The 44,279-nt window shown below is 41.3% G+C and carries 43 protein-coding genes; 3 read left to right on the plus strand and 40 right to left on the minus strand.

The genetic code is table 11. The features are described from left to right. Positions 1-185: 185 nt before the first annotated feature. From HT729_RS00800 to HT729_RS00920, 25 genes are all read right to left on the minus strand, one after another. A complete protein-coding gene (locus HT729_RS00800) occupies positions 186-1,934 on the minus strand; it encodes an ABC transporter ATP-binding protein (RefSeq protein ID WP_172926106.1) in 1,749 nt (582 codons plus the stop codon). A 1-nt stretch (position 1,935) separates the two neighbouring features. Continuing rightward, on the minus strand, positions 1,936-3,660 hold the full coding sequence (locus tag HT729_RS00805; protein ID WP_023936095.1) for an ABC transporter ATP-binding protein: 1,725 nt from the start codon (positions 3,658-3,660) through the stop codon (positions 1,936-1,938). Between the two features lie 57 nt (positions 3,661-3,717). Then, complete coding sequence (msrB, locus tag HT729_RS00810) at positions 3,718-4,656, minus strand: peptide-methionine (R)-S-oxide reductase MsrB (protein ID WP_000818203.1); 939 nt, start codon at positions 4,654-4,656, stop codon at positions 3,718-3,720. Between the two features lie 60 nt (positions 4,657-4,716). Further along, positions 4,717-4,884, minus strand: a complete 168-nt coding sequence (locus HT729_RS11845) for a hypothetical protein (RefSeq protein ID WP_007285050.1) — start codon at positions 4,882-4,884, stop codon at positions 4,717-4,719. 75 nt (positions 4,885-4,959) lie between these two features. After that, entirely contained in the window at positions 4,960-5,829 is an 870-nt protein-coding gene (thrB, locus tag HT729_RS00820; protein WP_050207664.1) for a homoserine kinase, read from the minus strand. 1 nt (position 5,830) lies between these two features. Continuing rightward, entirely contained in the window at positions 5,831-7,117 is a 1,287-nt protein-coding gene (locus tag HT729_RS00825) for a homoserine dehydrogenase (protein WP_050223267.1), read from the minus strand. A gap of 152 nt (positions 7,118-7,269) precedes the next feature. After that, positions 7,270-8,007 carry an adaptor protein MecA gene (mecA, locus tag HT729_RS00830; RefSeq protein WP_000782675.1) on the minus strand — a complete coding sequence of 246 codons (738 nt, stop codon included), beginning with the start codon at positions 8,005-8,007 and terminating at the stop codon, positions 7,270-7,272. A gap of 201 nt (positions 8,008-8,208) precedes the next feature. Beyond that, positions 8,209-9,243: a prephenate dehydratase gene (locus tag HT729_RS00835; RefSeq protein WP_172931559.1), complete on the minus strand. Its 1,035-nt coding sequence runs from the start codon at positions 9,241-9,243 to the stop codon at positions 8,209-8,211. After that, on the minus strand, positions 9,236-10,705 hold the full coding sequence (locus HT729_RS00840; protein ID WP_172931560.1) for an O-antigen polysaccharide polymerase Wzy: 1,470 nt from the start codon (positions 10,703-10,705) through the stop codon (positions 9,236-9,238). Before HT729_RS00840 ends, HT729_RS00835 begins: the two co-directional genes overlap by 8 nt. A gap of 15 nt (positions 10,706-10,720) precedes the next feature. Then, the gene (locus HT729_RS00845; protein WP_172931561.1) at positions 10,721-11,707 is read right to left on the minus strand and encodes a glycosyltransferase family 2 protein; all 987 of its coding nucleotides are present in this window, start codon (positions 11,705-11,707) and stop codon (positions 10,721-10,723) included. Between the two features lies 1 nt (position 11,708). Continuing rightward, the gene (locus HT729_RS00850; protein WP_000225877.1) at positions 11,709-12,812 is read right to left on the minus strand and encodes a glycosyltransferase; all 1,104 of its coding nucleotides are present in this window, start codon (positions 12,810-12,812) and stop codon (positions 11,709-11,711) included. After that, a complete protein-coding gene (locus tag HT729_RS00855; protein ID WP_001062004.1) occupies positions 12,802-13,647 on the minus strand; it encodes a phosphorylcholine transferase LicD in 846 nt (281 codons plus the stop codon). Before HT729_RS00855 ends, HT729_RS00850 begins: the two co-directional genes overlap by 11 nt. A gap of 278 nt (positions 13,648-13,925) precedes the next feature. Next, on the minus strand, positions 13,926-15,200 hold the full coding sequence (gene psr, locus HT729_RS00860; protein ID WP_000032344.1) for a polyisoprenyl-teichoic acid--peptidoglycan teichoic acid transferase Psr: 1,275 nt from the start codon (positions 15,198-15,200) through the stop codon (positions 13,926-13,928). Next, complete coding sequence (pheA, locus tag HT729_RS00865) at positions 15,197-16,045, minus strand: prephenate dehydratase (protein WP_000686437.1); 849 nt, start codon at positions 16,043-16,045, stop codon at positions 15,197-15,199. Before pheA ends, psr begins: the two co-directional genes overlap by 4 nt. Next, positions 16,042-16,518 carry a shikimate kinase gene (locus HT729_RS00870; protein WP_001151365.1) on the minus strand — a complete coding sequence of 159 codons (477 nt, stop codon included), beginning with the start codon at positions 16,516-16,518 and terminating at the stop codon, positions 16,042-16,044. The genes pheA and HT729_RS00870 overlap by 4 nt, the downstream gene beginning before the upstream one ends. Beyond that, entirely contained in the window at positions 16,511-17,794 is a 1,284-nt protein-coding gene (gene aroA, locus HT729_RS00875; RefSeq protein WP_000769893.1) for a 3-phosphoshikimate 1-carboxyvinyltransferase, read from the minus strand. The genes HT729_RS00870 and aroA overlap by 8 nt, the downstream gene beginning before the upstream one ends. A 90-nt stretch (positions 17,795-17,884) precedes the next feature. Further along, the gene (locus tag HT729_RS00880; RefSeq protein WP_000065969.1) at positions 17,885-18,223 is read right to left on the minus strand and encodes a YlbF/YmcA family competence regulator; all 339 of its coding nucleotides are present in this window, start codon (positions 18,221-18,223) and stop codon (positions 17,885-17,887) included. A gap of 53 nt (positions 18,224-18,276) precedes the next feature. Next, the gene (locus HT729_RS00885) at positions 18,277-18,564 is read right to left on the minus strand and encodes a hypothetical protein (RefSeq protein WP_000421417.1); all 288 of its coding nucleotides are present in this window, start codon (positions 18,562-18,564) and stop codon (positions 18,277-18,279) included. Positions 18,565-18,720: 156 nt separating this feature from the next. Further along, entirely contained in the window at positions 18,721-18,870 is a 150-nt protein-coding gene (locus HT729_RS00890; protein WP_001124152.1) for a hypothetical protein, read from the minus strand. A gap of 10 nt (positions 18,871-18,880) precedes the next feature. Further along, positions 18,881-19,984, minus strand: coding sequence for a prephenate dehydrogenase (locus HT729_RS00895; protein ID WP_001140489.1), 1,104 nt, complete (start codon positions 19,982-19,984; stop codon positions 18,881-18,883). A gap of 9 nt (positions 19,985-19,993) precedes the next feature. Next, complete coding sequence (aroC, locus tag HT729_RS00900) at positions 19,994-21,160, minus strand: chorismate synthase (protein WP_001269877.1); 1,167 nt, start codon at positions 21,158-21,160, stop codon at positions 19,994-19,996. A 9-nt stretch (positions 21,161-21,169) separates the two neighbouring features. Continuing rightward, on the minus strand, positions 21,170-22,237 hold the full coding sequence (gene aroB / locus HT729_RS00905; protein WP_000702126.1) for a 3-dehydroquinate synthase: 1,068 nt from the start codon (positions 22,235-22,237) through the stop codon (positions 21,170-21,172). Positions 22,238-22,255: 18 nt separating this feature from the next. Continuing rightward, complete coding sequence (locus HT729_RS00910) at positions 22,256-23,110, minus strand: shikimate dehydrogenase (RefSeq protein WP_000762494.1); 855 nt, start codon at positions 23,108-23,110, stop codon at positions 22,256-22,258. Next, positions 23,100-23,777, minus strand: coding sequence for a type I 3-dehydroquinate dehydratase (gene aroD / locus HT729_RS00915; protein ID WP_000767767.1), 678 nt, complete (start codon positions 23,775-23,777; stop codon positions 23,100-23,102). Before aroD ends, HT729_RS00910 begins: the two co-directional genes overlap by 11 nt. Next, a complete protein-coding gene (locus HT729_RS00920) occupies positions 23,774-24,937 on the minus strand; it encodes a class I SAM-dependent rRNA methyltransferase (RefSeq protein WP_172926116.1) in 1,164 nt (387 codons plus the stop codon). The genes aroD and HT729_RS00920 overlap by 4 nt, the downstream gene beginning before the upstream one ends. Positions 24,938-25,086: 149 nt before the next feature. Between HT729_RS00920 and HT729_RS00925 the strand changes: the two genes are divergently transcribed. Together HT729_RS00925 and HT729_RS11720 are read left to right on the plus strand one after the other, a co-directional pair. Then, positions 25,087-27,204, plus strand: a complete 2,118-nt coding sequence (locus HT729_RS00925; RefSeq protein WP_172931567.1) for an LTA synthase family protein — start codon at positions 25,087-25,089, stop codon at positions 27,202-27,204. 15 nt (positions 27,205-27,219) lie between these two features. Continuing rightward, on the plus strand, positions 27,220-27,435 hold the full coding sequence (locus tag HT729_RS11720) for a hypothetical protein (RefSeq protein ID WP_119942562.1): 216 nt from the start codon (positions 27,220-27,222) through the stop codon (positions 27,433-27,435). Positions 27,436-27,572: 137 nt separating this feature from the next. Here the strand turns inward: HT729_RS11720 and HT729_RS12545 are convergent, their stop codons facing one another. The 3 genes from HT729_RS12545 to HT729_RS00940 all read right to left on the minus strand — a co-directional run bounded on the left by HT729_RS12545 (position 27,573) and on the right by HT729_RS00940 (position 30,269). Beyond that, positions 27,573-27,833, minus strand: a complete 261-nt coding sequence (locus HT729_RS12545) for a hypothetical protein (protein ID WP_345890459.1) — start codon at positions 27,831-27,833, stop codon at positions 27,573-27,575. 71 nt (positions 27,834-27,904) lie between these two features. Next, positions 27,905-29,539 carry a hypothetical protein gene (locus HT729_RS00935; protein ID WP_172931562.1) on the minus strand — a complete coding sequence of 545 codons (1,635 nt, stop codon included), beginning with the start codon at positions 29,537-29,539 and terminating at the stop codon, positions 27,905-27,907. Then, entirely contained in the window at positions 29,520-30,269 is a 750-nt protein-coding gene (locus tag HT729_RS00940) for an ABC transporter ATP-binding protein (RefSeq protein WP_050242125.1), read from the minus strand. The genes HT729_RS00935 and HT729_RS00940 overlap by 20 nt, the downstream gene beginning before the upstream one ends. 179 nt (positions 30,270-30,448) lie before the next feature. Here HT729_RS00940 and HT729_RS00945 point away from each other — a divergent pair, with 179 nt between their 5' ends. Next, entirely contained in the window at positions 30,449-31,903 is a 1,455-nt protein-coding gene (locus tag HT729_RS00945; RefSeq protein ID WP_172931563.1) for an alpha-amylase, read from the plus strand. 238 nt (positions 31,904-32,141) lie between these two features. On the opposite strand, the gene alaS is transcribed toward HT729_RS00945, so the two are convergent. The 12 genes from alaS to HT729_RS11725 form a co-directional block, all read right to left on the minus strand. After that, entirely contained in the window at positions 32,142-34,760 is a 2,619-nt protein-coding gene (gene alaS / locus HT729_RS00950) for an alanine--tRNA ligase (protein ID WP_172931564.1), read from the minus strand. Positions 34,761-34,781: 21 nt separating this feature from the next. Further along, entirely contained in the window at positions 34,782-35,267 is a 486-nt protein-coding gene (locus tag HT729_RS00955; protein WP_023932770.1) for an LURP-one-related/scramblase family protein, read from the minus strand. A 510-nt stretch (positions 35,268-35,777) separates the two neighbouring features. Beyond that, positions 35,778-36,311 carry a DUF5626 family protein gene (locus HT729_RS00960; protein WP_023939759.1) on the minus strand — a complete coding sequence of 178 codons (534 nt, stop codon included), beginning with the start codon at positions 36,309-36,311 and terminating at the stop codon, positions 35,778-35,780. Positions 36,312-36,469: 158 nt separating this feature from the next. After that, positions 36,470-37,540, minus strand: coding sequence for an ABC transporter substrate-binding protein (locus HT729_RS00965; RefSeq protein ID WP_070842542.1), 1,071 nt, complete (start codon positions 37,538-37,540; stop codon positions 36,470-36,472). After that, complete coding sequence (locus HT729_RS00970; protein WP_000712740.1) at positions 37,537-38,310, minus strand: ABC transporter permease subunit; 774 nt, start codon at positions 38,308-38,310, stop codon at positions 37,537-37,539. The genes HT729_RS00965 and HT729_RS00970 overlap by 4 nt, the downstream gene beginning before the upstream one ends. Further along, the gene (locus HT729_RS00975; protein ID WP_000753801.1) at positions 38,307-39,113 is read right to left on the minus strand and encodes an ABC transporter permease; all 807 of its coding nucleotides are present in this window, start codon (positions 39,111-39,113) and stop codon (positions 38,307-38,309) included. Before HT729_RS00975 ends, HT729_RS00970 begins: the two co-directional genes overlap by 4 nt. Beyond that, on the minus strand, positions 39,094-40,251 hold the full coding sequence (locus tag HT729_RS00980; protein ID WP_023936083.1) for an ABC transporter ATP-binding protein: 1,158 nt from the start codon (positions 40,249-40,251) through the stop codon (positions 39,094-39,096). The genes HT729_RS00975 and HT729_RS00980 overlap by 20 nt, the downstream gene beginning before the upstream one ends. Before the next feature lie 159 nt (positions 40,252-40,410). Further along, positions 40,411-41,316, minus strand: a complete 906-nt coding sequence (gene murB / locus HT729_RS00985) for a UDP-N-acetylmuramate dehydrogenase (RefSeq protein WP_023936081.1) — start codon at positions 41,314-41,316, stop codon at positions 40,411-40,413. Positions 41,317-41,427: 111 nt separating this feature from the next. Beyond that, the gene (locus HT729_RS00990; RefSeq protein WP_050971541.1) at positions 41,428-42,180 is read right to left on the minus strand and encodes a YhfC family glutamic-type intramembrane protease; all 753 of its coding nucleotides are present in this window, start codon (positions 42,178-42,180) and stop codon (positions 41,428-41,430) included. 9 nt (positions 42,181-42,189) lie between these two features. Next, positions 42,190-42,921 (minus strand): acetolactate decarboxylase, encoded by a 732-nt coding sequence (gene budA / locus HT729_RS00995; RefSeq protein ID WP_023932776.1) that lies wholly within the window; start codon positions 42,919-42,921, stop codon positions 42,190-42,192. 482 nt (positions 42,922-43,403) lie between these two features. Further along, complete coding sequence (locus tag HT729_RS01000; protein ID WP_000489503.1) at positions 43,404-43,748, minus strand: hypothetical protein; 345 nt, start codon at positions 43,746-43,748, stop codon at positions 43,404-43,406. Positions 43,749-43,778: 30 nt separating this feature from the next. Beyond that, on the minus strand, positions 43,779-43,925 hold the full coding sequence (locus HT729_RS11725; RefSeq protein ID WP_000669513.1) for a hypothetical protein: 147 nt from the start codon (positions 43,923-43,925) through the stop codon (positions 43,779-43,781). Positions 43,926-44,279 lie beyond the last annotated feature (354 nt).

The following is a 44,279-nucleotide window of genomic DNA, read 5'->3' on the forward strand; positions in this document are numbered from 1 at the left end:
TTGAGCTGACTTCGTCAGTCTTATCTACAACCTTAAAGCAGTGCTTTTAGTAACCTGCGGCTAGCTTCCTAGTTTGCTCTTTGATTTTCATTGAGTATTACAGTGAACAATTTTTCTAGCTATTGTAACAAAAAAGTCACCCGAAGGCAACTTTTTTCGTCCATAAACTTTCAAAAGAGAATGGCTTATTCAGAGCTAAAAGCTGCTGCTTGCTGCATTTGGTAATACTTACCCTTTCTAGCCATGAGATCCTGATGATTGCCATGCTCCACGATGTCGCCATCTACCAAGACAAGAATCAAATCCGCATCCTGAATGGTTGACAAACGGTGGGCGATGATAAAGCTTGTGCGCCCCTTCATGAGTTTTGCAAAGGCATCCTGTACTAGCACTTCTGTCCGTGTATCGATGGAGGAAGTTGCCTCGTCTAAGATAAGAATCTTTGGAATAGCCAAAAAGACTCGCGCTATAGTCAAGAGCTGGGTCTGACCGACAGAGAGAGATTCTCCTGCATTTTCTAACTTGGTATCGTATCCCTGTGGCAACTGTTGGATGAAAAAATCTGCATTGGCTGCTTTGGCAGCAGCAATCACCTGCTCCCGACTGGCTTCAGGATTTCCAAAAGCAATATTGTCATGAATGGTTCCTTGCTTGAGCCAGGTTTCTTGGAGCACCATGCCAAACTGCTGTCTCAATGATACTCGTGTATAATCATAAATGGATTGCCCATCCAGCAAGATATCTCCTGAGTTAATAGGATAGAAACGCATAAGAAGATTGATAAGGGTTGATTTTCCTGCACCTGTCGGACCAACGATGGCTACCTTGCTACCAGCTGGAATATCAATAGATAAATCCTTAATCAAAATCTTTTCAGGATGGTAACCAAAAGAGACATGTTTAAAGGAAATAGCTCCCTTAACTTGGTCACTGGTCAAGACTTCCTTGCCTGTTTCAGCAACCTCAGGACTTTCTAAGACAGCATAGACGCGCTCTGCGCAAGCCAGAGCACTTTGCAACTCAGCTAGCACTGAAGAAATATCGTTAAAGGGCTTGGTATACTGTTGGACATAGTTCAAAAAAGTCACTAAACGCCCAATGGTCAAGGTTGACCCCATCATGATACGATAAGCTCCTACTCCAGCTAGAATCGCATAAATGAGCGCATTGACAAAGCGAGTCGAAGGATTGACCGTTGAAGAATAAAAGATGGCCGACTGCGAATAGCCTGCGTAGTTGTCATTAGCCTCACACAGTCTTTTGATAAACTCTACCTGAGCATTAAAAGATTGAATAATAGTCTGCTGGCTAAGCGATTCTTCAATCAACTGAGTCTGAATTCCCCTTGTCTCTGTTTGCTTCTGGAAGAGATGATAGGAGCGTTTGGCAATAAAGCGTGAAACCACCATGGAAAGTGGCGTCAACAGCAAGACTAAGAGAGTCATGAGGAGGTGAATTTGCAGCATGGCTAGAATGCTAACCAAAATCATCAAGACACCAATGAAAAATTGGTTAAAAATCATGGTCAAGCCAGCTGCTAACTGTTCGATGTCCGTGGTTACCCGACTGACCATCTCTCCACTTCCTTGCCGCTCCACAAAAGCAATCGGTAAACGATGGAGCTTATAGATGATTCGCTCTCGCAAGTCTCTGGTATAAGAGAAGATTAGGCGATTATAAAGAAGAGGATTGGCCCATTGTACCAGAGTATTTCCTATAACTACCAAGATCATCTGGAGAAAAATCTGCCAAAAAACTGGTGAAGAACCAGCCACTAGGACTTGGTCGATGACCTGCCCAATCAAGATAGGTAGGTAGATTGATAAGCCAACCTGGGTAATAGTTCCTAGAAAGGCTAGGAAAAGGAGGAAGGGATTGCTTGCTAAATCTTTTGCCAAGCGTGTGAGCGTCTGGTTTGCAGTTTGTCGTCTCATGCTAGTCCTCCTTTCCATGTTGGGATGCATTGATTTCGCGATAAACTTGACTAGATTTCATCAAGTTCTCGTGCTTGCCGATAGCTAGGAGCTCTCCTTTTTCTAAGAGGAGAATCTGGTCAGCCATCTGTAAAGTCGAGGTTCGTTGAGAGATCAAGATTAAGCTCGTATTTAGCAAATTTTCTCGGATAGCTTTCAAGAGCTTAGACTCGGTAATGGTGTCGAGGGCCGAGGTCGCATCATCTAGGATGAGAAATGGAGCTTGGCGCAAGACTGCGCGAGCAATAGACAGCCTTTGTTTTTGTCCACCTGAGAAATTTCGACCTCCTGCCTCAACAGTGGCATCCAAGAGCCCTTCCTTTTCACTAACAAAATCCTTAGCTTGCGCAATCTCCAAGGCCTGCCAGAGTTCCTGGTCAGATACTTCTTGATGTAAACCTAGAGTCAAGTTAGAACGAATGGTTCCCTTAAAGAGTTCGACTTTTTGGGGCACATAGGCAATCCAAGACCGCCACTGCTCCAAATTAAGAGGACTACGTCCATTTCGATAAAGGTCTATACTCCCCTTGTCTGCTGGATAAAGTCCAAGTAAGACTTGCACCAAGCTTGATTTACCAGAACCAGTTCCTCCGATGATACCAAGGATTTGCCCTTGCTTCATATTAAAGGAAATGTCTCTCAGAGAAGGCTGGGCCGCATCAGGATAGGTAAAGGTCAGTTCTTGAACTTGTAAAACCTGATCACTGCTAGCTTGCTTTTGTTCTAATTCTGAATGAATATCTTCTGGAGCCTCAGCAAAAACTTCCTCGATTCGCTTAGCTGAGATGTAGGACTGGTTGAGGGAATTGATCAGCATGGCTAGCTTGACCAATTCCACCAAAATCTGTAAGAGGTAATTGATAAGAGCAATGAGAGCACCTTGACTGAGCACTCCTCCTTGAATTGAAATATAGCCTTGCCAGATAATAACGAGAAGAGTTCCATTGACAATCAGATAGGTCAGAGGTGTTAATAAACTAGACCAGAAACCTGTCTTTTCTTGTAATCTAGCATAAACTTGGTTAAGGGTTTGAAAAATCTGTAACTCTCGTTTTTCTTGACCAAAAGCACGAATAACCCGCATCCCTTGCAATTGCTGGCGCGTTTCCTGAACCAGTTGGTCCGTTTTCTTTCTGAGACTACTGTAGAGAGGATTGACCAATCGAGATAACCCTACAATGACAATGGTCAAAATGGCAACCATGACTAAGAACCAGAAAGTCAACTCAGCTGAGATTCGATAAGCCATAAAAATGGCACCAAAAACGATAATGGGCGCTCGCAAAAAGAGACGCAGGAATTGATTGATACCAGTCTGAATCTGGTAGGTATCCGAAGTCAAGCGAGTGACCAAACTAGAAGTTGTCAGACGGTCTCTGCTGTCCTTGGACAAGGAAAGAATATGACGATAAAGATCGTTTGTCAATTCCTTAGCAAAGCCTACTGCTGCCTTTGCTGAGTAAAATTGAGCTATCAAGGCCACTAAAACGCCAATTACTGCAAAGATAAGGAGCAGGCCAATCTGCATCCAGAGATGACCTTGATCTCCCTGAGGTAAAGATTGGTCAACAATCCCAGCAATCACCATGGGAACCAAGAGCTCAAAAACAGCTTCTAACAGCTTGAACAAGGGGGCTAAAATTGATTCCTTGATGTAGGGTTTGAAGTAAGATAATAGGTGTTTCATAAATCCCTTCTATTCATATTCTAGAAATGAAGAAAGTGGGAAGCCCCACTCTCTGTTTTATTTGTTTAAGTAAGGCAATAGATAGCCATATCCTGCTTTTTCCATCTCATCCTTGGCCACAAAGCGTAAAGAAGCAGAATTGATACAGTAACGGAGGCCGCCTAACTCCCGCGGTCCATCTGTGAAAACATGACCCAAGTGAGCGCTGCCTGAACGAGAACGAACTTCAATTCGCTCCATTCCATGGCTCAGATCCTTGTAATAATGAATCAACTCTTTGGAAATCGGACGGCTAAAACTTGGCCAACCACAACCTGAAGCAAACTTATCCTTGGCAAAAAAGAGTGGCTCACCCGTCGTAATATCTACATAAATCCCCTCTTCAAAGGTTTGGTCATAGGCATTGGTAAATGGAGCCTCTGTAGCAGCTTCTTGTGTGACACGATAAGACTCTTCAGATAGACTGGCCTTCAACACCTCTTGACTAGGCTTTTCATAGTTTGCTGCATCAATCAATGGCTTATCAGCATCGGTCACATCGATATGACAGTAACCTGAAGGATTCTTCCTGAGATAATCTTGGTGGTAGTCTTCAGCCAGAATGTAGTGGCGTAATTGCTCCACTTCTACTGCAATCTTTCGACCCAGCATGCGTTCCTGCTCCTGTACCACTGTGTAGATAGCTGGCAAATCTGCTTCATCCTGATAATAAATCCCAGTTCGATATTGGCGACCACGGTCATTCCCTTGTTGATTGATAGATAGAGGATCGATAACTCGGAAATAATAAAGTAAAATCTCTCTGAGTGACACTTCCTTCTCATCGTAAATCACTTGGACCGTTTCTGCATGGTCTGTTTCCTTGATCAACTGGTAATTGGTCGTTTCGACTTGACCATTAGCGTAGCCAACACTGGTTTCTAGCACTCCAGAAATGCGTGAAAAATATTCCTCTAGGCCCCAAAAACAACCACCTGCTAGATAAATTTCTGCCATCTTTATTTCTCCTTTATCACGTTTTTAACTAATACTCTTCGAAAATCTCTTCAAACCACGTCAGCTCACATCTGCAACCTCAAAACAGTATTTTGAGCTAACTTCGTCAGTTCTATCCACAACCTCAAAACAGTGTCTTGAGCTGACTTCTTCAGTTCTATCCACAACCTCAAAACACTGTTTTGAGCAGCCTGCGGCTAGCTTCCTAGTTTGCTCTTTGATTTTCATTGAGTATAAACTTCTTTTCACAAAAAGGATATGAAACCCTCTGGTCAAGAGTTTCCCCATCCTATCTTCTATTCTTTATTTTGCTTCTACACGGACACCTTGGGTATCAACTCTCAAGTCATGCAGTTTTCCTTTGAAAGGTTGCTTTTCCAATTCTGCCTTAATCCTTGGCATCTTGTCATGAGAAGCCAGAACCATAACTGTCGGCCCAGCACCAGAAAGGTAGGTTGCATAGGCCCCATTTTCTTTGGTCACTTGCTTAATCATCGCAAATTCTCTTACCAAGTCCTGACGATAGCGCTCATGGAAGAGGTCTCCCTCGATTGCTTGCCCAGCGGTCACCATGTCTCCTGCCAACAAGGCAGCAACCGCTACATTGGCGATAGAACTTGCAGCAACAGCTTCCTTATAAGACAATTTTTTAGGCAAGACACTACGGCTGTCGCGAGTACGTAATTCATAGTTTGGAATGTAAGCTAGAAAATCACACTCTGGAAAGTCTGCTACGATAGCAGAGACTTGCCCTTCAACAGAACTTGCAATAACGAGATTACCATAAATGGCTGGAGCCACATTATCAGGGTGTCCTTCAATCTTGGTCGCTAACTGCAATTTTTCATGATCAGACAAGTCGAGTTGCCCCAATTGGTTGGCTAGTTCAATCCCAGCCACAATAACTGAGCTGGAAGAACCCAAACCACGCGCCAAGGGAACATCACTGGTCATTTTCAAGCGTCTAGGTTTCAAATCTGGTACAATTTGCAAAGCGATTTTGAGCAAGAGATTACGCTCGTCATGTGGAATCCATTTGCCAATCTGGTGTTCAATCAGCCACTCATCTCCTTCTTCACAGACCTCGATTTGAAGGTACTTGGTTACAGCTACACCGACCGAGTCAAAACCTGGCCCGATATTGGCACTGGTTGCAGGTACAATAATCTTCATCTTATTCTCCTAGCACCTTGAAGGTATTCAAGAGGTCAAATTCTGAAACCTTCTTCAATTCAGCTGAGACATTTTCAAGCTGGGCTTTATTAATCTTGTGTGTGATGATCACAACACGCGCCTTGTCACCCTCTTTGCCATCTTGAAGGATTTGCTTAAAGGAAATATCTTGAGCATTGAAGATTTCAGCCAACTTCAAGACCTGACCTTTTGAGTCTAGAGCCAAGATTGAGAAATAGTAGTTTGCTTTGACATCTTCAGGATTTGCCAAGACCAAGTCACGGCTATATTCGTTGAAGTCTTTGCCAATAGTACCATCATTCAAACGACGAACGATACGGACAATATCAGCTACAACACTTGTTGCAGTTGGTTTTTGACCCGCACCTGGTCCGTAGTACATAGACTCACCAATACCGATAGATTCTACAAAGACAGCGTTCATTACGCCATTCACACTAGCAAGTGGGTGCGCTTTAGGTAGGAAGGTTGGAGTCACTTCTGCAGCAATACCTGAAGAAGTTTCCTCAATAGAACCAACCAATTTCACTACGTAACCAAGCTCTTGAGCTACAGCTACGTCTTCTGGTGTGATATTGCGGATTCCCTTGTGGGCTACATCATCAAAGGCAATCTTCATGCCAAAGGCAAATTGGCTCAAAATAACCATCTTGTAGGCTGCATCAATCCCATCTACGTCATTCGTCGGATCGCTTTCTGCAAATCCTAGACGTTGTGCTTCCGCAAGAGCATCATCGTAAGACCAGCCTTCTTCCACCATCTTGGTCACCATGAAGTTGGAAGTTCCGTTGACTACTCCAAGCACGCGCGTAATTTTATCAGAAGCCAAGGAATTTGCTAAAGTACGAAGAATTGGAATCCCACCAGCAACTGCTGCTTCGTAGTAAAGTGCTACCTTGTTAGCTTGAGCGATTTCTAGCAATTCTGCGCCATGGACAGCCAAAAGGTCCTTGTTAGCAGTAACAACGTGTTTTCCAGCTTCCAAGGCACGAGTGATAAAGGTTTTAGCAGGTTCGATACGCCCCATCAATTCCACTACGATTGTAATGTCTTGATCTGATAAAATATCATCCACATTGGTTACAAAGTTAAAGTCATTCCCTGCTGCAAGTAAGCGATTCTTTTCATCTTCATCCTTGACCAATACCTTAGCAACTTCAATCTCTGAATGTGCTGATTGATTGATTTTTTCTCCATTTTCCTTTAGGAGGAAAGGCACACCACTTGCAACGGTACCAAATCCTAGTAAAGCAATTTTAACTGTCATCTTTATCTCCTCGAAATTTTCTAATATAGCCATTATAACAGAATTTTGTGAAAATTCCTATCATAGTAAATCACTATTTCAGTCTAGAAAAGAAAAAAACGAATCTGATGATTCGCTCTTCCTAAAATCTAGAAATAATTTTCCAGAAGTGATTATCCAATCTTTTGCAGATTGGTCACTGCATCGTGATTCATCAAGACTTGGCCATACTCCTGCAAGACTGAACGACTGATGTCACTATCGTCCGCAAACTCGCGCATACGGGCCAACAGCCAAGCTGGATATGGACTTGGATGATTTTCAATATCCACTAAAATGGTCAAATAATAGCGCTCATTCATCTTGTAGAGTTCAGAAGTTTCCATCTCAAAAGTCACTGTCTTAGCAAAAGCCACCAAGTCAGCCAACTTAGCAAAAGAAAGGATGTAGTAGATGTAAGGTTCTTTCTTACTCTCAGCTTCTTGTTCAGCCTGCTCCTGCTCTTCTTCCTTGGCTTCGACTTGCTCTAAAGATTGAATCGCTTCGATATCATCCTTAGTTTTGTCTGCGATGCTCTTTTCTAAGGTTTTAATAAACTCATCTGGCGACATTTGAGCCAATTCTTCCATATCTGGTAAATCCGATAAATCTTCAAAATCTAGATTTTGGTCAATCTTTGATTTGGTTACAAAGACATCAACCTTATCAGGTTTTGGAGTCACACGGAAGCTCAACATACCTGTATCTAGAAAGCTATCAGGCATCTCTAACTCATCCAAGATAGCATAAAAAAACTCTTCTGTTTTTTCTTGAGGGACAAGAAAGTCAGCAATCTCCATGCCACGATCCATCAAATCCTCTAAAGACATCGTGATTTTCAAAGTTGTATCACTAATTTGTTTCATTTTCATTGCTAGTAACCTCATACTTTCAGTTCTATCTATTATACTAGATTTTTACGATTTTATCAAAAGAAGGCTCCTCTATACGGATAGATTTTCTCTAGGGTCTTTCTATAGGAGACTCCAAGAGAAAATTTCTGCAGACAGATAGAAAAAGCCTTCAAAATCAAACTTCTTGTTCGACTTTGAAGACCTAATACATCAGAAAGCTTATAGTTTAAAGGTTGCTACACCGAGGATAGAACGATTTAAGTTTCTAAGAATTTGAAGACTTTGTTCAAATTTCTTATAACGAGTCACTCCGTACTCTTCAACAAGAAGGACTGTATCTCTTTCCAAAAGAGATGATACATCCTGTAAATCTACAAAATGCATTCCTTTTAAAGCCTCTTGACTCTGTTTCAATTTATCTAGGATAGCTTTATTTGAGCTAACGATTGTTAATTCTTGTCCAGCATTTTTGTATGACAAGACATCTGCTAGGTTAGCAATTGTTGTAATCTCTGTTACAAAATCAATTTGATACTGAGAAAAATCACCTGCTCTATTGATTGTTGGATTAAAGAGATAAATCAATACATTCCCCATCACAACCAAAATCACACAAACTACTCCAATAACAGCTAAACGGAGAATCAAGTTTTTCACATTCAATCCAAGTGCTGTCTCACCATTTGCATTCAATTCTTTAGAGTTGATGGTTTCCAGTTTTTCAATTTTCACATTTGCATAGGCATGTTTAAATTTCTCAATCAACCCATCAATTTTTTTCTCTAACAAGTCATTGGCATCTTTACTTGATGTCAAAATTTTCACACCAACCCCTGCATCGTCAATCATATAGTAGACGGTCAATTTTTTCCACCAATAGTCATTCGTTGAATTTTTCAAGGTTGTTTCGGTCGTGTCTAATTCACTGGCAATTTTTTTCAACTCACTGGGTTCTACATCATTGAAAAGATAAGCTCCATTCAAATTACCATCAATCAATTTCCCATAAAAATCACTATAACCACCAATTTGATGATTCAAAATCGTTTTGGCCGAATCTTCTGGAGGAGTGATTTTATAGATAAGATAAGTTGAATAACTTGTTGTATCTTTGACAGTGTTTTTATTCCTAACTGCTTTAATTGTAAATGGTACAGCAATGAGAGCAAATAAAGCGATGAGAGCTAGAATATTTGCTTTTCGTTTTTTGTATAGATTTGCAAATAAATCAGCTACTGAATAATGTTCAAACATGATTTTTTTCTCCTTTGTTTAGTAGATACTGGTTTTCTTTTGTAAGTATTTTTGCTACGAATATCATCACAAGAACAATTCCCCAGAATTGCATTGTAAATAAATTGAAGAAACTTTCTGAAAAGCTACTTCTAGGCATAAAGAATAGATTATTCAAGATGAGTAAAGACAAGGCAAATAGGATTGTTTTTGAACGATAGGCTACTTGCAGCATGGCTATGAATAACATACCTAGCAAGAGACTAAGTAGAAAGACTCCTATCATACCATAGTCTGTATACAACTCCATGATATAACTACTTCCGATACCATGTCCTTTCAAATATTCCTTGTTCAAAACAAGATAGGATAGATTGTGGGCATAACTATTACTATCAATAGCTAGCTCTACACTATTGGTTGTATGCTCAAAGGCTTTTCCTCCGAAAATGGCCCCCAAACTTCCCCTTGCAAAATAATCAAGAACAGGACCAAAAGTAAAATTACGGAAATCTCTGTAAGGTAGGCTACTGTTAAATAGAAAACCTCGAGCCAGAACTCCAAAACTAGTCCCTTGTTTATAGATAAAGTCAAGCAGGATATCCCAGAAACCTGTATGGGAAACTTGAACATTATCCCGTACATAATTGAGCACTCCCATCGCTAACATGAGAATAGGAGAACCTACAAAAATCGCTAACTTTTCTTTAAACCCAATCCATTTTCCCTTTTCTGTTTGCTCCCGCATAAAGTAATAAACAAAAGCAAATAGAATACTTAAAATAAAGGGATTTCGTGTCCCAATTGCCAAATGAATGGTATTAGCTGCAATAAAGGAGACAAGCACTACTGTGGCCTGCCATTTCTTTGGCTTGGTTGCCAGATACATACACATTGCGTAGACCGTAAAGGTAGACAAAATGTAGGTAAAATAAGGCAGTTTACTTTCAAAATTTGCATAGTAGGCATAGTAGGAAGTCTGCAAACGATACAAGAGCCGTTCGAATAATCTAATGAAATAGAAAGGATAGGTGAGAAGAAAAACTCCTAGCGAAACAAAGCGTAACCGCTTGATATAAACCTCTTTTAGAGAATTTCCTATATTTGCTACTTTTATTTTCTTCCTAGCTATGAAGTAACGAGCCAGGACGCCTCCTGTGGTCAAGCCCAGAATCGAAACCATGACGACTACAAAGGCAAAACGATAGGCTATGGGATGATAGGTATCCAGGGCGCCATCCCTAAAGTAATCAATGGTCGGTCTTGATACCAGAAAGACAAAAATAGTTAAAAAGAAAATAAAATGGATTAAGTAATACTTGATATCATTCCAACAAGCAATTAAGCTACTAACCAGTAAGAACAATAAAGTAGAAAGCAAGCTAACATTGTTATTATTAAACAGATACACAATTCCACTTACTAGTGTCAAAGCATAGCTGACTATGGTCAAACTAAATAATAATCGTTTTCCATCAATCACTTGCTCACCCCCGTTCTAATGTAATTTTTTAGATTTTTCAATATTTTTCAGTAATAAAAATCGATATAAGGAAATATTTATGAATAGAGCCAAAGCACTAATTCTTCTCCCCTTACGGAAAATTGGATTCCTAGCAATAGTAAAGGCATGGCCTTTTAAAAAACGATGAATCTGAGAATAGGCTTCAAACTGTTTATACTGATCATCTAGCAACATCTTATCCAGAATAAAGAAGTGGGCATAGGCCAATCTGAAAAAAGCAACCTCTTTCAAATCAGGATAGTTTTTCATAACTTCATTATAAAACTTTTGGTAGATATCAATATAGGCTAAATCCTTCTCTACATAGGGTTTGGTCGTAATGCTATCCCCTCTATGGAAATAGTAATAATAGGGTTTGGTATTAACCACGTACTTCTTGGCCAACTTGATTAAATCAAAATGATAATAGGCATCTTCGTAAATCAATCCCTTTGGAAAGGATAGGGCAGTTGCAATCTCTCTCTTGATTAGCTTATTGCAGATCGTTCCAGGTATTTTTTCACCTATGAGGTATTCCTTTAGAAATGTTTGAGAATCACAGACAAAATAGTCATCCTGATTGGCTGACTGTGGGCTTTCATCATTAGCATAGACATTCATGACACCACAGCTTGAAACATCCGCATCTTCTTGAATTAATTGCTCATATAAGCTCTGAATCATTTCTGGATGGATATAATCATCTGAGTCAATAAAAATCAGATAATCCCCGTGAGCCTGCTTCATCCCATCATTTCGTGCTTGCGACAATCCTTCGTTCTTTTTATGAAGCACTGACACCCTGTCATCTTGTTCAGCGATTGAATCACACAAGCGACCACTTTCATCTGTTGCACCATCATCAACAAGAATAATTTCCAGATTTTGATAGGTCTGCTTCTGAATGGAAGCTATCGATTTTTCTAGGTACTGCGCCACATTATAGACTGGCACAATCACACTAATTAATGCAGTTTCCATGCTACTCCTCTAATAGTTTTTCTACTTGTTCGATTTGTTTTGTAATTGTAAATTGTTGAATGAATTGGCTAGCCTCATCGACATCAAAGTTTGAGGCAGAAGTCATGTAATTAGTAATCGCCTGAGCTGCCTCTTGATTGCTCTCAATGATTTGTCCAAATCGTCCTTCTTGGGATAATTCCTCAGCCCCTCCAACGTCCGTAGAGATAAAAGGGAGTCCCAGACTCAAGGCCTCCACATACACTCCAGGAAAACCTTCTTGTTTAGACATAGACAAGAGAACTTTCGTCTGAGATAAATACTGATAAGGATTTTTTTGATAACCAAGGAAATGTACATAGTCCTCAATCCCATACTCTTTGACTCGTTTTTTCAGTTCCTCTTCCATATCACCAGCCCCGATAAAATAGAGATGATAGTTTTTTCCCTCTTGGTGTAATAATCGTATCACTTCCACTACACGGTCAGAACCCTTATTTTCCTCAATCCGTCCGATAGTACAGATACTTTGAGGAGCAATCTCGATATCGATCTTCTCTTGAGATTTTTCTAGAATAGTCTGAAAATCATATCCATTGTAGATTGTCTGTAATTTAGAAGCATAATCTGGATAAACTTCCTTGATAGAATTGCTGGTCTTTTTTGAAATCCCTACAATTGTATTCGCAGCATCCAACTGGCTTCTATGTGATTCTCTTTTAGAGCTATCCTTAAGAAGTTCTTCAATACTTCCATGAATCCAAGATATCTTCTTGACTTCTCTTCTTTTAGAGAACAACAGTGGTGGATTCATAATGGTAAAAGAAACTTCAACATCATAATCATCTTTTACAAGCAAACGACGAGCCAGTCTTGGAAAATAAATTCTCATTCTCCACAAAAAAGCTCGTAACCATCTGGTTTGGCGATAATCTTGAAGGGATTTTAAAATGCGTACATGCTTTGGAACAGATTCATATCCCTTGTCAAAGTGCTCCATTTCAAGAATATCAATATCATACTTTTCTAGATCCAGATTTGAAACAATGGTTGATAGAATCTTCTCTGCACCACCTCCAAGAGAAAAAGACCACATAAAAAATAAGATTTTTTTCTTAGCCACCATATTCTCCCTTGTATTCTGTATAAGACTTATCCATATCAGCGATGACAGCATCATGATGCGGTACCTGCTTGTCTGCTGGTGGAGGCGTCATATAATCCCCAAAAGCAGTTCTGAGATAGACATCATAGCCGATTGGAATAGGCATCTCTGTTCCTTCAAATGGCAAGAAAAGATTGTCTTCAAAAGATGTGATTGGGTACTTGTTTCTCATGTAGCCAGGACCTGAGCATAATTCTGTAATGCCATCACAATCAGCCAAATCATACTTAGTCATTTCTTTCTCAGCTTTTTTCCAGATGCGATAACGGAGAGATTTTGGAGTCAAACCCAGTAAAATGCGACTTCCCCATTTCATGAGAGCACCATGCTTTTCTGGAATAGTTTGCGCACAAAAGAGTGAATAAATCAAGGCCCAACGAACCTGTTTTTTCCGCTCAGCTGGATCTTTCGGATAATAATCCAAAGGCAAAACATCCAAGGCCAGACCATGTGGCAAATCCAAATCCTGCTGATAAGGCTTGATACAGGTGGTTTCCTTGTCACGAATGGTAATAAAAAGATTACGATCAACAAAATCCTTGTAACTCTTTGACAAGAAATAACGTTCATCTGCATAACGAGGCCATAATTCTGCTAATTTCTCATAATCTTTACGAGGCATAAAAAAGTCTAGGTCGTCGTCCCAAGGAATAAATCCCTTGTTTCGAAGGGTACCAATAGCGCCTCCGCCACAGAGATAACAGAGCAAATCATGTTCTTTACAAAAGGCCACAAAATATTCAGCCATCTCCAGACTACGAGCCTGAATTGCTTTTAAATCAGTCATATTGTTCATTATTCTTTCTATCGTATCGTTTCATTATACCACAAACAAGGGGTGAAAATCTATTGCAGACTGTAAAAAATCAAAGCCTGACTGCTATCCAAATAGCTATCAAACTTTGATTTTTCTGTCTTATACTCTTCGAAAATCTCTTCAAACCACGTCAGCTTCACCTTGCCGTAGGTATAGGTAACTGACTTCGTCAGTCTTATCTACAACCTCAAAACTGTGTTTTTAGCAGCCTGCGGCTAGCTTCCTAGTTTGCACTTTAATTTTCATTGAGTATTATCTTATCTCAAGCCCATTTGAGCGAGCTTGGTTTGATATTTGTTTTGATCAACCAGCAAGCCCAAGCCTCCATAAACATCATAGGCATCTACCCAGTCACCCAGTTCTGGAATCGTCAATTTTTCAATACCATTTTTTGCTCCATCCAAAACAGATAAACCGTTTGTTAGGAGGAAAGTATAGGGTACGTTGGTTGAGGTCATAGCAAAAACCTTTCCAAGAGCTTCAGAACCAGTGAAAAGTTTAGTGGGATCTTTAATTTGCTCTAAAATTGCTGTTAAAACTTGTTGCTGTCTTTTTGTACGGCCGTAATCCGCCTCATCATCATCACGGAAACGAGCATAATTGAGCAGGGTCGAGCCATTCATCTGCTGTTTTCCGACTTTAATGGTTTGGGTTGGAGACTCAGTCTCGGTAGCATATAAATCATCTCCGACTGTAGCTTCTGTTAGGGGACGCCCATTCAATGTTGAAAATTGAGCATCAATCGTCACCCCATCAGGGAAAAGCGTGTCAATCGCTGTGGCAAAGGCCTGGAAATCAACCAAGGCGTAGTACTTAATGTCCAAGTCAAAATTATCTTTCAAGACTTGGCGAACCATTTCTGCCCCTTTTTGCCCCTCTTGTTCTCCTAACTCGTAGGCTACGTTTAACTTGTTATCTGTCTGTTTTCTACCATTAATCACTTGACTATAACCATCTATATAGACCAAATTATCACGCATGAAACTGACTAGCTTCATTTTCTTATCTGAGCCCCCGACATTTAATACCATAATAGAGTCAGTTCGTGTCTCAACACTATTTTGACCGATTCGACCGTCTGTCCCCATGATCAAAATATTAACTCCATCTCTAGTGTCCTGACCATTAAAGACTTGAACCTGTGCTGCCTTAGCATCAGCAGTTTTCTTTGCGCTAGCATCTTGGTAACCACGCAAAAACATGAATACCATGGCCAAAGCCACACAGACCAAAAGTGAAAAAATCACCATAAAAATTCGTTTAAGACGGAGCTTCCGTCTTTTCTTTTTTGGAGGGAAAGAGAGTGCTTGTGATTTGGATTGTGAGCGACTCCGGTTCGCATAGCTTGGTAAGTCAACCTGCTCTTCTCTTTCTTGTTCCAAGCTAGAGCTACTATTTCCCCTAGCAAGAGTTAGCTTTTCTTGCAAATAGGCAAACTCATTTTTTTCTCTCTCATTGAGATAATGAATATTTTTTAGCAAATAATCATAACGCAACTGCTCATGATGACTTAAGGGATTTTCTTTACTCATCTTCTCTCCTTTCCATGGTCTGATATTGGATAAATAGGATAGGCACCCAGAATTTTATACTGGATTCCAATCGCTTCTAATTCTTTTTGGGCAAAGTGGACCAAGTCCTTATCGGTATAATCCACATCGATAATGAAAAAGTATTCACCCAGTGCTGTCTTGAGTGGACGACTTTCAATTTTTGTCAAGTCAATTCCTCGCCAAGCAAAGGTCGACAGGGCCTTATAAAGTGCACCTGGAAGGTTGTCAGGTAATGTCAAGGCCAAACTCATCTTTTCAGTTTGTGCTTGCAAGGGAATAGAAGGCTTTTCAGCTCCTAGAACCCAGAAACGTGTGAAATTGGCTTCCATTTCCTGAATATCCTCGGCAATCAGTTCCAATCCATATTCTTCAGCAGAACTTCTAGGTGCAACTGCTGCAAAGGGCTGGTCTGGATGTTCGGAAATAAAACGGGCCGCATAAGCTGTACTAGCTGTTACCTCGATTTGAGCCTCTGGATATTGTTCATCGATGAATTTCTTTCCTTGAGCCAAGGCCTGTGGATGTGAAAAAATCTTTTCAATCTTAGTATGGCCTGGAACCACCATCAACTGCTGATGAATAGGCTGAACGATTTCTGCTACTGCTTGGATGTGAGCCTGATGAAAAAGATAGTCCAAGGTTTCATGAACACTACCCTCAATAGAGTTTTCAACTGGCACCACAGAATAGTCCACTAATCCTTGCTCATAAGCCTTGATGACATCTGTAATGTTGGCAAAAGCCTGCAATTCCTCATTAGGAAAAGCTGTCTGCACAACATGGTGTGAAAATGATCCCTTGGGACCTAGATAAGCAATTTTCATCTTAGTTCCTCTATAATTTCCTCCGGACTTAGCTTGGTCACATCCAAAATCCGACTAGCCACTTCCTCATACCAAACCTGTCTTTCTTGGAAAATAGCTGCAAGTTCTTCCTTGCTATTATTTAGAAAAAGCGGGCGCTGATTATCCTTATCAGCTGCGATACGTTGGTAGAGGGTTTCAAAATCTGCTTTCAGGTAGATGTTATCTGTATTAGTCTTGAGTAAGTCACGATTTCTCTGAGAAATAACCACTCCTCCTCCAGTTGACACGACTTGGTCTGTTTGTAGTAAATTAGCTAGGACTTCTGACTCTACCTGACGAAAGGCCGCTTCGCCCTTTTCCGCGAAAAATTCCGCAATGGACATACCTAAACGCTTCTCTATCAGAGCATCCATATCAAGGTAGTCTGGGTCTAAACCTCTTGCAATAGTCGATTTGCCAGCACCCATAAAGCCTAGTAACACCTTAGCCATGAGTCAAGTTCTCCAAATCATCAAAGAAGCTAGGATAGCTGGTATTGATGGCTTCTGCCCGATCAAGTTCCACTTCTCCATCTGCAACCAAGAGAGCTGCGATGGCTGTCATCATGCCAATTCGGTGGTCTCCAAACGTATTGACTCTAGCACCGTAAAGAGCGGATTTTCCTTTGATAATCATTCCATCTGCTGTAGGTGTGATATCTGCTCCCATACTATTCAGGGCGTCTGCCACCACCTGAATGCGGTCTGTTTCCTTGACCTTAAGTTCCTCAGCATCCTTGATAACTGTTACACCTTGGGCTTGGGTCGCAAGTAGAGCGATAATGGGCAATTCATCAATCAAACGTGGAATCAAGGCACCGCCAATCTCTGTTCCTTTCAAGTCTGAAGACTCAACAGTCAAGGTAGCAGATTTAGCGACTGGGTCAATTTCAGTCATTTCCAATTTTCCACCCATGGCGCGAATGACATCAATAATACCGGTGCGCGTTTCGTTGATACCCACATTCTGCAGCACTAGACGAGAGTTTGGAACAATCAAACCTGCGACTAACCAAAAGGCTGCACTGGAAATATCTCCTGGTACGACCACCTTCTGTCCTGTCAATTTTTGTGGCCCTTGGACTGTGATTTTCTTGCCCTCCACACTTAAATGGCCACCAAATTGTTGCAACATATCTTCAGTATGATTACGGGTGCACTCTTTTTCGATAATCACTGACTCCCCCTGAGCCTGCAAGGCCGCAAAGATCAAGGCTGACTTGACTTGGGCAGAGGCAATTGGCAACTCATACTGAATAGGTCTTAGGGTTTTCGTCCCTTTTAAGTGAAGAGGAGGCAGGTCTCGCTCAGTTTGTCCCGAAATGCTAACGCCCATTTTTTTCAGAGGAATCGTCACACGATCCATAGGACGTTTGGAAAGACTGTCGTCTCCAAACATTTCTACTTCAAAATCTGCACCTGCAAGGACACCTGAAATCAGGCGAATCGAGGTACCAGAATTTCCCATATCAAGGGCATTTTGCGGAGCTTTTAAGCCTTCCATACCCACACCTTGAATGGTAATAACCCCATCTTTGTCCTCAATTTCAACACCAAGGTCACGAAAAACCTGCATGGTCGAAAGAACGTCTTCACCTCGCAGAATATCATAAACCTTGGTCTCACCCTCAGCCAAACTTCCAAAGATAATGGAACGGTGGCTGATAGACTTGTCACCTGGAACGCGGATACTGCCATGTAAGTGGCGAATGTTTGTTTTTAGTTTCATACTGGACCTCATACTTGCAATACTTTTACCTATTTTATCATAAAAAGCCAGAAATTCCTTAAAAATTCTGACTTTAGGATAGTTCTTTTCTTATTTTAGCAATTCTGAAACTGGTTCGAAAACAATTTTTTCAATGTCAGAAAGGTAAATGGCCAATTGTTGTTGCTTAGTAAAGAATTCTGACAAGAGGCTGTTCCCTTGAATCTGTTTACCAAAGCCTTCCATTTTCGCTTGGAAGGATGCGTCTGGCATTTGCCCTGTCTGGGCTAGTCTTTGAATTTCTTCTTGGAAGGCAACATATTCTGTAAAGATTTTACTTGCCTCAGCATCTGCTGCAATCGCATCTTTAGCTGCTTTAACAGCCTTGTATTCTGGTAATTCGCGTAAACCGCGACTGAGTTCGTTTGCACTATCGTAAATATTTGACATGATTTTCTCCTTATTCATTTCTTTTTAAATTACTAGTCACTCTGTGGTCTTTATTATTGTGCAATCACTTTTATATGACCTCTTGAATGTCCATTGCTTAATTCCTTATCTGGTATATACTCTATCTTCAAAGTTCCTAAATTAGAACCTGTTTTTATTTCATTTGACATAAGATTATCAAAATAGTTCTCTATCTCATCATCAGATAAGGATGATTCAATCGATTTAACAATATCATGAAATACTTCTTTCATTCCTGCAACACCAGATTCACTATTTTCATTTGTCTGATTTATTGTTACATTGATTTTATCAGTATCATTTGCATGTAAAAGCTCCAAGTAGTATCCGTAGCTTGATGCGAAATATTTACTTTTATATTTTATTTTTATATTTCCTTTTTTGATATTTTCTAATGGGCTATTAGAATTTTGATTATAGCTATTGATAAACTCATTAATAATTCTATCGTCTACATACTTTGAATTGGTTTTCTCTTAACTTATTTCCTTGTTGGATGGTTCATTTTTTGTCTCAACACTGGCTTCTGAAGTAGTTTTCACATCTTTTTTAACAGCGTAAGCTCTAAGTAAGATAAAAGAAATAAAGATAACACCAAATATGAATTTAAGCTCTATTTTAGGCATATTTTTCTCCTTATTTGATGACGACTGTGTGGTCGGTATTTTCTGTTATGAGATGCTCGGCTCTTTCCAAGTCTTGAGCATTTTTAAATGAAATTTGTAGGATTCCGTGAATATCTTCACGATTTTCCTCGTTGATGTGGATGTTAACCAAGGAAGTTCCACGTAGCAGTTCCAAAATCCGCAGGATGACATCTTCTTCATCAGGAACGTCAACATAGAGGTCGTAAGAGCTATCCACACCACCACGCTTATGGATTTCCATGGTCTGGCGTTGTTCACGCGCTTGGTTAAAAAAATTCCAAATTTGCTCTTCATCCCCCTTACTAATGGCCTGACCAATCGCTTCCAAACGTTCCTTAAAATCCTCAATTCGGTCTAGAATAGTCTCACGATTGGACAAGAGAATAGAGGTCCACATACCCGGCTCGCTTTCCGCAATTCGGGTCATATCTCGAAAACCACCGGCCGCAAAGCGCCTTACCATCTCATGTTCTTGAGCATAGACCGCAGTCTGCTCCATGAGACTAGAAGCCAGAATATGAGGGAAATGGCTAATCTGAGAAGTCACACAATCATGCTCCTGGGCATCAATCTCGATAAAACGAGCATGAAGACCTGAAAGCAGATCCTTCATTTCCTTAAGCGTGTCCTGACTTGTCAGCCTCGAAGGTGTGAAGATATAATAGGCGTTTTCAAAAAGATTGACATCCGCAGAAGCTGCCCCTGTCTTGTGACTACCAGCCATGGGATGGGCCCCGACAAAGCGAACAGACTTGCCAGCCAAATACTGCTCCGCCGCATCCACAATGGCTGACTTGGTCGAACCAGCATCTGAAATAATGACCCCTTCTTTCAAGTTCAAACCTGCCAACTCCTGTATAAAAGCAATGGTCTGCTTGATTGGCAAGGTCAAAATGATGACATCAGCCAGAGGAGCAAAACTGGCAAAATCATCCGTTGCTCGGTCAATCATGCCTTCTTTCAAGGCAATATCTCTCGAAGCTTGACTGCGATTATACCCTAAAATTTCATAATCTGGATGATCGCGTTTGATACCAAGTGCCATAGAGGCTCCAATCAAACCAAGACCTGCGATATAGATTGTTTTTGCCATAGGAACTCCTTAATAGTTCTTTGTATAATCTCGGTGTTGGGCTACCGCTTCTTTTAATTCCTCTAGATTGTCTGATGAGAATTTTTCAAGGATTTCTTGTGCCAGAACCGTTGCCACAACGGCTTCCATAACCACTCCTGCTGCTGGAAGAGCGGTCGGATCACTTCTTTCGACTGTTGCCTTGTAGGGTTCATGGGTTTCGATATCCACACTCATAAGTGGTTTGTAGAGAGTAGGGATGGGCTTCATCACGCCGCGAACAACGATGGGTTGCCCATTAGTCATACCACCTTCAAAGCCACCTAGATTATTGGTACGGCGGGTATAACCGTCTTCTTTAGACCAGAGAATTTCATCCATGACTTGGCTGCCTTTACGATAACCAGCTTCAAATCCAAGACCAAATTCCACCCCTTTAAAAGCATTGATAGAAACAATTGCTTGGGCCAATCTTGCATCCAATTTTCTGTCCCATTGGACATAGGAACCAAGACCAACTGGAACACCTCCAACGACTGTCTCCACAACCCCACCGATGGTATCACCGTCACGTTTGATTTGGTCAATGTAATCCTTGATTTCCTGTTCCCGTTCTTGGTTGACAATAGAAACGTCAGACTGGGCAGCTCGTTTCTTAATCTCAGCAACTGTGAGATTCTCAGGAACATCGATTTCCTTGCCACCAAAAACCACGACATGATTAGCAATCTCCATACCCAGCTCAGCCAAGAGGCGTTTGGCCACTGCCCCCACTGCTACCCGCATGGTGGTTTCACGAGCTGATGAACGCTCCAAAGAATTTCTTAAATCATCAAAACGGTACTTGATGCCCCCAACCAAGTCAGCGTGACCTGGACGAGGATGGGTGATTTTTCGTTTGCTTTTAAGGCGGTCTTCAATGTCCTCTGCAGACATGATGTCCAGCCATTTCTGGTGGTCCTTATTGACGACATCCATGGTAATAGGCGCCCCTGTCGTCTTCCCGTGGCGAACGCCCGAAGTAAAGATAACTTGGTCGCTCTCAATTTTCATACGACCACCGCGGCCGTAGCCACCCTGACGGCGTTTAAGGTCGCCATTGATATCCTCAGCTGTCAAAGGAAGCCCAGCTGGAATTCCCTCAATGATAGCTGTCAGACGGGGGCCGTGTGATTCTCCTGCAGTTAAATATCTCATACACTCTCCTTATTTTACCAAGTAGTCTTTCATCTCTTCCAGAGAAACTGGGTGAATGGTCGCTGAACCAAGCTCTGGCACCAAGACCAATTTCAAGATGTTGCCACGCGCTTTCTTGTCATGAGTCAAAGCCTGATAAAGCTTGTCAACATCCCAGTTTTCATAGTCAACAGGCAAGCCAAATTTCTGACACATAGCTGTAATGGACTGAGTTATTCCTTCTGGCATAAGGCCTTTTTCCTCAGCCACCTTGGAAATCTGCACCATTCCCATGGCAACAGCTTCACCATGCATGACTTTCCCATACCCAGCCGTCGCTTCAATGGCATGACCAATGGTGTGGCCAAAATTGAGGTAAAGGCGAACACCATTGTCCAACTCATCCTCAACTACCATCTTGCGCTTGACCTGACAAGAATGTTCAATCAAGGTCTCTGCATGTTCCAGAATGCTCTCAACAGAACCATCCAGCTCCGTCAAAAGAGCCCACAGTTCTGGATCCTCAATCAAGCCATACTTGATGACCTCCCCCATCCCTTCAATCAACTCTCTTTTTCCAAGCGTTTCAAGGACAAGCGGGTCAATCAGAACCCCATCTGGTTGGGCAAAGGTACCCACCATATTCTTAGCAAATGGAGTGTTAACGCCTGTCTTTCCACCGATAGACGAATCCACCTGGGCAGTTAAACTGGTCGGAATCTGAACAAAGTGAATACCCCGCATATAGGTAGAGGCTACAAAACCAGCCAGGTCCCCAACGACACCACCGCCGAGAGCCACGATTCCATCGCTACGAGTCAACCCCTGCTTAACTAGAAATTCATATACTTTCTGAACAGTAGTTAAATTCTTTCTTTCTTCCCCTTCTAAAAAGTCAAAAACAGCTACCTGAAAACCAGCATCTTCTAGGCTGAGTTTGACCTTCTCAGCATAAAGAGAAGCTACATGGTTGTCTGTTACGATGAGCACTTTTTGTGGTTGCCATAGTTCTCGCAACCATTGACCAGCCTGAGCCAGACAACCTTTTTCAATCTGAATATCATAAGGATGATGAGGAATATCGATTCTGATTTTCATAGGAGAGTCTCCCTTTCTTTATTGGTATTTTTCTGTTAAAGACTGCCAAATCTCTTCTGTCGGCATTTCCTTGCCTGTCCACAGTTGAAAAGCTTCTGCAGCTTGATAGAGCAACATTCCCAGACCATTGACTGCTGGATTGCCCTGACTTCTAGCCCATTTCAAAAATGGCGTTTCAAAGGGTTGGTAAATGATATCTGCGACCAAGAGAGTCTCTGTCAGATTGATGTTTTCTGGAACTGGGGATGATTGACCATCCATGCCCACACTAGTCGCATTGACCAGTAAGCCCGAATCGGCAATCCTTGCTTGCAGTTCCGAAACATCTTCTAAAGCATACAAGTCCACTTTAAAGCCTGTCTGCTCCTGTAACTTGTCTAGGTGAGGTCTTGTTTTTTCCATAGAAACGGAACGAACAAAGACCGAAATCTGACTGACACCATCCAAAATGGCTTGCGCTATAATGGACTTGGCCGCACCACCTGCACCCAGCAGGGTCATCTTCTTACCTGTAATTGTAAAAGAAGGCAAACTCTTAAAGAATCCCTTGCCATCTGTATTATATCCAATCAAATTCCCATTCTCATTGACAACCGTATTGACCGCACCAATCAAGCGCGCCTCATCGCTCAGCCCGTCCAAATAAGGAATCACCTGCTCCTTATAGGGCATGGACAGATTGATGCCAAACATCTGGTAGCGACAAATATTGGCTACTGTTTCTGCCAAATCACTCGCTTCAATCTCCCAAGCAACATAAACACCATTGGTAGCTGTCGCCTCAAAGGCCCTATTGTGGATGAAGGGAGAAATAGAATGTTTAATAGGATTGGCAACAACTGCAGCTAAACGTGTATAGCCATCAAGCTTCATCCAAAATCTCCCTGATTTTTTTCATGCTAGCTAGAGAAATCTGACCAGGGGCACTAGCCTCATCCAGACTGGCAAAAGACCAACTCGAACCAGTCACATCCGCAGTGATACGAGAAACCTTGCCCACCTTACCCATAGAAATAGTTACATATTCCTGCTCAGGATTGAGGGTTTTAAAGCCCCGTGTATAGTTCATCAAGTCTAGCACATCCTGCTCCGTATGAGCCATCACCGCAACCTTGACAAGTTTTGGATTTAGGCTCGTCAACTCTGACAAGATTTCCATCATATTTTCAGGTGTTTCTTGGAAATTGTGGTAACTCAAAACGAGATTTGGGAAGTCCAGCATTTCCTCAAAAACATCCTTGTAGCTATAGTACTCAAAATCAATATAGTCTGGTTGATAGAGTTGCACCACTTCCTTGATTAAATGGATATATTCTTCTGAAGAAAGGTCAATTTCTCCCCCTTCAGAGCGAGTTCGTAGCGTGAAAACCAACTCACGACCTGCGAATTTTTCAAAAATAGCTGGAGCCACCTGCAAAATCGCTTCTTTAGGCAGATAGTCGGCACGCCATTCAATGATGTCGGCATCCAGGTACCTCGTGGCATCCAGAGCCTGGGCCTCCTCTAAACTTCTTGGCATTACTGAAACGATCAATTTCATTTACTAACCTTCATACTAATCACCTTGAGGTAATTACTACTTTCATCTTTTTTATTATAGGCGAAATCTGCTGGAAGACCGTATTTATTTAAAATCTGGTAACTTATTCCTGCAAAGCCTTTATCAATTTGTTCTGTAAATTTCTGACGGGAAACATTGGCAGCATTGGTACTGGCAATAATAATACCGCCCGGATTTAAAATCTCAAGACTCTGGGAAATCAACTTGTGATAATCCTTGGCCACAGAGAACGTTTGTTTTTTGTTCCGAGCAAAGCTAGGCGGATCTAGGACAATCACATCGTAGGTCAAGCCTTTTCGTTTGGCATATTTGAAATATTCAAAGACATCCATGACTATAAAACGATGGTCGTCTGTGCTGATTCCATTTGCCTGAAAATGCGCTTGAGACAATTCTCGTGAACGTTTAGCTAGGTCAACCGAAGTTGTCTGGCTAGCTCCTCCCATGGCTGCAGCTACTGAAAAAGCTGCTGTATAAGAAAACATATTGAGCAAGGATTTACTCATAGCTAAGCCATCCACTAAACTACCGCGAACTTCATGCTGGTCTAGGAAAATCCCTGTCATCAAGCCATCATTCATAAAGACTTGATAGAGGGCACCATTTTCCAAAACAGTGAAAAATTCAGGTGCTTCTTGACCATAAACATGGGCAGATTCATAGTCCAAACCCTTAAAGCGGATCTTCTCATAGGTCCCTAAGACCTCAGGAAAAACCTGTCTAAAAGCTTCTGATATAACCTTGCGAATCTGATAAACATAAGAGTTATACCAAGAAAAGACAGCATAGTCGCCATAAAGGTCCACTGTCAGACCGCCAAAGCCATCTCCCTCTTGGTTGAAGAGACGAAAGGCAGTTGTCAATTCATCTTGATAGTAGGCACTTCTCTTTTCTTTGGCTTGTCTAAACAGCATTTCAAAGAAAGCTTGATTGAAGGTGATCTTGTCTTTACTGATAAACCAACCCAATCCCTTGTTTTGCTGAGAAAGGTAGGCAGTCCCAAGAAAGGTTCCTTCTTGACCCTGCACTTCTACTTCCTGATCCTTAAGATTGACATTCTCAAGATCACTGGCTTCTAGTAAAACTAGCCCCTTAGCAAGCTTCTTTTCAACCCTTTTGCTAACTCTTATTCTATTCATAACTACCATTATATCAAACTTTTAGACAATTCTCAAAAAAGAAACTACCCTTGCTTTTTTACTCTTCTTTTAAAAAATGGTATACTAATACTAATAAAAAATTAGGAAGTAAATGTGTGAAAAGCAATTTTAACAAAATCCAAAAAGCCATGGGTACCAGACTGGGTTTTGTCCTAACCCTTTTAATCCTCTATTGGCTCAAAACCTTATTAGCCTATGCCGTTGACTTTAATTTAGATATTCAAGTGGGCAAGTTGCAGGGAAATTACCTTGCCTTTATCGCCTTTTTCAATCCCCTTCCCTTGGGGCTACTCCTGCTGGCTCTAGCCCTCTATGCTCGGTCAACCAAAATCTTTTATGGTCTGAGTATAGCTATTTATAGCCTGTTGTTCATTTGGCTCTATTCTAATGTCTTTTACTATCGAGAATTTAGTGACTTTATCACGGCTAATACCATGAAGGTGGTCAGCAAGGTGTCTGTTGGTACTGCAGAATTAGAGTTACTGCGCTTTTGGGATTTCATCTATTTTATGGATTTCCCACTGCTGGCTTTCCTTTTCTATAAAAAATTCATCCAGCTGGATAGGAGACCTTTCAAATTCCGCTCCAGTGTTGCCATCACTGCTCTCTCGACCCTGCTCTTTTCAGCTAACCTTTTCTTGGCTGAAATTGAGCGTCCCGATCTCCTATCGCGAGGATTTTCGAATTATTATGTTGTCCGCGCCCTTAGTTTGCCAGCCTTTTTAGGCTATAGTGCCAACCAATCCTATAGCGCCAACAAGGAACGAGCCAAGGCCTCTGAGACAGATCTGCAACCTATTACAGATTATATTCAAGAGCATTCGGCTAAGCCCAATCCAGACTATTTTGGCTTGGCCAAAGGAAAAAATGTGATTTATCTCCACTTGGAGAGCTTCCAGCAGTTCCTGCTTGACTATAAACTCAACCTAGATGGAACTGAGCATGAAGTCACTCCCTTCCTTAATTCCCTCTACCATTCGCAAGCAACCCTATCCTTTTCGAATATCTTTAACCAAGTCAAGGCTGGTAAAACCTCAGATGCGGAAACCATGCTAGAGACTGGTTTGTTTGGACTTGACCAAGGTTCCTTTATGGTCAACTATGGAAGTACCAATACCCAGCAGGCAGCGCCTTTTATCCTAACAAAAAATGGCTATCAATCAAGTGCTGTCTTTCACGGTAATATTGGGACCTTCTGGAACCGAAATACGACCTACAAACAATGGGGCTATCAATACTTCTTTGATGCATCCTACTTCACCAAGCAAGACAGTAACAATTCTTTCCAATATGGTTTAAATGATAAAATCATGATGAAAGATTCTATCCAATATCTGGAGCACTTGCAGCAGCCTTTTTATGCCAAGTATATCACGGTGTCCAATCACTATCCCTATGCTAGCAATCTGACAGGCGATGAGCTTGGTTTCCCACTGGCTAAAACCAAAGATGAAACAATCAACGGCTACTTCCAAACAGCTAACTATCTGGATAGTGCCATCAAGGCCTTCTTTGACTATCTCAAAGAAAGTGGCCTCTATGAAAAATCCATCATCGTCATTTACGGAGACCATTATGGTATTTCCAACTCCCGCAATCCTGAGCTGGCACCCTTGATTGGAAAGACTTCTGATAACTGGTCGAATTACGACAATGCCATGTTGCAACGGGTGCCTTTTATGGTGGTCATGCCTGGCTATGAAAAAGGACAAATCATCAATACCTACGGTGGACAAATCGATATCTTACCGACTCTCGAACACCTCCTTGGTATTGAGTCCAATTCCTTCCTTCAAGTCGGCCAAGACCTTCTGTCTCCAGATCATCAAGAAATCGTTGCCTTTCGAACTGCCAATTCCTTCGTCACACCAAAATACACCAGCTACGACGGACGAACCTACTATACTGAGAGCGGTCTCGAAATCAGTAATCTTGATGAACAAGCTCAAACTGAACTAGAAAGCGTTCGGCAGACAGCCAGCCAACAGCTAAAAATCAGCGACCAGATTCAAACTGGTGATTTGATACGTTTCTACCAAGCAGATCATCTTGGAAAAGTTGATACTGAAAGTATTTCTTACCTCAATTCCTTGCCAATTCTGCAAAAGATTGAACAGGAAAAAGGTAGTCAGTCAACCAGCCTCTTTAGCCAACGACAAGGCAAAACTAGTACTGACCTTTTCAAGGCACCAAGTTACCAAGAACTCCATCCCGAGTCTGCAGAAACTGAATCAAAATCACAATAAAAATGCTCTTCCATCGTGGAGGAGCATTTCTTTTTATCAACAAAAATCAAAGAGCAAACTAGGAAGCGATCTGCAGGCTGCTCAAAGCACTGCTTTGAGGTTGTAGATAAGACTGACGAAGTCAGCTCAAAACACTGTTTTGAGGTTGTGGATAGAACTGACGAAGTCAGTAACCATATCTACGGCAAGGCAAATCTGACGTGGTTTGAAGAGATTTTCGAAGAGTATTAACTTTGAGATTGTAGCTGGAGAGGCTGTACCTGCAATATATGTCTGTCAAGTTTAGTGACAAAGGTAGAAGAAAGATGAAGAAATAAATCAGCTTCAGCAGGTATCTGGAAAATTTGATTCTATAGAGAAGCCTTTTGTTACAAACTCAATATACTATCAATAAATAATATCATAGAAGCAACAATAATTAAAATTTCACCTATTTGCATCATTCTATTTCGAACTTTAAATATATGTTCTATCAAAAATACTTGGATCACACACATTATAGGAATGAAAGTTTTTGAAATTGAAAAATATCCAAATAAATAAACTATAAACAACAAAAATAGAACTATGTTATATTTCTTATTCAAAACATTCCTCCCTATATATTTTTGATTACCAATCTTAATCATTTACAACTACATTCTAACAAACTATAAAAGCGTTTGTCGAATTGAATTTATCAAGCAAGCGACCAACTATCTCATCTTTTTTCTATTTCTGCCAATATGCGTGACAGGTAGTAATGATAGCCAAAAATAGCAAGACCAAGCAGAAGGATAAGAGCTCCTACTCCCAAGCTGATGGCAAGGACAGGGGCGAGAGACCGAACCAAGAACAAACTTGCTATGACTAAAATCATTAAGATAACACTATGAATTAAGAGTAAAACTATTGCTACTATACGATTTGAACGGTTCACCAGGTCCGTAATGTTACTCCAATTGGTTGACAAATTTTTCACGTCCTTAAGGTAATGGTGGCAAGAAAGGATGACACTGGCAAGGATCCATGCCACAAGGAGGTAAATCATCGAAAGGATGGGCAAGCCTAGATATAGAGAAAGTCCAAGTAAAGTCAGAACTGGTAAAAAGGACTGGACAGCAAATATAATCCAAAATTTCACTTTCACATAACGAGCAAAGTCAAAGGGTAAACTCTTAAGAAAATCAACATTTTCCCTCTCCAAGGATAAAGCAATTGAATGCAGGCTGGTGATATTGTTATTGACAACTGATATAAACAATCCTATAAAAAACAAGGGTAACCAGTATGGAGGATGAATATCTGGAACTATCTGAGAATCTCGGATTTTGGAAATCAGACCAATCATCATGAGATAAGGAAGGAAAGCACTTGTAAAAAGCACTGTAATCACGCCAGTCCCCTGTCCCAAGAGGGTGAGGTGGTAGCGTAAAACCATACGGAAAAATCCCTTTTTAGTAGTTGAAATTCTCTCCTTACTGCGACGTTCTTTCTTGACCTTCTCCTCACTGTTAAGCAGAATCACGTCATAAAAATGAGGAAGAACCTTCTTTTTGGTCAGGTAAAGTAAGAAGACAGTTAGAGTTATCCAAGCGAGCAGACCCAGTATGGCTTCTGTCGAAAAAGGCTCCACTGCTATTTTGTAAAAGATATGAAGAGGATAAAGGAGAAATGGAATGTCTCTAACTTTGTCAACAATACTTCCAAAAGTCGACTGTAGAAAGAGGACAAATATTAAAGGTATGAGAACTCCTATCCCAATCATCACATTCGAAAAAATAGACTGATACTTTCTGAAGACCCTAGTCTGAGCCAAGAAATGTACTGCCACTACCATCACTAAAGTAACAGAGACAAATAATAAGGCCAAGGATAGCAGCATCAAAGGCAAGCCCAGCCAAAGAGAAGGAGCTAGCCTAATATAGAGGACTAGAAAATAAGCTAGGATTGGTACAATTCCAGCTAGAGCTGGCAAGAGAACAGACAGACCTTTGGCCATTATAATCTCTGATTCTTTAAAGGCATAGGGCCTATACGATGCCAAGTCCTTACTCTCATAAAAGACATTGTAAAATGCAGTGAAAGAAGTTGAAAAGGCAAGCACCAGTAAAATAGCAACCATGCTACTAAAAAAACTTGGTGTTTCCTCAAAAGGAAAACGAAAGGCTATATTTATAAACATGAAAAGCATCAAGAGACTGGAAAAAATGTAAGAACTTAGGACTCTAGCGGAAACATTTACTTTTTTTCCAGGATTCTTAGCCTGCTTCTTTCGTAGATTAGCCAGATTAGCTTCTTGAGATGAATAAAGGATATTGATATCAACTAATTTTTTAATGACCTTGAGACGCATCTGAAACCTCCTCTTTTCTACCAGCAAGGCTAAGGTAGATACTTTCTAAAGACTGGTCTGGGTGATCTTTTCTCAAGTCCTCTACGCTACCACAATAGATCAAATGCCCCTTTTTCAAAATGGCAATCCGATCACAGACTTGCTCGGCTACCTCTAGGACATGGGTTGAAAACAAGACTGTCTTGCCTTTTTGCGCATGTTCCTTCATCATTTGCTTCAAATCAAAGGCAGCCTGGGGATCCAAACCTGTCAAGGGTTCGTCCAAGACCCAAATATCGGGATCGGACAAGAGTGCTCCGATGACAAAGACTTTCTGACGCATTCCGTGAGAAAGGGTTTCAATAACCTGATAGCGGTTTTCAGCAAAATCAAAAACACTCAATAGCCTAGCTAGACTAGCCTCCAAATCAGAGCTAGTCAGATCATAGGATGAAGCAATCAATTCCCAAAATTCATTGGCCGTTAAGCGTAAAAATAAGTCAGGCGAGTCTGCTACGTAGCCAATCTTTCGTTTAATAGCTAAACGATTTTCCGATAACTCCTGACCGTCTACTAAAATACGACCACTGCTGGGCGAAATGATACTGACTAAGGATTTTATGGTGGTCGATTTCCCAGCCCCATTATGGCCAATCAAGCCCATAATCTCCCCATTTTCAATCTGCAAATTGAGATTGCTCAAAGCCTCTTTATCACCATACAACTTACTAACATTTTGAAATTCAATCATGGGATGACTCCTATCTTTATCTATATTACATACTATTATACTAGCACTTTGATACAAAAAAATCAACACTTTATTTTAAGTAGATACAATAGTTTCCTTCTATTCTTACGCAAACGTTTGCGCCAAGAGATACTTTATGATAGAATAAAGAACAAGATTGACAAGTAAGAGGAAACATCATGCAAAATCAAACACTTATGCAATACTTTGAATGGTATCTGCCCCACGACGGTCAGCACTGGACGCGTCTGGCTGAAGATGCTCCACACCTAGCTGATCTCGGTATCAGCCATGTCTGGATGCCACCAGCTTTCAAGGCTACCAATGAAAAAGATGTAGGCTATGGGGTCTATGACTTATTCGACCTAGGCGAGTTTAACCAAAAAGGAACTGTCCGCACCAAGTATGGTTTCAAAGAAGACTATCTTCAAGCCATTCAAGCCCTTAAAGCACAGGGAATTCAACCTATGGCCGATGTGGTGCTCAATCACAAGGCTGCTGCTGATCACATGGAAGCCTTTCAGGTTATTGAAGTGGATCCTGTAGACCGTACGGTTGAACTCGGAGAACCTTTCACCATCAATGGCTGGACTAGCTTTACCTTCGATGGTCGCCAAGATACCTATAATGACTTCCACTGGCACTGGTACCACTTCACAGGTACAGACTACGATGCAAAACGCCGAAAGTCTGGGATTTATCTGATTCAAGGAGACAACAAGGGTTGGGCCAACGAGGAATTGGTTGATAATGAAAACGGCAACTACGACTACCTCATGTATGCCGATCTAGACTTTAAACATCCTGAAGTTATCCAAAATATCTATGACTGGGCTGATTGGTTCATGGAAACGACTGGTGTAGCTGGCTTCCGCTTGGATGCCGTTAAGCACATCGACTCTTTCTTCATGCGCAATTTCATCCGTGATATGAAGGAAAAATACGGTGAGGATTTCTATGTTTTTGGTGAATTTTGGAATCCAGACAAGGAAGCCAATCTGGACTATCTTGAAAAAACGGAAGAACGCTTTGACCTTGTCGATGTTCGTCTCCACCAGAATCTCTTTGATGCTAGTCGAGCAGGTTCCAGCTATGACCTTCGTGGTATTTTCACAGATAGCCTGGTTGAACTCAAGCCTGACAAGGCTGTAACTTTTGTCGACAACCACGATACCCAACGAGGCCAAGCCCTTGAGTCTACCGTTGAAGAATGGTTCAAACCAGCAGCCTATGCCCTTATTCTGTTACGCCAAGACGGCCTTCCATGTGTCTTTTACGGCGACTACTATGGGATTTCAGGGCAATATGCTCAACAAGATTTCAAAGAAGTCCTTGACCGCCTCCTAACCATCCGAAAAGATTTGGCATATGGAGAACAAAATGACTACTTTGATGACCCTAACTGTATCGGTTGGGTACGTTCAGGTGCTGAAAATCAATCCCCAATCGCAGTTCTTATCTCAAATGACCAAGAAAACAGCAAGTCAATGTTTGTCGGCCAAGAATGGGCTAACCAAACCTTTGTAGATTTACTTGAAAACCACCAAGATCAAGTTACAATCGATGAGGAAGGTTATGGACAATTCCCAGTCTCAGCTGCTTCGGTAAGTGTCTGGGCAGCTAATACAATCTAATAGTCAATGATTATAAAGTCAGATCCAATCAGATTTGGCTTTTTTGGTATGAAAAAGACCTACCCAAATGGATAGATCTTTAAACTCAATGAAAATTAAAGAGCAAACTAGGAAGCTAGCCGCAGGCTGCTAAAAACACAGTTTTGAGGTTGTAGATAAGACTGACGAAGTCAGTTACATACCTACGGCAAGGTGAAGCTGACATTGTTTAAAGAGATTTTCGAAGAGTATTACTTGATTACAATTTACCTGCTACTTCATCCAACAATTCTTGGATCTTAGCTTGGTTGCTTCCTCCTGCCATGGCCATGTCTGGTTTACCACCACCACGTCCATCGACGATTGGTGCCAATTCTTTGACAAGGTTTCCTGCATGAAGGTCTTTTGTCTTGCTTGCTACAAGGACATTGACTTTGTCACCGATAGCGGCAACTAGGACAAGAAGATCAGAGTAGTCTTTTTGTTTCCAGTTATCTGCAAAAGTACGAAGGGCACCTGCATCTGATACAGAAACTTGGCTAGCAATGTAACGGTGACCATTGACTTCCTTCACATCCTTGAAGACATCGCCCGCGACTGCAGCTGCAGCTTTTTCTTTCAACTCAGCATTTTCTTTTTGAAGTTGACGAAGTTGTTCTTGAAGTCCTTCTACCTTGTGAGGTACTTCCTTGACTTGTGGTGCTTTAAGAGTTGCTGCGACAGCTTTAAGAGCGTCCTCTTGTTCACGGTAGGCTTCAAAGGCTTCCTTACCAGTCACTGCCAAGATACGGCGAGTTCCTGAACCGATACCTTCTTCTTTGACAATCTTGAAAAGACCAATTTCAGAAGTGTTACCAACGTGGGTACCACCACAAAGCTCGATAGAGTAGTCACCGATAGTAACAACACGGACTTCCTTGCCGTATTTCTCACCAAAGAGGGCCATAGCTCCCATTTCCTTGGCAGTGTCAATATCTGTTTCAACTGTCTTGACTTCAAGAGCTTCCCAGATTTTTTCGTTGACTTGCTGTTCAATAGCACGCAATTCTTCTGCAGTTACTGCTTGGAAGTGGGTAAAGTCAAAGCGAAGGAATTCAACTTCGTTAAGAGATCCTGCTTGTGTTGCGTGGTTTCCAAGGATATTGTGAAGGGCAGCGTGAAGCAAGTGAGTCGCAGTATGGTTTTTCATGACACGGTGACGACGATTTGTATCAATTGCCAAGGTATATTCTTGGTTCAAAGCAAGTGGTGCATGGACTTCAACTGTATGAAGAGCTTGACCATTTGGGGCTTTCTGAACATTGGTCACAGTAGCCACAACCTTACCTGACTCATCCAAAATTTGTCCATGGTCAGCGACCTGTCCACCCATTTCAGCATAGAATGGCGTTTCCGCAAAGATAAGAGAGGCAGTTCCTTCTGATACAGCTTCTACTTCTGCATTGTCAGCCACGAGAGCCACCAATTTAGAAGACAATTGGCTAGCATTGTAGTTGAAGACACTTTCTACAGTGATGTTTTGAAGGGTTTCATTTTGCATACCCATTGAGCCACCCTTGACAGCTGACGCACGCGCGCGTTCTTGCTGTTCTTTCATGGCTGCTTCAAAACCTTCACGGTCTACAGTCATACCAGCTTCTTCAGCAATTTCTTCAGTCAATTCAACTGGGAATCCATAAGTGTCGTAAAGTTTAAAGACATCTGAACCAGCGATGACAGATTGTCCTTTTTCTTTCAAGTCTGCTACGATACCTTGGGCAAAGTGTTGACCTGAGTGTAGGGTACGAGCAAATGACTCTTCCTCGCTCTTAACGATTTTTTCAATAAAGTCACGTTTTTCAAGCACTTCTGGGTAGTAGCTTTCCATGATTTTTCCAACAGTTGGAACCAGTTTGTAAAGGAAAGGCTCGTTGATACCCAGTTTTTGACCATGCATAGAAGCACGACGGAGAAGACGACGAAGGACGTACCCACGACCTTCATTTCCTGGAAGGGCACCATCACCGATAGCAAATGAAAGGGAACGGATGTGGTCAGCGATAACCTTAAAGCTCATGTTGTCGCCATCCTGGTCATAGACCTTACCAGACAATTTCTCCACTTCACGAATGATTGGCATGAAGAGGTCTGTTTCAAAGTTAGTCTTAGCCCCTTGGATAACCGCTACTAAACGCTCCAAACCAGCGCCCGTATCAATGTTCTTGTGTGGCAATTCCTTGTATTCACTACGAGGAACAGCAGGGTCTGCGTTAAATTGTGACAAAACGATGTTCCAGATTTCGATATAGCGGTCATTTTCAATATCTTCTGCAAGTAAACGAAGACCGATATTTTCTGGGTCAAAAGCTTCTCCACGGTCAAAGAAGATTTCTGTATCTGGTCCAGAAGGTCCAGCACCGATTTCCCAGAAGTTATCCTCGATTGGAATCAAGTGACTTGGATCCACTCCCACTTCAATCCAGCGGTTGTACGAATCTTTATCATCTGGATAGTAGGTCATGTAAAGTTTCTCAGCTGGGAAGTCAAACCACTCAGGGCTTGTCAAAAGCTCATAAGCCCAAGTGATGGCTTCGTCACGGAAGTAATCACCGATAGAGAAGTTCCCCAACATTTCAAACATGGTATGGTGACGTGCAGTCTTCCCTACGTTCTCGATGTCGTTGGTACGGATAGCCTTTTGAGCATTGGTAATACGTGGATTTTCAGGAATAATGGTCCCGTCAAAGTATTTCTTAAGGGTTGCTACCCCAGAGTTGATCCACAAAAGAGTTGGGTCATTTACAGGAACCAAGCTCACTGATGGTTCTACTGAGTGACCTTTGGTCGCCCAGAAATCAAGCCACATTTGGCGTACTTGTGCACTAGATAGTTGTTTCATATTGTCTCCTTATTTACTTGTTTAATGTGATTGGCTTTCCAGCATCTCCACATAGTCAATCGCGACACAGAGGGAAATGACTAGATCTGCATAAGCGTCCTCCAGAACCGTTACGGTATAGGTAGAGGTCAAATGGAAGAGTTCCTTCTTAATTTCTGCAATCAACTGATCGCGATCATCCAGCAATTTGAAATTCAAATCCCAGATATTGCCCTCGATACGAAGACCTAGATTATCAAACTCATACTTATCTCGCCAGAAGGTCAACTTCTTACGAATGACAAAACTCGAGCCATCCCGAAGCTGAATCTCAAAACGAGGAAGCAAGGTCAAGATTTCTTTACTGATCTGACTGACTTGTTCACCATTAACATCATAGATGGTAAAGGTTTTAGGAATCTTAAAGAATGATCCCTCCACCTGATAGGCGATTTCTCCCCTGTCATCCTTGATAGCGAAGCGTTCGCCTCCAAGACGAAACTTTTGTTTGACAAGAAATGTTTTCATCAACACCTCCAAAAATCAAAAGACAAGCTCATATCACGAAGGGCGAAAAACCGCGGTACCACCTTCATTCAATGAACTTGTCATTCTCTTGTTCTTATGCAATTGTATGATTGAGTAGCATGACTTCCTAGCTTAGATGGCTCGCAGCACCGCCATTTCTCTGGACTAAGACAAGTGAAAATCAATTCTCAACTTAAGTATTATACCGTTTTTTTAAGTCTACGTCAACTGGAAATCATTCCCATTTAAGAAACCCCATTCCCTACATCTTCGATTACTTTTTCAGAATATACTTTTTCTTACTGCCATTTTTCTTTTTATCCCAACTTTTATCCCAAGTTTTCGAATATTTCATAATAAAAGACACCAAATTATTTAATTTTGGTGTCTTTATCTGCTCTCTAAATATTTTAAATTGTTTATTTCTTAAGATTTTTTACTATTAAAAAAATGATGATTAGAAAGAGAGTTATAGTAAGAGCGACTGTCATCAAACCAAACATTCCCATTTTACTTCACCAGTGTAACTAGATAGTCTGCGTCGAGCTCTGCTCGAAGAGCTCCGTCCCAACTTGGGCCGTTAATCCAAGGAACACTGAGTTGAAATGTGAAATATGCTGTTGCTCTCCTATTACTTTCATGCACTAAATTTGCGGAGTTTGTGCCTACTAGATGGAAATACCATAAATCATATGCGCTGGTAATGTTACGAGTATCTATTGTGATATAGAAGCCACAGTTAAATATCCCGCGTCTGTAACTTATATGATAAGTTCCGTTACTAGCTTTTTCACTACCAACTTGTGCCCATCTAAAACTGGTTCGAGGTCTGTCAGCAACCTTTGTAACGGTAATTACATTTTCTTCCCCAGAATTATCTGTAAATACTTGTGTAGCAGAATCCCCGACTTTCATTACTAAAGATGTTCTTGTTTCATAACTACCGTTATTGTCAATATTTTCATCTGCCTTTGTAGTTGAAAATGTTGTTAAAAACAATAAACTAGCAACTGCTGTTAAGAAAATCATAAACTTCTTTTTCATGATTTATTCCTCCTATCTTTTTTAAAAGCATAGAATATTTAGAGAGTTTCTTGTGTTTGTGTTTACGCTTACATTATACCATAAAATATTGTTATTGCAAAGAAAAAGAGTTAAAAAAACGAACCAGCTTGACTGATTCGTTTCGTGACTGCTAACTCCTACTTCCGATACATTTTAAATTGTAGGAAGAGGTCGCTATATTTTCCTGTCCATTTATGGTCAAATTTCTCATAAACTTCTAGGTGTTTCATGGTTTCAGCATCAGGATAGAAGGCTTTATCTTCTTTTTTCTCCTCTGGGAGTAATTCCTTAGCTGGTAGGTTTGGTGTTGAATAGCCAACATACTCCGCGTTTTTTAGAGCATTTTCAGGTTTCAACATAAAGTTGATAAAGGCATAGGCGGCATCTTGATTTTTGACTGTTTTGGGAATGACCATATTGTCAAACCAAAGGTTGCTGGCCTCGGTCGGAACCACATAGCGGAGGTTTTCATTTTTCTCCAGCATTTGGCTGGCTTCACCAGAGAAGGTCACACCGATTGCAGCGTTATTCTGAATCATGTATCCCTTCATCTCGTCCGCCACAATAGCCTTGATATTTGGAGTGAGCTTGTAAAGCTTGTCCACTGTCTCTTCCAACTGCTGGGTATCCTTGGAGTTGAGGCTGTAGCCTAGCGAATTGAGGCCTAGTCCCAGTACCTCACGTGCCCCATCAAAGAGCATGATAGAGTTCTTATACTCTGGCTTCCAGAGGTCATCCCAATGCTCAGGCGCTTCCTCTACCATGGTTTCATTGTAGACAATTCCCAGTGTTCCCCAGAAGTAAGGGATGGAGAATTTATTACCCGGGTCAAAGGATTGGTTGAGGAACTCTGGTCCGATATTTTCAAGCCCTTCAAGTTTTGAATAGTCAAGCGGTACCAAGAGGTCTTCGTCCTTCATCTTGTTGATCATGTATTCACTTGGGATGGCAATATCGTAGGTTGTTCCACCCTGCTTGATCTTGGTATACATGGCTTCGTTGGAGTCAAAGGTCTCATACTGGACTTGGATTCCTGTTTCTTCTGTGAATTGCTCCAAGAGTTCTGGATCGATATAGTCACCCCAGTTGTAGATAACCAGTTTTTGACTATCTCGGCTATTGATCTTACTATCTAAATGCGTCGCAATTCCCCACAAGACCAGGATGATGGCTGCAATTCCTGCTAAAAATGAATAGAGTTTTTTCATGCTTGCTCCTCCTTCTCACGTGAGATAAAGTAATAACCAACAACTAGGATAATACTAAAGAGAAAGACAAGGGCAGACAGGGCATTGATTTCAAGCGAAATCCCCTTGCGAGCACGAGAGTAAATCTCGACTGACAGGGTTGAAAAGCCATTTCCCGTTACAAAGAAGGTCACGGCAAAATCATCTAGCGAATAGGTGAAGGCCATGAAATAACCTGCAATGATAGACGGTGTCAGGTAAGGAAGCATGATTTCCTTGAACATCTGAAATTGACTGGCTCCCAAATCATAGGCCGCATGAATCATGTCACCGTTCATTTCCTTGAGACGAGGCAAGACCATCAAGACCACGATAGGAATGGAGAAGGCCACGTGACTAGAGAGAACGGTCAAAAAGCCAAGTGAAAACTTGAGTTGAGTAAAGAGAATCAAGAAGCTGGCACCAATCATAACATCAGGCGCAACCATGAGGATATTATTGAGTGATAGAAAGGCTTCTTGGTATTTCTTGCGAGACTGGTAAATGTAAATAGCTCCAAAAGTCCCGATAATGGTCGCTATCAAGGCTGACAGAAAGGCCAAGAAAAAGGTCTGAGTCACAATCAACATAAGGCGACCATCGCCAAACATGGTTTTAAAATGGCTCAAGCTAAAGCCTGTAAAGCTATTCATGTCATTGCCCGCGTTAAAGGCATAGCCAATCAAGTAAAAGATTGGCAGGTAGAGGACAAGAAAGACCAGTCCCAGATAAAGGTTGGCAAATTTTTTCATCGTTCTCTCCTTTCCTTGGTCACCCACATGGTGATGAACATAGTCAGGATGAGAATCACACCGATGGTAGAACCCATACCGTAGTTGTCATTGGTTAGGAAATTCTGTTCAATAGCCGTTCCCAGCGTAATAACACGGTTCCCACCAATCAAACGGGTCAGCATGAAGAGACTCAAGCTTGGAATAAAGACAGATTGAACCCCACTTCGCACGCCGTTCATAGACAGAGGGAAGATGACATGACGGAAAGTCTCCCACTTGGTTGCACCGAGGTCGTAGCTGGCATTGATAAGATTGTTATCCATATCGTCCAAGACATTGAAAATCGGCAAAATCATAAAGGGAAGCTCGATGTAGCTTGCGACAAAGATAAAGGAGAAATCGGTAAAGAGCAACTGCTGTGAACCGATTCCGATAAATTCCAAGAATTGGTTAATAGAGCCATTCTGACCAAAAATCCCAATAAAGGCATATGCTTTAAGAAGCAAATTGATCCAAGTTGGCAGGATAATCAGCATGAGCCAGAGTTGACGGTGCTTGAGACGGGTCAAAAAGAGGGCTGTTGGATAGCTGATAAGCAAGGTCACAAAGGTCACAATCCCTGCATAAAGCACAGAGTTAAAGCTCATTTTGAGATAAGTCAAGTTTTGTGACGCGAAGTAAGATTTGTAATTTTCTAAACTGAACTGGCCTTCAATGTTGAAAAAGGACTGGCCGAAAATCAAGACCAAGGGTGCCAACACAAAGAGGGCAATCCAGAGCATGTAGGGCACTACAAAGAGTTTAGAGCTTGTTTTCTTCATCTCTTTCCTCCTCGATTGCATTGATTAGACCTGCTTCTTGCTCTTCAATTTCCACGTATTCTTCGATACGAGCATCGAACTCTTCTTCGGTTTCGTTGAGACGCATGATATGGATGTCTTCTGGTTCAAAGTCCAGACCGATTTCCTCACCAACAATGGCCTTACGAGTCGAGTGGATCATCCATTCATTCCCAAGTTCGTCATAGGCGATAATCTCATAATGCACCCCACGGAAGAGCTGGGTATCGACCTTAACTTGGAGCTTGCCTTCTTCAGGAAGGGTAATCCGCAAATCCTCTGGACGAATAACGACCTCAACAGGTTCATTCGGCTTCATCCCACCATCAACCGCTTCAAAGCGTTTGCCGTTAAACTCAACCAAGTAGTCCTCAATCATGGTTCCTGGCAAGATATTTGACTCACCGATAAAGGTCGCAACAAAATGGTTAATTGGCTCATCGTAGATATCTACTGGTGTTCCAGACTGGACAATCTCGCCATCATTCATAACAAAAATCCAGTCACTCATGGCCAGCGCTTCTTCCTGATCGTGAGTGACAAAGACAAAGGTAATGCCCAATCGTTGTTGCAGTTCACGGAGCTCGTACTGCATGTCTGTCCGCAATTTCAAGTCCAGAGCTGACAGAGGCTCGTCCAACAAAACCACACGGGGTTGGTTGATGATAGCACGGGCAATGGCTACACGCTGACGTTGTCCTCCAGAGAGTTTACGGATGGAACGTTTTTCATAACCTTCCAACTGAACCATCTTGAGAACTTCCGCTACGCGTTTCTCGATTTCTTTCTTGTCAATCTTGCGCAAGCGGAGCGGAAAGGCAACATTTTCAAACACATTCATATGTGGAAACAAGGCATAGGATTGGAAGACCGTATGGACGTCTCGCTTGTTGATTGGGATGTCATTGATGCGGACACCGTCCAGTAAAATATCTCCTGTCGTCGCATCCAGTAAACCTGCAATGATGTTTAGGATAGTTGATTTCCCTGAACCAGATGCGCCTAGAAGGGTATAGAATTTCCCTTCTTCCAACTCAAAGTTGATGTCTTTGAGAACCTTGGTGTTGCTGTCTTCAAAAACTTTAGAGACGTTTTTGAATTCAATAATTGGTTTTTTCAATTGTCATTTATTCCTTCTTTTTCATAGATTAACAGATCAGGGCTCTGTCAGGCCGCCACTACCTCGTGTAGGAGATTGAACTGCCTACATTCTTCTGCACTAACGATAGGCTTTCACCCCCTTTCCATGACATAGCAGCAGCTTTTCAACTACAGCTTCCTACTTGCTTTCACCTAAAATACGGACTTCTCTCTCAAGAGTGACGCCAGAGTGTTCCTTTACTTTTTCAATCACAGACTCAATCAAGTCTTCGTAGTCTTTAGCCGTTCCGTCAGCAACATTAATCATAAAACCTGCGTGTTTTTCAGACACTTCAACACCACCGATACGATAGCCTTTCAAGCCAGCTTCTGAAATTAATTGACCTGCAAAATGCCCGACTGGACGCTTAAAGACCGAGCCACAAGATGGATATTCTAAAGGTTGCTTGAGTTCACGTAGGTGCGTCAAGCGGTCCATTTCCTGCTTGATAACCTGATGGGTTCCTGGGGCTAGGGCAAATTTAGCTGACAAGACAACTGCACCAGACTCTTGAATGGCTGAGTGGCGGTAACCAAAAGCCAAATCTTTAGCAGACAGGGTCTCTATTTCTCCATCCTTGGTCAAGACCTTACAAGACTGCAAGATGTGAGCAATCTCGCCACCATAGGCACCCGCATTCATAAAGACAGCACCACCGACGCTTCCTGGAATGCCACAAGCAAACTCAAAGCCAGTCAAACTATGACGAAGGGCAATGCGAGTTGTTTCAATCAAGTTAGCACCAGCTTCAGCTTCGATGGTATAGCCATCAACGGAAACATTATTGAGCTTGTCGCACAAGATGACAAATCCACGAATTCCACCATCACGAACGATGATATTGCTGGCATTGCCAAAAACCATCCAAGGAATATTTTCTTGATTGGCAAATTTTACAAGGCGCGCCAACTCAAAACGATTTCGTGGAAAGACCAAATAATCGGCCTCTCCACCTACTTTTGTATAACTATAGCTATGCAAGGGTTCCTTAAAACGGATATCAATTCCTTCTAAGATTTCAAGCATTTTTTCTCTTACAGACATGTCACTCTTCCTTTTACAAAATTCATTCCATTATACCATTTTTAAGACCATTTGACGACCCTAAAAAAATCTTAGGCTTATTTTAAACAAAAAAAGAGGTTTCCCCTCTTTTTATGATTTTTTGCAAAAGATAGCCTTGGTTCCATAGGTAACCAGAACGAGCTCAAGTGCTAGGACAACTTCCACCAAGACTGGATTTGTCAACCAGCCAACTTGGACTAGAGATGGTGCTAGGTCAAAGAAGGCATGTAGGCCATAGGCTGCTAGGAGATAAATCCATTTCTTCTGGCGAACAGCTTGGTAAACCCAAACAGTCAAGAGTAATTGGAAACCTAGCGCCAAGATTCGCTCAAAACCAAGCAAATAAATCTGCCAGACTGATAGCGACTGAATAGTTTTCAACATATTTTCAGACAGTAATTGCATGACCTGTGGATCCTGCGTTTGAACTGCTGAGAGAACGAAGTAGAGATTAAGCAAACTAGTAAGACCTAGGAAAATCAACTCCAAGCCACCATGCCCTAACCCATAGGCCAAGGCGTCTGCCTTTTCCAAACTTCTCTTTTTCTCCAACCATTTGAAGAAAATAAGACGAGCCGTTTCCTCAAAAAATGCTGCCATGGCTAAGCCATAGATGATATAGACAAGCGGATGGTCTTGCAAGAGGGCAATACTACCGTCTTTTTGAGGATGCAAAACCAAGATATGCACCAGTTTTTCCAAAATCTGTGAAGAGACAAAGAAGGCTACAGCTCCCAAGCCCAAAACAGCTAGATTAATCTGGTATTTCTTTTTGGCATACCAAACGCTCCCTAGCAAGAAAGCCAGCAACAGCACCATGGTAATGATAATATGAATGATCATTTTCTTCTCCTATTCTGCCTTTTCAATATCTTTTTTCATCTCGTCAACATTGAACTTAGCAAACAAGTATTGACGGTCTTGGACTGGGAAACGTTGGTCCAACTGGTCAATAGCTCCCACCTCAATAATGCCTTCCTTGATAACAAAGTCCATAACATGCCCACCGAAGGTCAAATCATCTGAGATAAAATGTAGATGATATCCTGCCAAACTGACCCCATTGAAAATCTCTGGCGTCCAGAAACCAACGATGGTTCCTGCCACATTGTCACGACTATATTCAGGTTGATGGGTTGCGACATCAGCAAACTTGGTATCTGGTGCCGACTTAGGAATCATGCGCACATGCATATGTGAAAATTCCCCACGAATCTTGATAGAGCGGAAAAGATTTTCCCCGTCATAATAAGACTCAATCCGTTCTTCCAATTCCTTGTCTGTCATCTCAAAGCGCTGGCGGAAAATGACCTCTGCCTGATGTGGTACTACTGCTGCGTAAGGAATAAGGGCATCTGGTAATACTTCTACAATTTCCGGTTGCTCTCCTGAGCCTTTGGCTTGATAAGCCTTGCCATCCAAGACAATCAATTCCCCATCAATGGAATCCAAGGTTCCCAAACCAAGGTCTCCATGCTCTAGCAATTCTCCTACTGTCATGGTCCCACCATAAAGGCCAGCCATCAAGGCTCCAAGGGTATTGTATTGAAATAATTTCACTGGTTCCTGCACGTTCTTATCCATTCTCTTTCTTGTTTGTTATTCTATAAATGTTACTCCTAAGTATACCACATTTAGCTTTATATGTGAACGAGAGAAACACCTTAGACATTGCCAAGAAAGAAAAAAAGGGTACAATGTAACAAAATCAAGGGAGGTCTGGAATGAAGAAACAAAGCAAGTACCAAGAGGTCGTAGCTTATCTGAAAAATGCATCGAGTCTGGACGCTTTCCGACGGGTAGCCTGAGATTTTGACAGAAACAAAACTTGAACTGGCACAACAACCCCTAAGGAACACACTTCCCTAGGGGCCTTTTTTTATTTAACTAAATCATTATTTATTTTTTGTTCCTAGCAAACATAAATATTGTATTAATAATTGCAAAAATAAATGCAAACAAAAGGATTTTCCAAAGGATAAATTTTTGTAACACTAAATATGCATATACAAATCCAATCAAAAAGCTAATAATCCCATCTTTTATTAAAAAGTTTTTATCACGCATTATTCCAGACCACACTGAACTGCCCAAATAGCCAACTGACCAGCAATGATATAAATATTTGTTTTAAGTCCATTAGCTTTAACAAATCTTAGTACCACTTTAGCTAATTCTAACCAAGCCTTTTTCTGCGCATACTTAACAATTAGCGAAACATTGGTCATAGCAAAAAATTCTTCTCGTATTTTTCTCGCTATACATCCTCCCATCTCATCCCAAGGGACTCTGTCATAGAGATTATTAATATTAGTTTCTAATTTATTTTCCGCAAGAGCAATATCTTTTTGAGAAAAGTTTTTATAAACATATTCAGTAAAATTTTTTTCATTAACTCCATTTCTAAACATTTGATCAAGAACATTAGCTACATCATCTATTTATTTTTGTTCTTGGGTACTAATTTCAGAAACTTCCGTAGTAGTTACATCATCAGCAAATACTCTAACAGAAACTATAGAAGGAGACATAATAGAAAATAGTGATAATACAACAAGAGCTGAAGTTACAGTTTTTTTAAATTTCATAAAAAACACTCCTTCAAGTCACAAATATATATTACTGATAAAATAACTTGATTTTCTGATTTAAAACTCCTTTCTAACAAGTCATTCGTATACTTTTATTTTTCAATTCTATTATACCACAACTAGAAAACGGTTTCAAGTTTTTTCCTAAAAATATGTGCAAGTAATACGGGGAAATTAGCATGAAAACTTTTTAAAACAAACCAACCCCAGATAAAAATACATATTTTGTTTTAAAGAGAAAAAAGTTCCGAAAAACTGTCACATCTGCATTTGGTTGCTCTTTGATTTCAAAAAAAGTATTAAAGATGGGAATATACCACATTTGCTCTTAGATGTGAACGAGAGAAACAC

Source organism: Streptococcus sp. 79 (assembly GCF_013277425.1).
Taxonomy (GTDB): Bacteria; Bacillota; Bacilli; order Lactobacillales; family Streptococcaceae; genus Streptococcus; species Streptococcus pseudopneumoniae.

Bases quoted from the DNA above. Each gene is read 5' to 3' on its own strand.
- HT729_RS00800 (WP_172926106.1), bottom strand. From the start codon at position 1,934: ATGAGACGACAAACTGCAAACCAGACGCTCACACGCTTGGCAAAAGAT.
- HT729_RS00805 (WP_023936095.1), bottom strand. From the start codon at position 3,660: ATGAAACACCTATTATCTTACTTCAAACCCTACATCAAGGAATCAATT.
- msrB (WP_000818203.1), bottom strand. From the start codon at position 4,656: ATGGCAGAAATTTATCTAGCAGGTGGTTGTTTTTGGGGCCTAGAGGAA.
- HT729_RS11845 (WP_007285050.1), bottom strand. From the start codon at position 4,884: ATGAAAATCAAAGAGCAAACTAGGAAGCTAGCCGCAGGCTGCTCAAAA.
- thrB (WP_050207664.1), bottom strand. From the start codon at position 5,829: ATGAAGATTATTGTACCTGCAACCAGTGCCAATATCGGGCCAGGTTTT.
- HT729_RS00825 (WP_050223267.1), bottom strand. From the start codon at position 7,117: ATGACAGTTAAAATTGCTTTACTAGGATTTGGTACCGTTGCAAGTGGT.
- mecA (WP_000782675.1), bottom strand. From the start codon at position 8,007: ATGAAAATGAAACAAATTAGTGATACAACTTTGAAAATCACGATGTCT.
- HT729_RS00835 (WP_172931559.1), bottom strand. From the start codon at position 9,243: ATGTTTGAACATTATTCAGTAGCTGATTTATTTGCAAATCTATACAAA.
- HT729_RS00845 (WP_172931561.1), bottom strand. From the start codon at position 11,707: ATGGAAACTGCATTAATTAGTGTGATTGTGCCAGTCTATAATGTGGCG.
- HT729_RS00850 (WP_000225877.1), bottom strand. From the start codon at position 12,812: ATGGTGGCTAAGAAAAAAATCTTATTTTTTATGTGGTCTTTTTCTCTT.
- HT729_RS00855 (WP_001062004.1), bottom strand. From the start codon at position 13,647: ATGAACAATATGACTGATTTAAAAGCAATTCAGGCTCGTAGTCTGGAG.
- psr (WP_000032344.1), bottom strand. From the start codon at position 15,200: ATGAGTAAAGAAAATCCCTTAAGTCATCATGAGCAGTTGCGTTATGAT.
- pheA (WP_000686437.1), bottom strand. From the start codon at position 16,045: ATGAAAATTGCTTATCTAGGTCCCAAGGGATCATTTTCACACCATGTT.
- HT729_RS00870 (WP_001151365.1), bottom strand. From the start codon at position 16,518: ATGGCTAAGGTGTTACTAGGCTTTATGGGTGCTGGCAAATCGACTATT.
- aroA (WP_000769893.1), bottom strand. From the start codon at position 17,794: ATGAAACTAAAAACAAACATTCGCCACTTACATGGCAGTATCCGCGTT.
- HT729_RS00880 (WP_000065969.1), bottom strand. From the start codon at position 18,223: ATGTCAAATATTTACGATAGTGCAAACGAACTCAGTCGCGGTTTACGC.
- HT729_RS00890 (WP_001124152.1), bottom strand. From the start codon at position 18,870: ATGCCTAAAATAGAGCTTAAATTCATATTTGGTGTTATCTTTATTTCT.
- HT729_RS00895 (WP_001140489.1), bottom strand. From the start codon at position 19,984: ATGGCAAAAACAATCTATATCGCAGGTCTTGGTTTGATTGGAGCCTCT.
- aroC (WP_001269877.1), bottom strand. From the start codon at position 21,160: ATGAGATATTTAACTGCAGGAGAATCACACGGCCCCCGTCTGACAGCT.
- aroB (WP_000702126.1), bottom strand. From the start codon at position 22,237: ATGAAAATCAGAATCGATATTCCTCATCATCCTTATGATATTCAGATT.
- HT729_RS00910 (WP_000762494.1), bottom strand. From the start codon at position 23,110: ATGAAGCTTGATGGCTATACACGTTTAGCTGCAGTTGTTGCCAATCCT.
- aroD (WP_000767767.1), bottom strand. From the start codon at position 23,777: ATGAAATTGATCGTTTCAGTAATGCCAAGAAGTTTAGAGGAGGCCCAG.
- HT729_RS00920 (WP_172926116.1), bottom strand. From the start codon at position 24,937: ATGAATAGAATAAGAGTTAGCAAAAGGGTTGAAAAGAAGCTTGCTAAG.
- HT729_RS00925 (WP_172931567.1), top strand. From the start codon at position 25,087: ATGGGTACCAGACTGGGTTTTGTCCTAACCCTTTTAATCCTCTATTGG.
- HT729_RS12545 (WP_345890459.1), bottom strand. From the start codon at position 27,833: ATGATTAAGATTGGTAATCAAAAATATATAGGGAGGAATGTTTTGAAT.
- HT729_RS00935 (WP_172931562.1), bottom strand. From the start codon at position 29,539: ATGCGTCTCAAGGTCATTAAAAAATTAGTTGATATCAATATCCTTTAT.
- HT729_RS00940 (WP_050242125.1), bottom strand. From the start codon at position 30,269: ATGATTGAATTTCAAAATGTTAGTAAGTTGTATGGTGATAAAGAGGCT.
- HT729_RS00945 (WP_172931563.1), top strand. From the start codon at position 30,449: ATGCAAAATCAAACACTTATGCAATACTTTGAATGGTATCTGCCCCAC.
- alaS (WP_172931564.1), bottom strand. From the start codon at position 34,760: ATGAAACAACTATCTAGTGCACAAGTACGCCAAATGTGGCTTGATTTC.
- HT729_RS00955 (WP_023932770.1), bottom strand. From the start codon at position 35,267: ATGAAAACATTTCTTGTCAAACAAAAGTTTCGTCTTGGAGGCGAACGC.
- HT729_RS00960 (WP_023939759.1), bottom strand. From the start codon at position 36,311: ATGAAAAAGAAGTTTATGATTTTCTTAACAGCAGTTGCTAGTTTATTG.
- HT729_RS00965 (WP_070842542.1), bottom strand. From the start codon at position 37,540: ATGAAAAAACTCTATTCATTTTTAGCAGGAATTGCAGCCATCATCCTG.
- HT729_RS00970 (WP_000712740.1), bottom strand. From the start codon at position 38,310: ATGAAAAAATTTGCCAACCTTTATCTGGGACTGGTCTTTCTTGTCCTC.
- HT729_RS00975 (WP_000753801.1), bottom strand. From the start codon at position 39,113: ATGAAGAAAACAAGCTCTAAACTCTTTGTAGTGCCCTACATGCTCTGG.
- murB (WP_023936081.1), bottom strand. From the start codon at position 41,316: ATGTCTGTAAGAGAAAAAATGCTTGAAATCTTAGAAGGAATTGATATC.
- HT729_RS00990 (WP_050971541.1), bottom strand. From the start codon at position 42,180: ATGATCATTCATATTATCATTACCATGGTGCTGTTGCTGGCTTTCTTG.
- budA (WP_023932776.1), bottom strand. From the start codon at position 42,921: ATGGATAAGAACGTGCAGGAACCAGTGAAATTATTTCAATACAATACC.
- HT729_RS01000 (WP_000489503.1), bottom strand. From the start codon at position 43,748: ATGTTTAGAAATGGAGTTAATGAAAAAAATTTTACTGAATATGTTTAT.
- HT729_RS11725 (WP_000669513.1), bottom strand. From the start codon at position 43,925: ATGAAATTTAAAAAAACTGTAACTTCAGCTCTTGTTGTATTATCACTA.